The sequence below is a fragment of the Streptomyces sp. MJM8645 genome (genome assembly GCF_001625365.1).
Taxonomy (GTDB): domain Bacteria; phylum Actinomycetota; class Actinomycetes; order Streptomycetales; family Streptomycetaceae; genus Kitasatospora.
Genome location: NZ_LJJF01000002.1, coordinates 401681 through 459351, shown reverse-complemented (window position 1 = coordinate 459351; position 57671 = coordinate 401681). Strand labels below are relative to the sequence as shown.

46 protein-coding genes and 1 pseudogene (2 of these 47 running past the window's edge) are annotated in these 57671 nt (G+C 71.7%); 32 read left to right on the top strand and 15 right to left on the bottom strand.

Annotated elements, in window-relative coordinates:
- A protein-coding gene (locus tag A6F73_RS32765; RefSeq protein WP_063351998.1) for a hypothetical protein crosses the window boundary here: on the bottom strand, positions 1-451 show its start. 845 nt of this gene lie to the left of the window's left edge; 451 of the gene's 1296 nt are visible here — the first part of the coding sequence; it begins with the start codon at positions 449-451; the stop codon falls past the left edge of the window.
- 155 nt (positions 452-606) lie between these two features.
- Here A6F73_RS32765 and A6F73_RS32760 point away from each other — a divergent pair, with 155 nt between their 5' ends.
- Entirely contained in the window at positions 607-1821 is a 1215-nt protein-coding gene (locus tag A6F73_RS32760) for an RNA-guided endonuclease TnpB family protein (protein ID WP_063351997.1), read from the top strand.
- A 39-nt stretch (positions 1822-1860) separates the two neighbouring features.
- Here A6F73_RS32760 and A6F73_RS32755 read toward each other — a convergent pair whose 3' ends face one another.
- From A6F73_RS32755 to A6F73_RS32745, 3 genes are read right to left on the bottom strand one after another with little or no spacing between them, the layout of a single operon-like run.
- Positions 1861-2643: a creatininase family protein gene (locus A6F73_RS32755; RefSeq protein ID WP_063351996.1), complete on the bottom strand. Its 783-nt coding sequence runs from the start codon at positions 2641-2643 to the stop codon at positions 1861-1863.
- On the bottom strand, positions 2640-3584 hold the full coding sequence (locus tag A6F73_RS32750; protein WP_079136470.1) for a dihydroorotate dehydrogenase: 945 nt from the start codon (positions 3582-3584) through the stop codon (positions 2640-2642). Before A6F73_RS32750 ends, A6F73_RS32755 begins: the two co-directional genes overlap by 4 nt.
- A 1-nt stretch (position 3585) precedes the next feature.
- Complete coding sequence (locus A6F73_RS32745; RefSeq protein WP_063351995.1) at positions 3586-4101, bottom strand: nucleoside 2-deoxyribosyltransferase; 516 nt, start codon at positions 4099-4101, stop codon at positions 3586-3588.
- Between the two features lie 666 nt (positions 4102-4767).
- Between A6F73_RS32745 and A6F73_RS32740 the strand changes: the two genes are divergently transcribed.
- The 8 genes from A6F73_RS32740 to A6F73_RS43625 are packed head-to-tail and all read left to right on the top strand — an operon-like array spanning position 4768 to position 11137.
- A complete protein-coding gene (locus tag A6F73_RS32740; RefSeq protein WP_244293790.1) occupies positions 4768-5037 on the top strand; it encodes an acyl carrier protein in 270 nt (89 codons plus the stop codon).
- Positions 5034-6419, top strand: a complete 1386-nt coding sequence (locus A6F73_RS32735) for an aminotransferase class III-fold pyridoxal phosphate-dependent enzyme (RefSeq protein WP_063351993.1) — start codon at positions 5034-5036, stop codon at positions 6417-6419. Before A6F73_RS32740 ends, A6F73_RS32735 begins: the two co-directional genes overlap by 4 nt.
- The gene (locus tag A6F73_RS39860; RefSeq protein ID WP_079136610.1) at positions 6416-6964 is read left to right on the top strand and encodes a thioesterase family protein; all 549 of its coding nucleotides are present in this window, start codon (positions 6416-6418) and stop codon (positions 6962-6964) included. The genes A6F73_RS32735 and A6F73_RS39860 overlap by 4 nt, the downstream gene beginning before the upstream one ends.
- Before the next feature lie 7 nt (positions 6965-6971).
- A complete protein-coding gene (locus tag A6F73_RS32730; protein ID WP_244293789.1) occupies positions 6972-7355 on the top strand; it encodes a polyketide dehydratase in 384 nt (127 codons plus the stop codon).
- Between the two features lie 5 nt (positions 7356-7360).
- On the top strand, positions 7361-8458 hold the full coding sequence (locus A6F73_RS32725) for a beta-ketoacyl synthase N-terminal-like domain-containing protein (protein WP_244293788.1): 1098 nt from the start codon (positions 7361-7363) through the stop codon (positions 8456-8458).
- Positions 8455-8973: a hypothetical protein gene (locus A6F73_RS32720; RefSeq protein ID WP_063351990.1), complete on the top strand. Its 519-nt coding sequence runs from the start codon at positions 8455-8457 to the stop codon at positions 8971-8973. The genes A6F73_RS32725 and A6F73_RS32720 overlap by 4 nt, the downstream gene beginning before the upstream one ends.
- Complete coding sequence (locus A6F73_RS32715) at positions 8970-10328, top strand: class I adenylate-forming enzyme family protein (protein WP_063351989.1); 1359 nt, start codon at positions 8970-8972, stop codon at positions 10326-10328. The genes A6F73_RS32720 and A6F73_RS32715 overlap by 4 nt, the downstream gene beginning before the upstream one ends.
- Positions 10325-11137: a TIGR03619 family F420-dependent LLM class oxidoreductase gene (locus tag A6F73_RS43625; RefSeq protein WP_063351988.1), complete on the top strand. Its 813-nt coding sequence runs from the start codon at positions 10325-10327 to the stop codon at positions 11135-11137. The genes A6F73_RS32715 and A6F73_RS43625 overlap by 4 nt, the downstream gene beginning before the upstream one ends.
- A 66-nt stretch (positions 11138-11203) precedes the next feature.
- Here the strand turns inward: A6F73_RS43625 and A6F73_RS43620 are convergent.
- Positions 11204-12052, bottom strand: a pseudogene (locus tag A6F73_RS43620) (helix-turn-helix transcriptional regulator); the annotation flags it as partial.
- A 138-nt stretch (positions 12053-12190) separates the two neighbouring features.
- Between A6F73_RS43620 and stsA the strand changes: the two are divergent.
- From stsA to A6F73_RS32685, 6 genes are all read left to right on the top strand, one after another.
- A complete protein-coding gene (stsA, locus tag A6F73_RS44220) occupies positions 12191-12325 on the top strand; it encodes a StsA family sactipeptide RiPP (protein ID WP_279634967.1) in 135 nt (44 codons plus the stop codon).
- 91 nt (positions 12326-12416) lie between these two features.
- A complete protein-coding gene (gene stsB, locus A6F73_RS32705; protein WP_063351987.1) occupies positions 12417-13862 on the top strand; it encodes a StsB family radical SAM/SPASM domain sactipeptide maturase in 1446 nt (481 codons plus the stop codon).
- Positions 13850-14143 (top strand): PqqD family protein, encoded by a 294-nt coding sequence (locus tag A6F73_RS32700; protein ID WP_063351986.1) that lies wholly within the window; start codon positions 13850-13852, stop codon positions 14141-14143. Before stsB ends, A6F73_RS32700 begins: the two co-directional genes overlap by 13 nt.
- Positions 14136-14981 carry a S24/S26 family peptidase gene (locus A6F73_RS32695; RefSeq protein WP_063351985.1) on the top strand — a complete coding sequence of 282 codons (846 nt, stop codon included), beginning with the start codon at positions 14136-14138 and terminating at the stop codon, positions 14979-14981. Before A6F73_RS32700 ends, A6F73_RS32695 begins: the two co-directional genes overlap by 8 nt.
- Positions 14978-15928 (top strand): ABC transporter ATP-binding protein, encoded by a 951-nt coding sequence (locus A6F73_RS32690; protein WP_063352714.1) that lies wholly within the window; start codon positions 14978-14980, stop codon positions 15926-15928. The genes A6F73_RS32695 and A6F73_RS32690 overlap by 4 nt, the downstream gene beginning before the upstream one ends.
- Positions 15909-16784 (top strand): ABC transporter permease, encoded by an 876-nt coding sequence (locus A6F73_RS32685; protein WP_079136467.1) that lies wholly within the window; start codon positions 15909-15911, stop codon positions 16782-16784. The genes A6F73_RS32690 and A6F73_RS32685 overlap by 20 nt, the downstream gene beginning before the upstream one ends.
- A 38-nt stretch (positions 16785-16822) precedes the next feature.
- On the opposite strand, the gene A6F73_RS32680 is transcribed toward A6F73_RS32685, so the two are convergent.
- Entirely contained in the window at positions 16823-17350 is a 528-nt protein-coding gene (locus tag A6F73_RS32680; protein WP_063351984.1) for a GNAT family protein, read from the bottom strand.
- 357 nt (positions 17351-17707) lie between these two features.
- On the opposite strand from A6F73_RS32680, the gene A6F73_RS32675 reads away from it, so the two are divergent.
- The 9 genes from A6F73_RS32675 to A6F73_RS32635 all read left to right on the top strand — a co-directional run bounded on the left by A6F73_RS32675 (position 17708) and on the right by A6F73_RS32635 (position 28910).
- Positions 17708-18967 (top strand): phosphatidylserine decarboxylase family protein, encoded by a 1260-nt coding sequence (locus tag A6F73_RS32675; RefSeq protein WP_159398654.1) that lies wholly within the window; start codon positions 17708-17710, stop codon positions 18965-18967.
- 89 nt (positions 18968-19056) lie between these two features.
- Entirely contained in the window at positions 19057-20670 is a 1614-nt protein-coding gene (locus tag A6F73_RS32670; RefSeq protein ID WP_244293787.1) for a M4 family metallopeptidase, read from the top strand.
- 320 nt (positions 20671-20990) lie between these two features.
- Positions 20991-21563, top strand: a complete 573-nt coding sequence (locus A6F73_RS41875; RefSeq protein ID WP_159398653.1) for a hypothetical protein — start codon at positions 20991-20993, stop codon at positions 21561-21563.
- A 271-nt stretch (positions 21564-21834) separates the two neighbouring features.
- Complete coding sequence (locus tag A6F73_RS32660) at positions 21835-23040, top strand: serine hydrolase domain-containing protein (protein ID WP_079136465.1); 1206 nt, start codon at positions 21835-21837, stop codon at positions 23038-23040.
- Positions 23041-23367: 327 nt separating this feature from the next.
- Complete coding sequence (locus tag A6F73_RS32655; protein ID WP_063351981.1) at positions 23368-23733, top strand: hypothetical protein; 366 nt, start codon at positions 23368-23370, stop codon at positions 23731-23733.
- 306 nt (positions 23734-24039) lie between these two features.
- On the top strand, positions 24040-24642 hold the full coding sequence (locus tag A6F73_RS32650; protein WP_063351980.1) for a PadR family transcriptional regulator: 603 nt from the start codon (positions 24040-24042) through the stop codon (positions 24640-24642).
- A complete protein-coding gene (locus A6F73_RS32645) occupies positions 24639-26402 on the top strand; it encodes a sulfatase (protein ID WP_063351979.1) in 1764 nt (587 codons plus the stop codon). The genes A6F73_RS32650 and A6F73_RS32645 overlap by 4 nt, the downstream gene beginning before the upstream one ends.
- Before the next feature lie 143 nt (positions 26403-26545).
- Positions 26546-27889 (top strand): MFS transporter, encoded by a 1344-nt coding sequence (locus A6F73_RS39850; RefSeq protein ID WP_159398652.1) that lies wholly within the window; start codon positions 26546-26548, stop codon positions 27887-27889.
- 166 nt (positions 27890-28055) lie between these two features.
- Entirely contained in the window at positions 28056-28910 is an 855-nt protein-coding gene (locus tag A6F73_RS32635) for a formylglycine-generating enzyme family protein (RefSeq protein ID WP_107453175.1), read from the top strand.
- Between the two features lie 105 nt (positions 28911-29015).
- On the opposite strand, the gene A6F73_RS32630 is transcribed toward A6F73_RS32635, so the two are convergent.
- The 3 genes from A6F73_RS32630 to A6F73_RS32620 all read right to left on the bottom strand — a co-directional run bounded on the left by A6F73_RS32630 (position 29016) and on the right by A6F73_RS32620 (position 32738).
- Positions 29016-30332 carry a HAMP domain-containing sensor histidine kinase gene (locus A6F73_RS32630; protein ID WP_063351978.1) on the bottom strand — a complete coding sequence of 439 codons (1317 nt, stop codon included), beginning with the start codon at positions 30330-30332 and terminating at the stop codon, positions 29016-29018.
- Positions 30332-31033, bottom strand: a complete 702-nt coding sequence (locus A6F73_RS32625) for a response regulator transcription factor (RefSeq protein ID WP_063352709.1) — start codon at positions 31031-31033, stop codon at positions 30332-30334. Before A6F73_RS32625 ends, A6F73_RS32630 begins: the two co-directional genes overlap by 1 nt.
- Before the next feature lie 88 nt (positions 31034-31121).
- Positions 31122-32738 carry an alpha/beta hydrolase gene (locus tag A6F73_RS32620; RefSeq protein WP_159398651.1) on the bottom strand — a complete coding sequence of 539 codons (1617 nt, stop codon included), beginning with the start codon at positions 32736-32738 and terminating at the stop codon, positions 31122-31124.
- Between the two features lie 416 nt (positions 32739-33154).
- On the opposite strand from A6F73_RS32620, the gene A6F73_RS32615 reads away from it, so the two are divergent.
- The 4 genes from A6F73_RS32615 to A6F73_RS32600 are packed head-to-tail and all read left to right on the top strand — an operon-like array spanning position 33155 to position 39047.
- On the top strand, positions 33155-35059 hold the full coding sequence (locus A6F73_RS32615) for an ABC transporter substrate-binding protein (RefSeq protein ID WP_079136462.1): 1905 nt from the start codon (positions 33155-33157) through the stop codon (positions 35057-35059).
- Between the two features lie 46 nt (positions 35060-35105).
- Positions 35106-36050: an ABC transporter permease gene (locus tag A6F73_RS32610; RefSeq protein WP_063351976.1), complete on the top strand. Its 945-nt coding sequence runs from the start codon at positions 35106-35108 to the stop codon at positions 36048-36050.
- The gene (locus A6F73_RS32605) at positions 36050-36967 is read left to right on the top strand and encodes an ABC transporter permease (protein ID WP_079136461.1); all 918 of its coding nucleotides are present in this window, start codon (positions 36050-36052) and stop codon (positions 36965-36967) included. Before A6F73_RS32610 ends, A6F73_RS32605 begins: the two co-directional genes overlap by 1 nt.
- A gap of 19 nt (positions 36968-36986) precedes the next feature.
- Positions 36987-39047, top strand: a complete 2061-nt coding sequence (locus tag A6F73_RS32600; RefSeq protein ID WP_063351974.1) for an ABC transporter ATP-binding protein — start codon at positions 36987-36989, stop codon at positions 39045-39047.
- Between the two features lie 221 nt (positions 39048-39268).
- Here the strand turns inward: A6F73_RS32600 and A6F73_RS42355 are convergent, their stop codons facing one another.
- The 6 genes from A6F73_RS42355 to A6F73_RS32570 form a co-directional block, all read right to left on the bottom strand.
- A complete protein-coding gene (locus A6F73_RS42355; RefSeq protein ID WP_167745909.1) occupies positions 39269-44491 on the bottom strand; it encodes an RICIN domain-containing protein in 5223 nt (1740 codons plus the stop codon).
- Between the two features lie 1389 nt (positions 44492-45880).
- Positions 45881-46162 carry a hypothetical protein gene (locus A6F73_RS32590; protein ID WP_063351972.1) on the bottom strand — a complete coding sequence of 94 codons (282 nt, stop codon included), beginning with the start codon at positions 46160-46162 and terminating at the stop codon, positions 45881-45883.
- Positions 46163-46382: 220 nt separating this feature from the next.
- The gene (locus A6F73_RS32585; protein ID WP_063351971.1) at positions 46383-47204 is read right to left on the bottom strand and encodes a lipase family protein; all 822 of its coding nucleotides are present in this window, start codon (positions 47202-47204) and stop codon (positions 46383-46385) included.
- Between the two features lie 155 nt (positions 47205-47359).
- Complete coding sequence (locus A6F73_RS32580; RefSeq protein WP_063351970.1) at positions 47360-47884, bottom strand: MepB family protein; 525 nt, start codon at positions 47882-47884, stop codon at positions 47360-47362.
- 349 nt (positions 47885-48233) lie between these two features.
- Positions 48234-50561 (bottom strand): M9 family metallopeptidase, encoded by a 2328-nt coding sequence (locus tag A6F73_RS32575; protein WP_063351969.1) that lies wholly within the window; start codon positions 50559-50561, stop codon positions 48234-48236.
- A gap of 798 nt (positions 50562-51359) precedes the next feature.
- Positions 51360-52232, bottom strand: coding sequence for an aldo/keto reductase family oxidoreductase (locus A6F73_RS32570; RefSeq protein WP_063351968.1), 873 nt, complete (start codon positions 52230-52232; stop codon positions 51360-51362).
- 130 nt (positions 52233-52362) lie between these two features.
- On the opposite strand from A6F73_RS32570, the gene A6F73_RS32565 reads away from it, so the two are divergent.
- The 4 genes from A6F73_RS32565 to A6F73_RS32550 form a co-directional block, all read left to right on the top strand.
- Complete coding sequence (locus tag A6F73_RS32565) at positions 52363-52806, top strand: helix-turn-helix domain-containing protein (protein WP_063351967.1); 444 nt, start codon at positions 52363-52365, stop codon at positions 52804-52806.
- 323 nt (positions 52807-53129) lie between these two features.
- Complete coding sequence (locus tag A6F73_RS32560) at positions 53130-55586, top strand: FtsX-like permease family protein (protein WP_063351966.1); 2457 nt, start codon at positions 53130-53132, stop codon at positions 55584-55586.
- A gap of 162 nt (positions 55587-55748) precedes the next feature.
- Positions 55749-56867, top strand: coding sequence for a basic secretory protein-like protein (locus A6F73_RS32555; RefSeq protein WP_063351965.1), 1119 nt, complete (start codon positions 55749-55751; stop codon positions 56865-56867).
- A gap of 337 nt (positions 56868-57204) precedes the next feature.
- Positions 57205-57671 carry the 5' end (the start) of a hypothetical protein gene (locus A6F73_RS32550; protein WP_079136459.1) on the top strand. Its footprint extends 658 nt past the window's final position, so only the first 467 of its 1125 coding nucleotides appear in the window; it begins with the start codon at positions 57205-57207; its stop codon lies beyond the right edge, outside the window.

The following is a 57671-nucleotide window of genomic DNA, read 5'->3' as shown; positions in this document are numbered from 1 at the left end:
TCTTGGTGTCCAGCAGGTCGCGCAGGGGCTGCTGCGGCGGGCTCTCCGGCAGCTCGGTCACCACGTCGTACCGGGTGCGCAGGGCCTCGGTGAACCGCCACAGGTCGGCGGTGGTGGTGTGCGGGATCAGCCGGAGTCTGCGGCCCGGACCGGCGTGGGCGGCCACGGCGGCCATCAGCTCGGGATCGGCGAGCATGTCGGCGAACAGCGAACCGGTGCGGCCCGCCGGGCTGAGGTTCACCACACCGTCGATCTCCAGGAACTTCCGCTGCCAGTCCAGGTCTCCGATCGGCTCGTAGGTGATGAGCATCTTGTCCAGCGGCCCCCAGAACAGCGCCTGGTCCTGCTGGGCGTAGCACTCCGACAGCAGTTCGTCGACGTCGTCGGCGCGGACGGCGAAGTCGCGCAGGGTGTCGACGGCGTTGCTCACGCAGAGGGTGGGCACGGTCATCATGGACCTCCGTGGATACCCCCGGCTTCAGCCGGGGGAGGAATTGGACTGCCCGCGTAGCGGGTCAGGTGGCTGCGTTTCGCCCCCGGGGCGGACCGCAGTGCTGTGACGTGCGGGATTCGAGCTGCACGGATTGCCCCGCCAGGTTGTGGGTCATGACCACGACTCACGTGAAGCGGGCGTTCAAGTACCGCTTCTATCCGACGGATGCGCAGGCGGCTGAGCTGTCGCGCACCTTCGGGTGTGTGCGGAAGGTCTACAACATGGCGTTGCAGGCCCGTTCGGAGGCGTGGACGCTGCGTCAGGAGCGGGTCGACTACAACGCCACGTCGGCGATGCTGACGGGGTGGAAGAAGACCGGGGAACTGTCCTACCTGTCCGAGGTGTCGTCGGTTCCGCTGCAGCAGGCGCTGCGGCACTTGCAGGGGGCGTTCACCAACTTCTGGCAGAAGCGGGCGAAGTACCCGACGTTCAAGTCCCGGAAGAAGTCCCGCAGGTCCGCCGAGTACACGTCCTCCGCGTTCCGGTTCCGGGACGGCCGGCTGACGCTGGCGAAGATGGACCAGCCGCTGGGCATCGTGTGGTCCAGGCCGCTGCCGCAGGGCGCTGCGCCGTCCACGGTGACCGTGTCGCAGGACAGTGCGGGGCGCTGGTTCGTCTCCCTGCTGTGCGAGGACCGCCCGTCGGTGCCCGCACCCGTGAACCCGGCCGTGGGCGTCGACGTTGGTGTCACCAGTCTGGTGACGCTGTCCACCGGGGAGAAGATCACCAACCCCCGGTACGGGCGCAAGGACCGGGAACGCCTGGCCAGGGCTCAGCGGGAGCTGTCCCGCAAGGTCAAGGGCAGCGCCAACCGGGAGAAGGCCCGGCTCAGGGTCGCCCGTGTGCACGCGCGCATCGCCGACCGCCGCAGGGACTTCCTGCACAAGCTCACCACTCGGCTCGTCCGCGAGAACCAAACGGTCGTGATCGAGGATCTGACGGTCCGGAACATGCTCAGGAGCCGGACGCTCGCCCGTGCCATCAGTGACGCGGGTTGGACCGAGATGCGGTCCATGCTGGAGTACAAGGCCCGGTGGTATGGCCGGGACCTGGTGACCGTCGACCGGTGGTTCCCCAGCTCGAAACTGTGCTCGGCCTGCGGCGCGACCGCCGCGAAGATGCCGCTGAACGTCCGCGAGTGGGCATGCGCCTGCGGCGCACAGCACGACCGGGACGTGAACGCGGCACGCAACATCCTGGCCGCCGGACTGGCGGTTACAGCCTGTGGAGACGGTGTAAGACCTCAACGGAGCACTCCGGGCGGGCAGTCGTCGGTGAAGCAGGAAACATCCCGACCGCAGCGCTCGCGCGCAGCGGCTCAGCCGTGAGGCTGAGGGGAATCCCCCGGCTTCAGCCGGGGGAGGAAGTCAAGTCTTCTCCTCGTGCAGCAGTCCGTTGTTCTTCGACACCAGGTCGACCGCGGCCGAGACCACGTGCCAGAAGAGCTCCTTGCCCAGGGCGGCGGTGGAGCCCGAAGTACTCGACAGGACACCCTGGTTGGTCGTGCGGCTCACGTCGGCGGGGTGCAGGTAGATCCCCGGGCGGGGTGGGTCGGCGTGGTCGGGCCGTGCGGCCGAGACCAGCTCCGGGCGGAGGTAGAGCATCAGGCTGGTCTCGGTGATCCCCGCGTGCTCGGCGTGCCACCCCGGGAAGAGCGGCACCCGCCCGGCGAGCCAGTCGGTGTCGACCAGGCTCCACCAGCTCAGCGCGATGAACTCCTTGCCCGCGGCCGCCGGCCGTCGGCCCACCTCGTCGAGGGCCTCGAAGAGGAACGGCTCGTTCTCGAAGTGGCCGTTGACGACCAGCAGTCGGCTCCACGGCAGGGCGCACAGCGACTCCAGCGCGTCCTCCAGGAAGGCCAGCAGGGACCGACCGCGCACGTAGACGGTGCCGGGGAAGGCCAGGCCGCCGCCGCTCTGCGGCAGCGACCGCGCCGCGATGGACTGCGCCGGCAGGGTCAGGGCGTTCAGCTCGTAGGCGATCTGCCGGGCGAACGCTTCGGCCAGCACGGTGTCCACGGACAGCGGCAGGTGCGGACCGTGCTGTTCGGTGGCTCCCACCGGCCACACCACGGTCCGCCCGGTGGTGGCCGCCAGGACGTCGGCGCTGCTCAGGTCGCAGAGCTGCGGCCCGGCGCTGCGGGGGGTCATGGCCGCACCCGGCCGGGTCGGTCCGCGCCGGTGACGGGTTCGAGGCCCCGGCCGGTGTTCCCGGCGTTGGTAATCCCGGCGTTGGCGTTCCCCGTCCCGGTGTTGTCCGTTCCGGTGGTCTCGGCCACGATCCGGGTGAGCGTGGGGTACATGTCGGTGTGCAGCGCGGTGTACACCTGGGCCGCCACCGCGCCGACCGCCAGGTAGTCGTGCACGTCCCGGCCCGACTGCACGCCGCCGGAGGCCAGCACGGGAAGGGTGAACCCGGCCCGGCGCAGCTTCCACAGGGAGGCCAGCACGAGCGGCTTGATGCCCGGTCCGGAGTAGCCGAACACGCCGCCGAGTTGGAGGTCACCGGTCTCCGGGTGCACGGCGGCGGCGGGCAGGGTGTCGCTGATGGTCACCGCGTCGGCGCCGGCCCGGGCGGCGGCGAACGCCCGGGCGTGCAGGCCCTCCCCGCTGGCCAGCTTGACCGAGAACGGCACCCGCGTCGCAGCGCGGGTGGCCGCGGTGTAGGCGTGCACTCGCTCGGGGGTGTCGTCGAGGCCGTCCTCCTCGTTGAGGCAGGAGATGCCCAGTTCCAGTGCCCGGCAGCCCGTCGCCTCCACGCGGGCTGCCAACTCGGCGAGTTCCGCCGGGCTGTCGGCGTGCAGCGACGCGATGACCGGCAGCCCGTCCCTGGTCAGGTCGCGCAGGATGCGCACCCAGTGCTCGACGGACCGTTTGGAGTAGGTGGTGCTGTTGATCATTCCGGTGGGCAGCCTGACGAGGCGCTCGTCCAGGCCGATCGGCGGGTTGGGGTGGATGGTCTTGGTGACCACCGCGCCCGCGCCGGCTTCCAGCAGCCTGCGGATGTTGCGCTCCTGGTCGGTGAGCAGGCCGGAGCCGACCACGACCGGATTGGCCAGGTGCATCCCCAGCAGGTGGGTCGGGGCCGCCATGTCAGGCCGCCGCCCTGGTCCGGCCCAGCGCCGCGAGCACGCCGTCGACCAGCAGCGCCGGGTCCTTGGCGATCTCCTTGGCGGACAGGAACGTTGCGGCGGCGACCTGGGCGAGTCCCTTGAGCAGGTGGCTGGCCGACTCGGAGAAGGGCTGGTCGGTGATGCCCACGATGGGGCGGCCCAGCGCGCTGGCCCAGCCAAGTTCGATGTGCGTGCCGTCCGTGCGCAGCAGGGTGCCGTCGAGCACCGGCAGGACCGGCACGAACACATCGCATTCGCGCATCCATGCGTAGTCGCGCACGGACACCTCTTCGGGGGTGAACGAAGCGGTGTCGGCACCGAATCGTTCGGCCACGTGTGCGGACAGCACGGTGGCGCCGGCCTGCCGCGACTGGTCGATGGTCAGTCTCAGGAAATCGTGGATCGGCGCCGCCATCCCGCCGGGCACCAAGGCGTGCTGGATCGGGCCGCCGACGAACACGGTGACGCCGCGCAGGGCGTCGGGGGTGACTTTCATGGCGTTTCGAAGCTCCTTCGAAGGAGTCTGCCGACAGCCGCGCAAGGAGGCGGACTTCGGTCGGCAGGAAGCAGAAATGGTCAGCGCTATCGACAGAAGTGGTCAGCGCCATCGGATGGTGCGCTCGCAGTGAACGGGGAGGAAGCCGGGGGTGAGGCCTGACGCTGCCACCGGGGAGCCCGATGGCGTTCCCGTTCCCGCGCTCTGTGTCCATCCGGACAAAGGGACGACCTCAGGCTAGTTCGGGATGATTCACCAGGACAAGAAGCATATGCGCCAGACGGAGATGCGTCTCAAATTGCACAAAAGGTGCATAGCTGCCGCTCGACTGTCGATCGCGGCCCGCTCGGGAGGCGCGTTGCGGGCCGGTTTTCGCGGGTGTACGGACCGTGTGCTCGGAAATGGCCGAATCGCCGTCGAACTAACGTGCAAAAGAATTGTCGAATCCGGTGTTCGAAGGTGCGTGGCGGATAAATCGTCGACCATTGACAGGTGATAAGGCCTCGGCTAGCTTCGATAAAGCGTGAATGGCCGGCGCCGCCTTGTATTTCGATCGGCGTCGGCCCGCTTTCGGCCCGACCGTTTCCGCGATCTCACTCGCCTTTCCGCACGCCGGACGCCCGGTCGCCGCCTGTTCGAATGAACCCACCCAGAGGGGAAGTTCTGGTGAATCCTTTGCAGACCATCAAGCGAATTCTGCACTCCGAGGTGCTGGTGGAGGTGCCGATCGACCGGATGCGACTCGACGACAGGCTGCGCGAGAATTACGGCATGGACTCGCTCGGTTTCGTGGAACTGCGCGTGCAGTGTGAAGAGGCGTTCGACATCAGCATCCCCGACGAGGCCATCGCGGCGGGGGAGTTGTCCACCCTCGGCGATGTGCTGGCACTGGTCGAGCGGCTGTCGGGGGCCGACCGCCCCCCGGCCACCGCGTGAGCACGGCCCCGGTCACCGCTGACGACCACGCCGGGGACCGGACCGGTGTGCTGTTGCGCGGCACGGACCTGCACCTCAACCACTACGGGGCCACCCGGCTCCCGTTCGCCTGCGTGGGCGGCAGCGGCCTGCACCTCGACGTGGTCGACCTGAGCCCGGAACGCCGGGGCAGGCGGCTGCGGTTGCTGGACGCCAGCGGCGGCTACGCCAGCGCCACCCTGGGCGGCGACCACCCCGTCGTACGAGCGGCGCTCGCGCGCAGCACCGGAGTCGGCAACGTCACCGACGAACTGGGCTCGCTGGAACGGGCGGAGCTCCTCGACCGGCTCTTCGGCCCCGGCGGGCTGTGGACCGACCACTTCCCCGCGGGGCGGTACCACGTCAGCGGACGCAACTCCGGCTCGGAGGGCAACGAGTTGGCGCTGCGGCTGGTGCTGGAGTCCCGCTTCGACGGCCGGCGGCTGTGCCACCGCCCGGGCAAGGAGCAGCGCGACACCGTCCTGGCCTTCCACGGCGCCTGGCACGGCTGGACCAGCGGGCTGGTGCAGCTGCTCAACCGCAGGTACTACCGGGCCGGGCTGCCCGGCGCGGACACCGCCGGCCCGTACGGAGTCCGGGTCCACCACATTCCGTTCGGCGACCTCGACGCCCTGACGGAGTACCTCGCCGAGTCCGCCGACCGGCTGCTGGCCGTCGTGGTCGAACCGATCCAGGGCGACGCGGGCATCCTCGCGCCTCCGCCCGGATACCTGCGCGAACTCGCGCGGCGGTGCGCGGCCGACGGCGTGCTGCTGGTGGCCGACGAGGTGCTGACGTTCGCCAAGACCGGCAGCTGGTTCGCCATGCGCGACGCGGACGGGCCGGTGCCCACCGACATCACCGTCATCGGCAAGTTCCTGGGCATGGGCACGGTGTCCACCTCGATGGTGATCGCCCGCAAGGAGCTGGCCGTCCGCTCCTCCGGCGCCGTGACCACCTCCGACCTGCGGCCGCCGAACTGCGCGGTGATCCGCGACGGCATCGAGCACATCGAGACCGAAGGGCTGCTGCGACGCTCGGCCGACGTCGGAGTGGACCTGGCCAAGCATCTCGACGACGCCCTGGTGGGCCGCCACCCGGACGTGTTCACCGAGGTCCGCGGGAGCGGGGTCATGCTCGGCGTGGAACTGACCGCCGCGGCGGCGGACCGGATCGGCGCGCTGCGCCGGGAGTTGATCGAAGCGGGCGTGTACGCGGAGTTCATGGCGGGCGCGGGCAGACGCTCCGGCGGCCGGCGCTACATCCACCCCACCCTGCGGATCGTGCTGCCGCTGATCACCACCGGGACGCAGGCCGACGAGATCGTGGACCGGGTGGCGGCCGGCGCCCGGGCCCTGTGGTGAGCGCGGGATTCCGCACCCGGGTCGAGCACGTCGACACCGACGCGACCGGGATCGTGCACTTCTCCCGCTACACCTCGCTGATGGAGACCGTGGGCACCGAACACCTCGAAGCGCACGACGCGGGTCTGACCGCCTTCGGCGCGGCCAACGTCGACCTGGTGGTCGCCGACCTGCGGGTGACCTACCTCAACAGCGCCGTGTACCGCGACGTGATCATCGGGGACACCCGGGTCGACCACGTCGGCGCGGCCTGGTTCGCCCTCGCGGTACACCTGCTGCGGGAGGAGCAGGACGGCACCCGCACCCCGCTGGTGGCCGGCGACCTCGTCTTCGCCGCCGTCGCCCCCGACACCCGGCGCGCGGTGCCCCTACCGGCACCGCTGCGACAGGCCCTGAGAGGAATCGTCCCGGATGCGACACCCGAACGAGTCGGCACCCCCTCCCACCCCGGTCCGCGAGGCACGTCCGCTGGGCACCTCGGCCATCGCCGCCCTGGTGCGCGGACGCCACCCCCGCCTGTTCATCGACCGGGTTCTGGACCATGAGCCCGGCGTGTTCCTGCGCAGCATGTTCGCCGTCTCGGCGGAGATGGGCGCGCTGTCCGGGCACCTGCCCGAGCGCGGCCTGACCCCGGGGCTGATCCTGCCCGGCAGCCACACCATGCAGGCCTTCGCCCAGTCCGGCGTCCTGCTCTACCAGTTGAGCAGCGATCCGCTCGCCGACGACGAGGTCACCCTGGTCGGCACGGTCAAGTCCCGATTCCTCGCCCCGGTCGTGCCCGGCGACCAGGTCGTGCTCGACGTCCGCGCGGACCGGCTGTCCGGCCCCACCTTCGCCTTCTCCGCCGTGGTGACCGTGGAGGGCCGATCGGTCGCCGGGTTCCGCGGCGCGATGAGCCGGGCGAAGGTCGATCCCGCGGCGGCCCGGCCGTGGTGACCCCGGTGATCACCGGACTGGCCTGGGACACTCCGCTGGGCCGGGACCAGGACGCGGTGTGGGAACGGCTGTGCGCGGGCGATTCGGCGCTGGCGCCCGTCCACTCGCCGCACCCCTTGCGCAACACCGCCGCCGCCGTCATCGCGTCGGTGCCGTACGGGACCGGGGCGGGCGAGCGCCAGCGCGCGCTCGCCGGGCGGACGCTGTCCGCCGCGTTCGCGGACGCCGGCCTGTCCACCACCGACCCCGAGGTCGGCCTGGTCCTGGGCACCAGCTTCGGCGCCTGCCTGGACGAGGCGGAGCCGACGCTGCACGCGTGGGCCGACGACGCGGCGGCGGGCGTCGGGCACCCGGGCACCCCGGTCTGCGTCATGACCGCCTGTTCCGCCGGATCGGACGCGATCGCCGTCGCGCACGCCCTGGTGCGCTCGGGCGAGCGGCGGGTCTGCGTGGCGGGCGGGGTCGACGTGGTCACCGAGGCCAAGCGGCTCGGGCACTCCGCGCTGGGCACGATGAGCCCCACCGGACTGCGGGCCTTCGACCGGGCGCGCGACGGGATGCTGCTCGGCGAGGGCGCGGCCTTCGTGGTGGTCGAACACCCCGACTCCGCCCGGGAACGCGGCGCCCGGGTGTACGCCCGGCTGCGCGGGGCCGGCGCGGCCAACGACGCCGCCGGGCTCACCGCACCGGACCCGTCCGGGCGCGCCGTGCTGCGCGCCGTCGAACGCTGCCTGGCCTCCGCGGGCCTGGCACCCGCGGACATCGCGGTGGTCAACGCCCACGGGACCGGCACCCCGCTCAACGACGAGGTCGAGGCGCGCAGCCTGCTGGAACTGTTCGGAGCCGACGGCCCGTTGGTGTTCGCCACCAAGGGGGCGTTCGGGCACAGCCTGGGCGCGACCGGGGCCATCGAGGCCGTGGCGACGGTCCTGGCACTGCGCCACCGACGAGTCCCCCCGGTCCTCGGGCTGCGCGATCCGGCGGCCCCGCTGCGGCTGGCCGCGGGATCGGCGCAACCCGTCGGCCCCGGCGCCGGACTGAGCCTGACACTGGGGTTCGGCGGGTTCAACACGTGCCTGCTGTTCGAAGGGATGAGGGCGTGACACACGTGCCGACGGGCATACGGGTGCTGGGTTCGGCGACGGTGGTCGCCGGCGACCCGGACGAGTACGCGGTGAACAAACCGTCTTTCTACGCCGACCCGGCGGCCTGGCTGGTCGCCGAGACCGTGGACCGGGCACTGGCGGACTGCGCCGAACCCGTGCTCGACGACGCCGCCGACACCGGGATCCTGGTCATGAGCGCGACCGGGAGCGAACGGACGATGCGCCGCATCGCCGCCTCGGTGCCGAAGTCCCGGGTGTCGCCGCTGCGCTTCGCCGGAGCGAACCCGGGCGTGCTGGCCGGGCTGCCCGCCCTGCGCCACGAGTTGCGCGGTCCGTCCCTGCTGCTGGCGGCGCACCCCGACCGGGCCACCCCCGTCGCGTTCACGGTGATCGGCGGCTGGCTCGCGGACGGCCACGCCCGGCACGTGCTCCTGGTCGGCCTGCAACCCGCTGCGGGAGAGGGACAGTTGTGTCGCTGCCTGGTCCTGACCGGCGCCCGGGAAGACCGGTGAACAGCCTCACCCGGTCCGAGGTGGCCGACTTCCTGACCCGGGTCGAGGCAACCCCGGCCAGTACGGGCGGCGGCGCCCCGGCCGGGGTGGACGACGTGCTGGCGGACCTGGCCGGGCTGGGCCTGGCACCGGGCGACGCGGTCGTGCTCTGCCTCACCAACGGAGTCGAACTGCTGCGCGTGCTGCTCTCGTCGCTGCTGCTGGGCCTGGTGCCGCTGGCCGTGCCGCCGAGCACGCCGTGGCAGCGGGTGCGCGCGCTGGCCGGGCACGTCGGGGCCGGCGTCGTGGTGACCACCCGGCTGGCCGGCGCGGGGCCGCAACCGCCGGTGGGCGGCGCGTTCGCCGTACCGACCGGGCACCCCACCACCCCGTACCGGCCGGGCGAGATCCTGCTGTCCACCTCCGGCACCTCCGGGATGTTCAGCGCGTGCGTGCACCGGGTGGCCTCGCTCCTGCACAACGCCCGCCTGCACGCCGGGGCCACGGGCATCACCCCGGCCGACACCCTGCTGGTGAACCTGCCGCTGTACTACTCCTACGCCCTCGTGGCACAGGCGTTCGCCGCGTACGTGACCAAGGCGCGACTGGTGCTCGACGGGCCGCCGTTCTCGCCGGCCGCCTACCGCGACGCGGTCACCGCGCGCGGGGTCACCCACTCGGCGGTGACCCCGACGATCGCCCGCCAACTGCTGGCCGACCCCCGGCTCGTGCCACGCGGCCTGCGGGCACTGGCGGTCGGCGGGGACCGGCTCGCACCCGCGGAGGTGGCCCGCCTGCTGGCCGCGCGGCCCTCCGCGGAGCTGTACCTGACCTACGGGCTCACCGAGGCCGGACCGCGCGTGTCGACCCTGGCCGCGCACGCCGAGCCCGCGCACCGGTACGGCTCCGTCGGCCGCCCGCTGCCGGGAGTGCGCGCGTCACTGCGCGGGGTGCAGGACGACGTGGGTGAACTGCTGGTCGAATCCGGCACCGTACTGCTGCGACGGGTCGGGCAGCACAGCGGCAGAGTCCTGCTGGGGCCGCGGACCATCGCCACCGGGGACGCCTTCTCGATCGACGACGGCTATCTGACCTTCCACGGGCGCCTGTCGGACTTCGTGGTCCTGCGCGGCGAGAAGGTCTCACTGAACACCGTCCGACAGGCCGCGCACGCCATCCCGGGGGTCGTGCACTGCGTGCCCGAGGTGGTGAACGAGGACGGCACGCAGGTCCTCCACGTCCACCTGTCCGTCACCGGCGCCCTCCCCGGCGGGGAGAAAGCACTGCGCCACCTCCTCAACTCCCAGTTGCTGCCCGCCGAACGCCCGCGCGCGGTGTTCGTCTCCACTGCCGACCCGGAGGCCTTCCGCAAATGACCCTCCGCCTCGGCTGGACCGTCCCGACGGCCCTCTCACCCGCCGGACTCCGCGCGTTCGCGGTGACCGCGGAGAGCCTCGGGTACGACCACCTGTCCGTCCCCGAACACCTGGTGTCCGGCGTTCCCGCCTACGAGAGCCTGACGCTGGTGGCGTTCCTGGCAGCCGTCACCACCCGGATCGAGCTGGCAACCGCGATGACGATCCTGCCGCACCGCCCGGTGGTGCTCGCCGCCAAGCAGACCGCGCAACTGGCCCACCTCAGCGGCGACCGACTGCGGCTGGGCGTCGCCATCGGATCCGACCCCGCCGAGTCCGCCGCCCTCGGCGTCGCCCCGGGCACCCGTGCGGCACTGTTCGAGGAACAGGTCCATGCGCTGCGCCTGCTGTGGACGCGGCCGGCCGCGGACTTCGCCGGCGAGCACGTCGCGTTCTCCGGCGTCACCCTCACCCCCCGGCCGCGTCCCGTACCCCTCTGGATGGGCGGCGGCACCCTGCGCACCGGAGGAAGACCGGGCTCACTGCGCCGGATCGCCACCCTCGCCGACGGCTTCACCATGTCCGGCCTGCTCGCCAACCGGGTCGACCGCGGTGCCGCACTCATCGCCGAACTGCGGACGGCGGTGACCGAAGCCGGCCGCGACTGGAGCACCTTCGGCATCGAGGCCCGCCTGCGCCCCGCCCCCGGCCGGCCGGACACCTGGCGCTCCCTCGCCGACGCCTGGCGGTCCGCCGGCGCCACCCACCTCACCGTCACCACCGACGACCTCTCCCTGCTGGCCCCACTGCACGCGGCGCTGACCGGGTAGCACGCCGGCTCGCGGACCTGCCGAGTCGTCGCGGCCGTCGACCGGCTCGCCCTCCAGGCGGGCGAGGACGGCTGCCGCGGCGGGGGTGGTCGGGGTGTAGACGACGATGAACTCGTGGGCGTCGTCGGCCATCTGGAAGGCGTCCCAGGACAGCTCGACCGTTCCGGCGCGGGTGCGCAGGCGCGTGATGTCGTGGGTGAGTTCCATGATCGAGTGCCGGTCCCACAGGTCCGCGAACTCCGGGCTCTCCTGGCGGAGTCGGGCGATCTGCCGGGCGAACTCCGGGTCGTGCGGGCGCGCGGCGGCCTCGGTGCGCAGATAGGCGACCGTCTCGCGGGCCTTGGTCGGCCAGTCCACGTAGATGTCGCGCGCCCTGGGGTCGGTGAAGACGAGCCGGCCGAGCGTGCGCCGGGCTTCGGGGACGTCGGCGAAGTCGAGGAAGGCGTGGGCGGCGAGGTGGTTCCAGGCGAGGATGGCGCCGCAGTGGCCGACCAGGTAGGCGGGGGTGCGGCGCATCGAGTCGAGGAAGAGCTGGACGCTGGGGCGCACCGGGCCCCGGCGACCGGCCGCCTGCCGGGGCGGCGTGGCCGGGCGGGCGAGCGTGCGCAGGTAGCGGTGCTCGTTGGCGGTCAGGCGCAGCGCGACGGCGACCGCGTCGATGACGGCGTCCGAGACCCGGGAGGCCTGGCCGCGCTCCAGGCGGACGTACTGGTCGACGCTGACGTTCGCCAGCGCGGCGACCTCCTCCCGGCGCAGGCCCTCGACCCGGCGGACGCCTTGCCAGGGGGGTACGCCGACGTCCTGGGGGCGCAGTCGCGTGCGACGGGAGACGAGGAACTCGCGTATCGCGGCCTTGGTGTCCACGCATGCATCGTGCGCGATCCCCGTGCCGTCGCACAGACACCAACCGGCCATGTTCCTTCACGCCTCCTGCACACGGCAACGGCCGGACCCAGGGCAAGTCTTGCCCTCCCCAGGCGCGCTGACTGAGCGTCATGCTCATTCCACCCGCACCGCCAGGGCGGGTCCCGTCAACGGAAGGGATCACGAACCATGACTGAGAGCGCCTGGGTCAAGCCGGAGATGAGGTCCGACGAGTTCGAGGCCGGCATGAGCTGTTCCTGCAGCTGCGGCGCCTTCTCCGGCGCCGGCAGCGGCCACGGGATCGAGGACCCCGCGGCCGAGTGACGGCCCTGCCGAGATCGGCACCGCTCATCACGTAGCCGGTCGGTGCCCGGCCTCCGGGCCGGGCACCCACCCCTGACGGCCGAGGTGGAGAATGAAACTGCTCGAACTCTGGGACGACCTGGTGGTTCCCGACGACCTGGTCTACTTCACGAACGGCGGGGACCGTCTGGTCACCAATCCGGAGCTGGCGGCCTGGTGCCTGATGACCGCCCCGGAAACCGACGTGCTCCGCGCCCTCGCCGCCCCGGGCCGCCCGAGGGGCACGCTGCCCACGGACGCGGGCACCGTCGAACGCGCGCTGGCGAAGGCGGTCCTGAACTGGCTGGTCTACCTGCCCGGCCGGCGCCCCGTGGTCCGGGCCCCGGAACCGCAGTTGTCGATGGTCTACTACGCGATCACGGACGGCTGCAACCTGCGCTGCCCCTACTGCTACGCCTCGTCGGAGAAGGCCCTGCCCGGCGAGCTCAACACCGCCGAGTCGCTCGACCTCGTCGACCAGGCCGCCGACCTGGGGGCCCGGGTCATCGTCTTCACCGGCGGTGAACCCATGCTCCGCAAGGACCTGTTCACCGTCGCCGGGCACGCCCGGGAACGCGGGCTCGCCGCCAACATCATCACCAACGGCACCACCATCAGGCGGCTCGAAACCGCGCAGCGGATGGCCGAGATCTTCAACCAGGTCACGGTCAGCCTGGACGGCGGCACCGTCGAGACGCACGAACGGACCCGCGGCAAGGGCACCTTCGCCCGGACGGCCCAGGGCCTGCGCCTGCTGAACCAGGCGGGCGTCACCCCGGTCATCAACCACGTGGTGACCCCCGAGAACGTCGACGTCCTCGACCGGCTGGCCGAGTTCGTCGCCGACCTCGACATCTCCCGGGTCCGGATGATGAACCACACCGACCTGGGCCGCGGTGCGACCGACGGCTTCGACTACGGCTGGGCGGACTACCAGAAGGTACTGGACTTCTGCTGGACCCACCCGCTGGCCGGCAAACTCCTGCCGGAGGGCCCGAAAGCGAGCAAACCCTGCTCGGTGAAGGGCAATTGCGGCATGGGCGGCAACGAGGTCTACGTCAACTCGCTCGGCACGGTCTACCCCTGCAAGCTCGTCACCGAGCAGGTCCACATCGCGGGCAACGTCCGCCGGCAGCCGCTGGCGGAGATCTTCGCCGCCCCGGTCCTCGCCGACCTGCGGACCAACAACGTCTTCACCGGGGAGAACCTCCAGGACTGCCGCCGCTGCTACATCCGCGGTGCCTGCGGCGGCGGCTGCCGGGCCTACCACCTGGCCGAGACCGGCGACGTGCACCGCAACGGCCGCCACCTCTGCCGCATCCTGCGCCAGTCGATGATCGCCAGCCTGTGGAGCGCGAACGGCGTCCCGGGGGCCCGGCTCAAGGCCGGACGGGACGAGCTGTTCCGCCCGTTGCTCGTCCGGGACGACTCCCTCCACCCGGCGTACGAGGACTGGAAGGCCCCGGAACGCCGCCTGCTGCCGCTCGCCGACCGAGAGGACCGCCGATGCACTACCTGATCGACTCCGAGGTGGTCTGGACCCCCTCCCTGAACGAGGTGCGGATCTACTCCGCCCGCAGCGGGGAGTTCCGCACCCTCAACCACACCGCCGCCGAGATCTGGCTGGAACTGGCCGAGAACCGCTCCGTCCCGGACGTGGTCGCCGAACTCGCCCGGCGCCACGGCGCCGAGAGCCCCGCGCAGCGGGCACTGATCGCCAAGGACGTCCAGGAGTTCGTGGCACGGCTGCTGGCACAGGACCTGCTGGTGATGGTGGACCAGGGTGACGCCCGTGTCTGAGGAACCGTCGCAGATCCGACTGCTGCGCAGCGCCCTCGCCGCCGTGGGGAGGGCGCGGCTGAGGACCGCCGGGCGGAGCATGCTGCCCACGATCGAGCCCGGGACCGTGATCACGGTCCTGGCCCGGCCCTTCGACGAGGTGGAACCGGGGGACGTGGCGGTCGTCCTGCTCGACCGGAAGGTGATCGTGCACCGCGTGGTCGACCGGGCGGGCAGCCGGCTGCTCACCCGGGGGGACAACCTCCCGCTGGTCGACCCGGTGGTCGGGCCCGGGGAGTACCTCGGGGTCGTGCCCGCGTACCGCCGAGCGGTCACGCTCGCGGCCCTGGACCTGGCCAGGCTCGCCGCCTACCCCGACCGGGGGGCGGGCCGGACCCGGATCTGGCTCCCCGGCCCGGCCCCGGCCTACGCGTGGTGGCACCCGGCGATGCGCCGCGGCGACATGCCCGGCCTGTCGAGGGGCGAGGCCCGACCTGTGGTCAGCGTCTCCCCGTACGGCGCGCTCCCGGGGACCGCCCTCGACGAACTGCTCGCCGCCGCCGGCCGGCGCGACGTCGACATCCTGATCGGCCGGGCCGCCGGCTGCCCCTCGGACGACCGGACGACCGGGTCCTCGGGCGATCGGGCGACCGGGCCTTCGGAGGGCTGGGGCGGACGGCCGCCGCTGCGGCCCGGGACGGCGGACTTCCACGTCGGCCACGGCACCCTGTTGGAACCGCCGCGACTGGCCGACACCGCCGAGTTCGTCCGCGCACGCGTCGAAGCCGTCCGGGGCGTTCTTCCCGTCCGGCCGGACCAGGCCCCGGGCCGGTCGGACCTCGCGGGGTGGCGCGGATGACAACCCCGCTGCACGTCGAGAACCTGGTCAAGCGCTACACCGGCATGACCCGCAACGCCGTCGACGGCATCTCCTTCGACCTCGGCGACGGCGCCGTCGTCGGACTGCTCGGGCCGAACGGTGCGGGGAAGACCACGCTCACCAAGCTGATCTGCGGCGTCACCGCGCCCACCACGGGCCGGGTCACCGTGTTCGACGAGGAGCCGACGGCCGGCAGCGAGGTGAAGCACCAGCTCGGCGTCGTCCACCAGTCGGCGCCCTTCGACATGATGCTGTCCCTCCTGGACAACCTGCGCATCGCCGCCGCCTTCAAGGGCCTGCGCTGGCCCGAAGTCCGCCCGACGGTCGACGAGTTGTTGGACACGCTCGGCCTCGGCTCGGCCACCGGCCAGCTGGTGTTCACCCTCTCCGGCGGCGAGCGGCGCCGCCTCCAGATCGTCCGGGCGCTGCTCGGCCGCCCCCGGCTGCTGCTGCTCGACGAGCCCTCCGCCGGCATGGACGTCAGCGGCCGCCGGAGGATGTGGGAGCTGCTGCGGGACCTGCGCCACCGGTACGGCACCACCATGCTGTGGACCAGCCACTACGTCGAGGAACTGGAACGCAACTGCGGCCGGGTGCTGATCGTCAACCGGGGCCGGCTGCTCCAGGACGGCACCCCGCGCGAGCTCGCCGAGCGCTTCGGCCCGCAGGTCGTACGCGTCCGGACGGCCGACCCTGCGCAGCCCGAGCCGTTCGCCGACCTGGCCCGCTCGGCCGGGTTGCAGGCCGTCGTCACGGACGGACTGGTGCAGCTGTCCGGGCGCGACGTGCGCACCCGGCTGCCCGCCCTTCTCACCCGCCTGCGCTCCGACGGCCCGGACACGGCGTCCGTGGAGTACCTCCCGCCGTCGCTGGAGGACGCGTTCATCGACCTCGTGGAGAACCACCGTGACCACTGCGACCGCTGACTCCTCCGGCACCGCTGACTCCGCCGGTACCGCTGCCTCCGCTGACACCGCCGGTACCGCGCCCGCCCCGCCCACCGCCCCGCGCGGGCGGTGGCGGCAGGACGCCGTCGCCACCCTGTACCGCGAGTACTGCCTGCTCACCCGCAACCGGACCAACCTCCTGCTGGCGATCACCCCGAGCGCGGTCTACCTGCTGCTGTTCGCGACCTCGCTCTCCCACCTGGTGGGCGACGTCCGGTACCACGGACGCGCCGTCGGCTACGCCGAGTTCACCGTGCCCGCGCTGATGCTCTCCTCCATGCTGGCGGCGGCCACCGCGGCGGGCACGTCGCTGTTCCAGGAACGGCTCGGTCAGATGGAACTCGAACTCTGGTCGTACCCGCTACGGCGCAGCAGCTACGTCCTGGGCAAGCTGGCGGCGGGCGCGGGGCTCGTCCTGGCGCAGACCCTGGTGGCACTCGCCATCGCGCTCGCCGTGTTCGACTTCCGCTGGCCGGTCGGGCACTGGGCCGCCCTGATCGCCTCGACGGTGCTGGCGTCCTTCGCCTGCAACGGCCTCTACCTGCTGCTGGCCACGCTGTTCACCGATTTCCAGCGCTTCACGGTGACGGTCAACGTCCTGGCCCCGGTCCTGCTGTTCGCCGCCCCGTCCTTCTACCCGGTGGAGCAGATGGCCCCGGTGCTGCGCCTGCTGTCCTGGGCGGATCCGGTCACCTACGTGGTCCGCTGCCTACGGGACTCCGCCCTGCTGGGCTTCGACGCGGCCTGGCCGCAGATGCTGCTCCTGGCCGGCATCGCCGCCGTCACCAGCGCGCTGACCGCCCGCTCGCTGCTGACGCGCGCCGCGAAGCTGTGACGGACCGTCCGGCGTCCGTTGCCGGAGGGGACGTACGCTCAGTCGCCGAGGATCCGCTCCCACAGCAGCCCGTCCCGCCAGCTGCCGTCGAGGAAGATCGAGGAGTGCGCGACGCCGTACGGACTGAACCCGTGGCGGCGCAGCACCCGGTGCGACGCCACATTCTCCAGGCTGGTGGACGCCTCGGCGCGGTGCAGCCCGAGTTCGTCCGTCATCACCCGGAGCGCGAGTTCGACGGCACGCCCGGCGTGCCCCTGATTCTGGGCGACACTGGCGATCCAGTATCCGACGGAGCCGCGGCGCAGGTGCGGCTGCGGTAGGATGCCCGCGACGGTGATCTGCCCGATCACCTGGTCGTCGGCGAGCACGACGCCCGGCCAGACCGTGCCGGCCCGGTAACCGGCCAACAGCCCGTCGATCCGCTCCGCCTGGCCCTCCGGGGTGAAGAACTCGGCCGGCTGGGCCGGTTCCCACGGCCGGAAGGCCTCGACGTCCCGCACCCGATGCGCGGCTATCGGGGCGGCGTCGGCGGTCTCGATCAGACGGATACCGGTACGGCTGCGCATGGGCTGGTCCTTGTCACGGTGGGCCGGATGAGACGGCAGCCTATGCGAACCCTTCCGCCTGGCCGCACTCCGCGACCACAAACGCATCTACGAAGCACGCTAGGAGTTTCGCTCCGTACGTCGGGTCCGTCCCTCGAAACCGTCTCAGGGAGGCAGAGCCAGCCAGGTCGCATAAATCGGCTGAGCTGATGAGTTATCGCCATCAGCCTTTCGGGCCTTATGGCCGCGGGTGGTGTTTCCTTGCCTGTCGGTCGGGCGAGAGTGGCCGAGACTGGCGGGGAACTGCGTCGGATGTCATCGATGACTGGCGGGGAACTGCGCCGGATGCCACCGATCGAATGCCATGACGGAGGAAGCATGCTCGGAGATCTCACGGGTGCGTTGACCGATGCCCGCTACCGCGCCTCGTTCGGGCGGGTCGCCGGCTACCTGCCGAAGGACCGCCGGGCCGTCGACGCCTGGCTGGCGGACCTCGCGGACCGGGCCCAGGGTCGAACAGAGCCGCACAGCACCGCCGTTGCGGCCATGAAGAAGCTGATCGAGACGGACAAGAGCCTCCAGTTGCTGGTGACCGGAATGCTGGAGCAGCTCCCGCGCCAGCTCCAGCCGATCCACGGCGTCGGCCACCTGCTCCAGTGCGTGGACCAGATCATCTCGACCGCACCCGAGTACCGCGCCAAGTCCGAGGAGCGGATCCTCTTCCCGCTGTCCGCGCTGTTCGCGAACATGTCGCTGACGAAGGCGGGCGAGAGCCTGCTGCGCACCCCGGCGTTCAACTCCGCGCTCCAGCAGGTCCTGCGTGAGTGGTGCGCGTTCCTGGACAGCCCCGCGAGCCGCTACGTGCTGACCGAGGCGGACGACGGCTGGCTGTCCCCGTACGCCGTCGAACGCCACCGGCTCGACGACTACGCGATCCCGGACCGCGGCGCCGAGTACTGGGGCTTCGCGTCGTTCAACGACTTCTTCCACCGCAAGCTCAAGCCCGGTGCCCGGCCGGTCTCCACCGACCCCACGGCGGTCCTCGCGCCGAGCGACGGCACCCTGGTGCGCCATGAGCGGAAGGTGGGCAAGGACACCGGGTTCACCCTCAAGGGCCAGACCTTCTCCCTGGCGGACACGCTCAACAACGGCGCCTACACCGACCGGTTCGTCGGCGGCGACGTCCTGCAGATGGTGCTCCCCGCCACCGGCTACCACCGCTGGCACGCACCGGTCGACGGTGTGGTGCGGCACGTGGAGATCGTTCCCGGCCTGGTGTTCGGCACGGCCGGGCCGGACGGGTCGGGCCCCGCCCCTCGGGGGTTGTCGTTCGGCGGGGCGGCGGCATCCAGCACACGTGCTCTGATGTTCATCGAGAGCACCGCCCCCCGCGTCGGCATGCTTTGCCTCGCCGCCGTCGGCATCAGCGAGATCTCCTCGGTCACGCCCACCGTCCGCAAGGACCAGGAGGTGAGGAAGGGCGACGAACTCGGCTACTTCAGCTACGGCGGATCCACGCACTTCATGGCGTTCGAGCCGGGCAGCGACGTGGAACCCTCGGTCGAGCCGAGCGACGACGTCGACCCCGAGGACGACCCCCAGGTCGTCACCAACGCCCCCATCGCCAACGCCGGGTAGCGCGTCGCGGCGCCGGCCGGGCGGTCACGCCCGGCCGGCATACGAGCACGTGGACGCGAACCATGACTGCGAACACCGAGGAGCCCCTGTTGCGGTCTGCCATCCCCCGCCGCGCACGCCACCGGTCCACCCGGCCGGCCGCCGCCCTCGCGGTCCTGGCCGCCGTGGCGTTGACGGGCGTGCAGCCGACAGGCGCGGCCGCCCGCACACCTCCCGGCGCCGTACGGGCCGGGGGTGTCGCGACGGCGCTCTCCCCCCGGGAGCACGCCGAGTTGCTGAAGGAAGCCGCCAGGATCGCCGCCTCGACGGCGACGGCGCTGAACCTGGACCCGCGCGAGATCCTGCTGCCCGACGACGCGGCCCGGGACGAGGACGGCACCGTCCACTTCCGGTACCACCGCACCTTCGCCGCGCTGCCGGTCCTCGGCGGCGACCTGGTCGTCCACCGCAGCGCGCAGGGCGTCCTGTCGGACACCCGCGCGCACCGGGCGCCGATCAGCGTGCCGACCACCACGCCCGCGATCTCGGCGGCCCAGGTGATGCAGGCGCTCCACACCGCCGTCCCCCCGCGCCTGGTCGTCTGGTCCGCCGCCCGGACCCCGTCGCTGGCCTGGGAGTCGGTGCTGGAGGGAACGCAGGACGACGGCACCCCGAGCGAGCGGCACGTCGTGACCGACGCGGTCTCGGGCGGGCAGCTGTACGCCTACGAGGCCGTGCACACCGGCATCGGCCAGGGCCAGTACAACGGCACGGTGCCCCTGGGCACCACGCAGACCCTGCTCGGGTACGAGATGAACGACACCGCGCGCGGCGGCCACCGGACCTACGACATGCACCACGCGGCGAAGGGCCGAGGAGACCTGTTCACCGACCAGGACGACCGGTGGGGCAACGGCGACCAGAGCAACGACGAGACCGCCGGCGTCGACGCCCACTACGGTGCCGCCCAGACCTGGGACTACCTCCGGGACGTCCACGGACGCACCGGCATCCGCGGTGACGGCGTCGGCACCTACAGCCGGGTCCACGCCGGCTCCAACTACACGAACGCCTTCTGGAGCGACAAGTGCTCCTGCATGACCTACGGTGACGGGCCCGGCAACGCCAGGCCCCTGACCGAACTGGACGTGGCCGCCCACGAGATGATCCACGGACTCACCTCCGCCACCGCGGGCCTGGAGTACACGGGGGAGTCCGGTGGCCTCAACGAAGCCACCAGCGACATCTTCGGCACCGGGGTCTCCTTCCACGCAGACAACCCGAAGGACGTCCCCGGCTACCTGATGGGAAAGCACCTCGACCTCGACGGCAAGGGAACCCCGCTGCGCTACCTGGACCGGCCCTCCAGGGACGGCCACTCCCCGGACTACTGGTACGACGGCATCGCCGACCTCGACGTCCATTACTCCTCGGGCCCCGCCAACCACTTCTTCTACCTGCTGGCCGAGGGCAGCGGCCCCAAGACGATCAACGGCTACGACTACGACAGCCCCACCGTCGACGGCCGGGCCGTCACCGGGATCGGCCGGGTGGACGCCGAGCGGATCTGGTACCGCGCGCTGACCACCTACATGACCTCCACCACCGACTACTCCGGTGCCCGCGCCGCCACCCTCCAGGCCGCCGCCGACCTCTTCGGCCCCGACAGCACCGCCTCCACCACCGTCGCCTCCACCTGGTCCGCGGTGAACGTCGACAGCTGACCCCACCGGCCGGGCGACCCCTGCCTCCGCCCGTGCGGCGCTTCACCCGGATGCCGGAGGATGTCCCGGCCTTCAGGCCGGGGAGGAATCCGGTTTCCCGCGTGGCGGGTCAGGGACGGTCGTTTTGCTGCCAGGTGGATCGGTGTCCACCAAATCGAGTGCGAACACTTTTTGTCAGACCGTCAGGCTATGGTGCCGGGGATGGAGATCACAGCGCAGAACGTTGGTCCGGCATCCAATCTCTCCGCGACCGACAGCCGCCTGCCGTACTCTGCGCAGTGATCAACAAGTACTCACACGCGAGATTCAGGGGCAAGAACATGTCACGGACCGAACTCCACCGACGACGTGCCGTCATCGGGCTCATCGCCGGCGCGACGCTGATATCCCTCGCCGGATGTGGATCGTCGAGCCCGGCCAAGAGCGCCACCGCGCCTGGGGCCGCGGTCTCGACGTCCGCGGGTGCGGCGCCGGCTGACGCGGCAGCGCCCCCAGCGGCGGGCGCCCCCGCCAGCGCGCCGGGGAAGGCCGGCAAGGGCAGCGCCGACGTGACCTTCAGCGGCGTGGAGTCCGGCTCCATCAAGGCCACCGACAGCACCTGCACCGTCATCAAGGGTGAGCTGACGTCCTTCCAGGCGCCGTCGGACCAGAACGCCGGCGGTCCGAGCGTCGCCGGCGTCGAGTCGGGCACCGGCTGGATGATGCCGGTCAGCACGGCCGCCCACGTCGGCGGCTACGTGAAGAACAACGCAACCGGCGTCAAGGCGACCAAGACCGGCGATGGTTGGACGGTCACGCTCACGGACACGGAGGTGGCCGCCACCTACGACCTCGGTCAGACGGTCACGCTCAACGGAACGATCATCTGCGGCACGGTCGTCAGCGCCGGCTGACCGGCCGCAGAACGGGACCTTGTGCCGAACGCCGGCGGGAGCCACCAGACCGGAGGCTCCCCCCGGCCACAACTCCACCGAGCGTGCGGGCGCATCGCCGGATGCGACCGCCGGACGACCCCTCACGTACCTCTTTGGTGTCCTAAGGTGTCGATCTCGTAAGCCTGTTGAAGGATGGACGGGTCCTCATCCGGAGTGATGATCCCCCGGTGGCGGCGCTGACAGGCTGACTCGTGGCGAACTCCTGTTCGCCCGAGTGAAGGGAAGCTCCATGTCTCGTCGTCTGACCAGTGCCCTGATCGCAGCCTTCTGTCTGGCGGTGTCCGCGTCACCCGCCTCCGCCGCTGCGGCGGGAGCCGAGGACTCCGCAGCTTCGTCGGCCCGCCTGCGTGGCGGTCCGCTGCAACTCGCCCTCAACGGGCTGACCGACGCCAAGGCGGTGTCCGCGATCGCCGAGGTGCGTGACGGCGACCAGCGGTGGCGCGGTGCCACGGGGGTGACCGACCTGGTCGGTCAGGCGCCCGTCCGTGGTGACGGCCGGTTCCGGATCGGCAGCGTCACCAAGACCTTCGTCGCCACCACGGTGCTGCAACTGGTCGGTGAGCACCGGCTCGGCCTGGAGGACTCGGTGTCGAGCCACCTGCCGGGGCTGGTCCCCAACGGGCAGAACATCACCGTCCGCCAGCTGCTCAACCAGCGCACGGGCCTGTTCGACGCCACCAACGCGGGCACCGACGTCTTCCCCAACCTCAACGACCCGGCCGTCTTCCGTTCGTGGCTGGCCCAGGGCGGGTTGAACCGTACGTTCACCGCGCGCCAGTTGGTGACCGCATCCGTCTCCCACGCGCCGAACTTCGAGCCTGGAACCCAATGGGGCTACTCCAACACCAACTTCAACATCCTCGGCCTGATCATCGAGCAGGTCACCGGGCACCCCTACGGACAGGAGGTCGGTCAGCGCATCCTGCGACCGCTCGGGATGACGAAGACCACGGTCCCCGGCCGCTCCACCACGATCCCCGGCCCGCGCGCCCACAGTTACTGGACCACCGTGGACGGCGCCGGCACCGGGAACGTCAAGAAGACCGACTTCGACGTCACCGACCAGAACCCGTCCTGGGCGGGCGCCGCCGGAGAGATCATCTCCACCACCGATGACCTGGTCCGGTTCGAGCAGGCCGTGCTGAAGGGGAAGTTGCTGCGTCCGGCGGAGCAGCGCGAGATGACCACGATGCTCCAGACCGTGCCGGGCTCGCACGACGTCGACTACGGGATGGGGCTGGCGCAGGCGACGCTCTCCTGCACCACCGTACTGGGCCACAACGGCGGCACCTTCGGCTTCTCCACCCAGCTGTGGGGCACCGCCGACCGCCAGGTCGCGCTCTCCTACACCCCGCGGGGCGATGACGCCGAGCAGACGGCGCAGAACGAGGCGAGCATCAAGTTCCTCGACACCGTCTTCTGCGGCACTCACTGAACGTCCGCCGGGGGCGGGTCGGGCGTGTCGACGACCTGTTCCCGGGTCTTCGTCAATTACCAGTGCGGTAAGCACATTTGGATGGCGCGAGCGCAACAGCGAGCCGGGCACCCCCGCGGCGAACCTCTACGCCGTCCTCATCGCCGGACATAACGAAAGCCCCAGGGGGGGGCGCGCGGGCGGCGGGTGCGGACGGTGTTCGTGTGGATAGCGCGGCGACGCGCCGGAGGTTCACTCCCACGAGTGATTGTGACGCTGTGCGCATTAACGGACACTCTAAGTATTCGGGGAGCTCATGGGGGCTCTCCCGGCGCGAGGGGAGCCGTCATGGCCGCAGCCGAATCTTCCTCCATCGAGGTGCCGCGGATCGCGAGCAGTTCGCAGCCTGCCGACCGGGACCAGGGCCTCGCGGCGATCGGCGGCAACGTCGGCGCCGTGTGGCGGGGGTGGTGGACGTGGACCCCGGGGAACGGGACGTTCAACCTCCAGATCGCCTGGAACGTCATCGGGATCGACTCGACGGTCGTCATCACGGCCTCCGAGATCGACGGCAACAGTGGGAACCGGTTCGTCGGTGCGGCGCCCTTCCAGGTGTCGAGCATCGCCCCCAGCAACGGACTGGTGACGTTCAAGATCAACATCGGCTGGGGCAGCCCGCTGCCGATGCGCACCGACGTCCTGGTCTTCAACTGAGCATCGCTCTTCGGTCGGCACGGTCGCGCAGCTTGGCGACCGTGCCGATCCGGTGACGACCGGCATGGCCCGCCCCGTGGCGGTTCCGGGTTCGCCCGAACCGCCGCGGGGCGCCCGTTTTCCCCGGAAGAGCCTGTTTCATCGCGGCCGCACCGGGCATCCCCGCCGGCGGCGCAGGTGCTGCGCACTGTGAATCACCGTGAACTCCTATGAACGGTCGGATAATTCGCCGCCCGTCGCGTTGACGTCCCCCATGTCGCGGATAGAACACTGAGCACATAAGTGATTCCGCACATAGGGGGCTCGATGCAGTTCGAGTACGTCCTGCTCGCCTTGCTGGCCGGCCGGCCGTTCAGCGGGTACGACCTGCGCAAGTGGGTCGAGACGGAGGGCCAGTTCCTCCGCTCGCGCGCTCACCACAGCCAGATCTACCGCCTGTTGGGGCGGATGGTGGCGGACGGCTGGGTGGCCTTCGAGGTCGATCCGCGCGAGGGGCGTCCCGACGCGAAGGTGTACCGGCTCACGCCCGTGGGGCGGGAAGCGCTGATGGAGTGGGTGCGCTCCCCGTACGAGCCGCCCAGCCGGTTCCAGGACGCGGACTTCCTCTCCCGCTTCGCCTTCGCCGCGGTCCTGGACCGCGAGGCGGCGATCCGGCTGATCCGCACCGAACTGGACCACCGGCGCGAGCAGATCGCCCGCAACCGGCCCCGCGACCGCACGGTCCGCTTCGAGGACCCGCTGCCCGAGCTGGACCAGGAACTGGCACGCGAGGTCTACGAGGAACTGCACCAGTACGGCGCCGGCGCCATGGACGCGTGGGTGGCCTGGTTGGAGCGCATGCTCCGGCGTCTCGAACAGTGGCAGCCGGGGCACAAGACGCCACCGGCCGGAGAGGGGAGCGCCGCATGAAGGCGATCATGGTGATGTTCGACAGCCTCAACCGGCACATGCTGCCGCCCTACGGCGGGGACTGGACGCACGCGCCGAACTTCGCGCGGCTGGCCGAGCGGTCCGTCACCTTCGACCACGCCTACGCGGGGTCGATGCCGTGCATGCCGGCCCGCCGCGAGATCCACACCGGCCGGTACAACTTCCTGCACCGCAGCTGGGGCCCGCTGGAGCCGTTCGACGACTCCATGCCCGAACTGCTCAAGCAGAACGGGGTGTACACCCACCTGGTCAGCGACCACCCGCACTACTGGGAGGACGGCGGCGCCACCTACCACGGCCGGTACAACACCTGGGAGTTCTTCCGCGGCCAGGAGGGCGACCCGTGGAAGGGCCAGGTGGCAGACCCGGAGATCCCCGAGGACCTGAAGAAGCTCCGGTTCGAGTCCTACCGGCAGGACTGGGTGAACCGCCCGCACCTGGCGACCGAGGACCGCCACCCGCAGACGCTGACCTTCGACGCGGGCCTGGAGTTCGTCCGCACCAACCGGGACGCGGACCGGTGGTTCGTGCAGATCGAGACCTTCGACCCGCACGAGCCGTTCTTCAGCCACCAGCGGTTCAAGGACCTCTACCCGCACGACTACGAAGGCCCGCACTTCGACTGGCCCGACTACAAGCGCGTGGTGGAGACCCCCGGCCAGGTCGAGCACGCCCGGCTGGAGTACGCGGCGCTGCTGTCGATGTGCGACCACTCCCTCGGGCGGGTGCTGGACCTGATGGACGAGCAGGACCTCTGGGACGACACCCTGCTGATCGTCAACACCGACCACGGCCTGCTGCTGGGGGAGAAGGGCTGGTGGGGCAAGACCGTCCAGCCCTGGTACAACGAACTGGTCCACCTGCCGCTGTTCGTGTGGGACCCGCGGGCCGGCAAGGCCGGGGAACGGCGCCGGGCCCTGGTGCAGACGATCGACCTCGCACCGACGCTGCTGGAGTACTTCGGCATCGAGCGCCCCGCGGACGTGCAGGGCCGCCCGCTGCCGGTGGCCGAGGACACCCCGGTACGGGAGGCGGCCCTGTTCGGAATCCACGGCGGCCACGTCAACGTCACCGACGGCCGCTACGTCTACATGCGCGCCCCCGCCACGGCGTACAACGCGCCACTGCTGGAGCACACGCTGATGCCCACCCACATGCGCGGGCGGTTCTCCCCGGCCGAGCTGGCGGATCTTGAGCTGGCGGAGCCGTTCACCTTCACCAAGGGCGTGCGCACCCTGCGCGTCCCCGGCCGCACCTTCATCAACCCCTATCAGCACGGCACCCTGCTGTTCGACCTGGAGGGCGACCCCGAGCAGCGCACCCCCCTCGTCGACGACACGGCCGAGCTGCGGATGGCGATGTTGCTGGTGGAGCTGATGCGCGCGGGCGACGCACCGCCGAGCCAGTACGAGCGCCTCGGCCTGCCGGCCGAGGGTCCGGTCGGCGCGGAGCACCTGCTGGTCCGCGCCCAGCGCGAGCAGGCCGACCGGACCGCCGAGCCGCTGCCCCGCCCGGAGGACTACCCCTCGGGACGCTTCTCGCTGCGGACCCCGGTGTTCGCCCTGATCTCCGACCCGGTCGCCGTGGAGGTGATGCGCAGGCACCTGCCCGGCATCGTCGACTCCGAGTTCCTGCAGTTCCTCGGCCCGACGCCGCTGATCGACGTCGCCGCCCTGGCCGGCGGCCTCACCGACGTGTCGGCCCTGCGCCGGGTGGCCGAGGAACTCGCTGCTCTCTGACCAGCCGGCGCACGATCCCGCCGGCGCACGACCCAGCCGGCGCACCACGTACCGGTGACGGGGTTGCAGCCCCGTCACCGGCGAGCACGCCCCCTTCCCCCGCACTGCCCCTGTGACGAACGATGCGAAGAGCGGAGTCGCGCATGTCCGACCTTATCGAGGGCACCTCCGGGCCCGCCACGAGGACCGGCCCACCCCCGGTCAGAGGCCGGTGGGCCCAGCTCTCGGTCCTCGGCGGCGCCATGCTGGTCGACGGCACCGAGGCCGGCCTGGTCACCGGCCTGTTCCCGGTCATCAGGAACGCCCTCGGCCTCACCCTCGGCTCGCTCGGCGTCCTGACCGCCGCCGGCAAGCTGATCGGCGTGCTCGCGGCCCCCCTGTGGGTGTGGGCGGCACGCCGCTGGTCGCGCAAGAGCGTCCTGGTCCTGTCCACCGGCCTGTGGGGGGTGTGGGGCGTGGCCGCCGGCTTCTCCCGGAACTTCACCGAGCTGCTGGTCTTCCTCACGGTCCTCGCCGCCGGCTACGCGGCCGCCCAGCCGCTGGTCTCCGAGATCATCGGCGACCTGTTCGACCCGGCGTCGCGCGGCCGTGCCGTCGGTGCCCTCTACGGTGCGCTCGCACTGGCAGGCTCGGTGCTCGGCCCGCTCATCGGGCAACTGGCGGGAGTCCACGACGGCTGGCGCTGGGGGCTGTGGGGCATCGGCGTCCTGAACATCCTCTTCGGCGTGGTGCTGCTGCTGTGCTTCCGCGACCCCGGCCGCGGCGCGGCCGAGCGGCAACTCGCCGACCTCGACCGGGCCGCCCGCGAGTCCCGGACGAAGGTCGACCTGGCCACCGTCGTCTCGCTGGTCAAGATCCCCAGCTTCGCGATCCTCCTGGTGTCGCGGCTGCTCTCGGGACACCTGCTGCTCTCCTCGTTCGCCGTCGTCTACCTGGTGGACGTGTTCGGCTTCACCACCCAGCGAGCCGCCGTCGTCCTGATGCCGCTGGGCATCGGATACCTGCTGGGCACCCTGCTGGGCGGCTTCCTCGCCGACTGGGCCACCCGCCGCAGCCCCCGCCACGGGCTTCCCGGCGCGCTCCAGGGCGCCCAGGTCGCCTTCGCCGTCCTCGCCTTCCTGGGCACCCAGGTCCACTACCGCGGCATCGGCGCGTACGCCCTGCTCTTCTGCCTGATGGGTGTCGCCCAGGGCGTCAATCCCAGCCTCAACCGGCCGATGGTCATGGCGGTCACCCCGCCCGAGCTGCGGGCCACCGCCTTCACGATCTACGTCTCGGTCTTCGAAGCCCTCGCGTGGGCCGCCTTCGGCCTGGGCGCCGGCTTCCTCGGCCAGGCGGTCGGACTCCGCCCGGTGTTCCTGGCGGTCCTGGTGGTCCTCATGCTCGTCAACGGCGCCTTCCTGACGCTCCTCCACCTGCCCTACGCGAAAGACGTGGAGCGGGTGCAGCGGGAGCTCGACCTCAGGCGCCAGGCAGCCCTGGCCTGACCCCGGCCCGCCTTGCACGGCCGGCTGAACCCAGTCCCGGCTGAACCCACTCCCGGAGGAACCCGTGAACCTGCCCTCGGCGCCCTGCTGCACGCCCTCGCGAGGCCCCGGCGCGATCCGCCCGCTCCACCTCGCGGCCCCGCGTCCCGCCGGGCCCGCGGACGGCATGGTCCTCCTGCCCGGCGGCGAGTTCCTGATGGGCACCGACGACTCCGAAGGCTTCCCCGACGACGGCGAAGGCCCCGTGCGGCAGGTCCGGCTGGACCCGTTCCTCATCGACGCCCGCGCCGTCACCAACGAGCAGTTCACCGTGTTCGCCGCCGACACCGGCTACCGCACGGACGCCGAACGCCTGGGCTGGTCCTACGTCTTCGCCGGGTTCCTCCCGGCCGCCGTGCGGCGTACCGCCGCTCGGGTGGAGCGGACTCCCTGGTGGTGCGCGGTCACCGGAGCCGCCTGGGACCGGCCCGAGGGTGCGGGCAGCACGGTCGCCGACCGCGGCGACCACCCCGTCGTCCACGTCTCCTGGAACGACGCGCACGCCTACGCCTCCTGGGCCGGCAAGCGCCTGCCCACCGAGGCGGAGTGGGAGTACGCGGCCCGCGGCGGACTCGAACAGGCCCGGTACCCGTGGGGCGACGAACTCGATCCCGACGGCACCCACCGCTGCAACATCTGGCGCGGCACCTTCCCGGCGAAGAACACGGCCGCGGACGGCTACCGCGCCACCGCCCCCGCCGGCTCCTTCGCGCCGAACGGCTTCGGCCTGTACAACATGTCCGGCAACGTGTGGGAGTGGTGCGCCGACTGGTGGACCACCGACCATCCCGCATCCCCGACCCCGGCCAACCCCACCGGCCCCGCCACCGGAACCGCCAAGGTCATCCGCGGCGGCTCCCACCTGTGCCACAAGTCCTACTGCAACCGCTACCGCGTCGCCGCCCGCAGCTCCAACACCCCCGACAGCTCCAGCGGCCACGCCGGCTTCCGCTGCGCCCGCGACGCCGAACGGCCCGACTGACGCGCCGACCCGCCCGCGTGGGGCCACGCCGTTCCGCCGGGCTCGCAGATCCAAGCCCGGGGCTCGCCGATCACCGACCCGCTGTCCTGGCCTCCGGGCGGGCCGTCAGTCCTGAGGGGCGGGCGGCAGGTGGAAGCCGACCTCGGCGCCGCCGGAGGGGGCGGCGGTGGCGAAGACGGTGCCGTGGTCGGCGGCGATGAGGTCGTGGACGATGGCCAGGCCCAGCCCCGAGCCCGGGGTCGACTGGGTGGCGGCGGCGCGGTGGAAGCGCTCGAAGACGGCCTGCCGGTCGCCGGGGGCGATGCCGGGCCCGTGGTCGCGCACGGCGAGGCGGGTGCCGGTGATGTGGACCTCCACCGGGGTGCCGTCCGGGCTGAACTTGACGGCGTTGCCGACCAGGTTGTCCACGCAGCGCTGCAGCGCGCGCGGGCGGGCCTGCACCGGCACGGGCCGTTCGGCGGTGACGGTGATCTCGCGGCCGGTGCGGCGCAGGAAGCGCCGGGCGCTGTCCTCGGCGGCGGCCGTCAGGTCCACCGGCTCCGGGTCCTCCACGGTCTGCTGGTCGGTGGCCAACTCGACCAGCTCGCGGACGAGTTCGTCGAGTGCGACGGTTTCGGTGACCAGGGTGGCGAGGATCTGCTCCTCGTCCGCGGGGGCGAGCCGGCCGCGGGCGCGCTGGAGGAGTTCGGCGCAGCCGCGTACCGAGGTCAGCGGGGTGCGCAGCTCGTGGCTGGCGTCCTGGACCAGGCGCTGCTGCTGGTCGCGGGAGCGGCGCAGGGCGCCGACCATCGCCTCGAAGGCGCGGGTGAGGCGGCCGACTTCGTCGCGTCCGGCGGCGGGCAGCGGGGTGGCCAGGTCGCGGGTGGTGGTGATGTGTTCGGCGGCGCGGGCCAGGCGCCGCACCGGGCGCAGGATCCGGCCGAGGACGAGCCAGCTGAGCAGCGCGGAGGCGGCCGCGGCCGCGGCGCTGGTCCAGGTGATGCGGCGCAGGAACGCGTCGTCGACGGTCTGCGCCCCGGCGTAGGTCTGGCCGACCATCACCGCGCCCTGCCCGTCGGGGCGGGCCTTGGTGAGGATGCCGTAGGGGGTGCCGTCGACGGTGGCGTCCTCCTGGTGGGCGCCCTGCGCGGTACGGGCCACCTCCCGGGCCCGGGCCGAGACCGGCAGCGCCGGGCCGCCCGGGGCCCCCAGCGGCCGGGTGGTGCCGTCGGGCAGCAGCAGCTGTTCGACGGTGTCGGGCCGTGCGGGCGGGGGGCGATCGAGGTCCAGGGCGGCGAGCACGGTGTGGGCCCGGTCCTCCAGGCTCCGGTCGAGCTGGTCGGCGACCAGGGTGCTGACACCGCGGTAGGCGGCGGTGACGGGCACGGCGATGGCCAGCAGGACGGAGGCGAGGACCACGAGGCCGATCCTGGTGCGCAGCATCAGGCGGTCCTGGCGGTGTAGCCGACGTTGCGCACGGTGTGGATCAGCCGGGGCGCGCCGCCGTCCTCGGTCTTGCGGCGCAGGTAGCCGATGTAGACGTCGAGTGAGCGCGAGTCGGTGTCGAAGTCGTAGCCCCAGATGCGTTCGTAGATCTGGTGGCGGGTCAGGACGGTGCCCTGGTTGCGCAGGAGTAGTTCCAGCAGGTCGAACTCGGTCTTGGTCAGGTCGAGCCGGCGCCCGGCGCGGTGGGCCTGGCGGGTGCCGGGGTCCAGGGCGAGGTCGTCGAGGCCGAGTTCGGCGCTCTCGCCGCCGAGCGGCTCGGTGCGGCGCAGCAGGGCGCGTATGCGGGCCAGGAGTTCCTCGGTGGCGAAGGGCTTGGCCAGGTAGTCGTCGGCGCCGGCGTCGAGCCCGGCGACCCGGTCGCCGAGCTGGTGGCGGGCGGTGAGGACCAGGACGGGCAGGCGGTCGCCGCGCCGGCGCAGCATCCGGCACAGCGCGAGGCCGTCGAGGCGGGGCATGACCACGTCCACCACGGCGAGGTCGGGGTGCCGGTGCTCCAGGAGCTCCAGGGCCTCCTGTCCGTCGGCGGTGGTGAGTACCCGGTAGCCCTCGAAGCGCAGCAGGTGGTCGAGGGTGTTGCGGACGCCGGGGTCGTCCTCGACGACCAGGACGGTGCGCCGGGCGGCGGTGGGATCTGTCATGGTGTCATCTTCGCTGGTGGCGGGCGTGGTCATGCCGGTCGGGGGCGGTCGGTCGGCGGGTCGGGCGGCCGGTCAGGGGGTCGGCAGGTCAGCGGGGGACCGGGACGACGGGGACCGGGGGGATGTGCGCGAGGCAGGAGGTGTCGCCGACCGTGCCGGTGCGGATGAAGTGGGTGGAGATGTCCACCGCGCAGCCGGTGGACTCCATCTCCGGGACGTGCCCGCTGTTGGGCACCGAGACGAAGGCGCTGCGGCGGAACTGGGCGGCGGAAAGACGGGAGTTGGCCTCGGGGGTGTTGGTGTCGAGGTCCCCGGAGAGCACCAGGACGGGCACGTCGGGCACGTTCTTCAGGTCGGTCGGCTGCGGGTCGGCGGTGCCGCGGCGCGGCCAGGACAGGCAGTTGTCGCCGCCGTCGGTCTGTCCCTCGGTCCAGCCCTTGACGCTGAAGGCACCGAAGTCGGCCGGGTCGGTGGCGGCCAGCGCGGCCCGGTACTGGCGGCGGCGCTCGGCGGGCGGGGCGGCCGGGTCCCAGGCGCGGGCGTAGTCGTTGCAGGTGACGGCCAGGAAGGAGGCCTGGTCCTCGGTGCCGGTGTGCTCGACCTCGGCGCGCACCAGGGCGGTCAGCGGTGCGTCGTCGCCCGTGGCGAGGGCGTGCAGGGCGGCCGGCAGCGCGCCGAGCAGACCGGGCTCCTCGGGGTGCAGGCCGATGCCCCGGGTGGCGGGTTCGTACATCAGGTCGGCGAGCTTGTCCTCGCTGAAGACCACGGTGCGCGGCCTGCCGCCGAGGGAGGCGGTCAGCACCAGCGGGCGGGTGCGCAGCCGCTCGGTGGTGGCGGCGAGGTCGCGGACGGCGCCTTCCGGGTCGCAGGCCTCGCTGCGCTCGCAGATCCGGCGCAGCGTCAGGGAGACCTGCTGGGCGCCGGGCCGGGCCAGGGAGTCGAAGGCGAGCGGGTAGGCGCCGGACAGCACCATCGACTCGACCCGCTGGGGGTGGCGGTCGGCGTAGACCGGCATCAGGTAGGTGCCGTACGACAGGCCGTACAGGACCAGCTTCGGGGCTCCCAGCCGCGCGCGGGCGGCATCGAGGTCGTCGGCGGTGGCGGCGCTGGTGTAGCCGCGGGCGCGCGGGCCGAGTTCCCCGGCGCAGTCGGCGACGAGCTCGCGCTGGGCGGGGCGCGGGGCGAAGCGGTAGTCGGCTTCGGTGACGTCGCAGGGCAGTCGGCCGGAGCGGCCGGTGCCGCGCGGGTCCAGCAGGAGCAGGTCGTAGTCGTCCAGCACCCCCTGCAGTGCCCCGGCCACCTGGTCGGCGCGGTCGATGAGGGTCTCGCCGGGGCCGCCGGGGTTGACCGCGATGGTGCCCAGGGCGGGGCCGGGGCGGCTGTGGCGCACCACCGCATAGCTCACGCCGATGCCGCCCAGGCGCGGCTCGTCCGCCACCAGCGGGCGGCGCATGGTCGTGCAGTCGACCTGGTGCCCGGGGATGGTCGGGCACCACGCGGGCCGGCCCGCCGCCCCGGTGGGGGCGGCCTGCGCGGGCGAGGCGGTGGTGACCGGCAGCACCGCGGCCAGCACCGCCAGCGCGGCGGCGGCCAGCCCGCTCCGGCGGGCCGGCTCCTTCGCCCGGCTCGCGGTCGTCTCAGCCTCCGTGCCGGTCGTCTCTGCCGCCATGCTCGCCGCCATGCTCGCTGCCGTGTTCGTCGTCATCGTGGTGCCCTCCGTGCGTCCTGCGCGTCCTGCGGTCGGTGTGGGCACGACCCTGCCGGGTGCCGGTCAGCGGTTCGGCAGAGCGACGACAAAGGCAGGTAAGAACTCTGGCCGGTCCCTCCGCCGGAACCATGCGACGCAGCGTCAAGATCCTTTCCTTGATGGAAACTTGACGAACACGAGTCGTCCCCAAGGCTTCTCTCTGTTCGAAAAATCGGTCTAACTAATAGCACCGGACGGGGCAGGGCCAGCACGCAGCAAGCGGCTGAAGCCCACGGACGCCGGTGCCTTCCCGCCGTCGGGAAAGCCGCTCACCTTGCCCGGCCACGGCATCGCCATGCCCGCGTCGGCGAACCGTCAGGTCGCGCAAGGAAAGAACTCGTGGTGTTCACGTGGGGGAGAGGGGCAAGTCAAGGATGACGAAGTCCGCAGGAGCGCGCAGATTCGCGCAGGTGGTGGCGCTGGTCACGGTGGTGGCAACCGCCGCGGCCTGCAGTGGCGGCGGTGGGGGCGGCGGCAGCGGCAACCCGGGGCCGGCCGGAGCGGCGGTGCAGGGGGGTGTGGTGCGGGTCGCCGAGGCGCCGTCCACCTTCCCGGACGCCATCTGGCCGTTCGACTCCCCGGCTCAGGTCAGCACGGTGAACACCAGTCAGTTCCAGGAGCTGTTCTACCGCCCCCTGTACTACTGGGGCCTGAACGACAAGGTCACCCTCGACCCGGAGGTGTCCCTCGGCGAGGCGCCCACCTGGAGCGCGGACGGCACGACCGTCACCGTCCAGGTCAAGCCGTGGAAGTGGTCCAACGGTGAGGACGTCAACGCCCAGGACGTGCTGTTCTGGATCAACATGGCCAAGGCCGAGTCGTCGAACAGCGGCTACTACACCCCGCCGAACCCGGCGATCGGCGCCAAGTACTTCCCGGACAACGTGGCTTCGGCGACCGCCTCGGGCCAGACCCTGACGCTGACCCTCAACACCCCGGTCAACCAGACCTGGTTCACCGACGACGAGCTCAGCCAGATCACCCCGATGCCGCTCGCCTGGGACCTCACCGGCCAGGGGCAGAAGGGCAGTTGCGCGAGCGACGCGTTCGGCTCGGACGCCGCCGCGAAGGACTGCGCGGCCGACTACGCCTACCTCAGCGCGCAGTCGACCAAGGGCGGCGACTTCGCGGGCAGCCCGCTGTGGTCGGTGGTCGACGGCCCGTGGAAGCTCAAGAACTACAACGGCACCTCCGGCGCGTACGGGATCGTGCCGAACACCGCCTACTCGGGCCCGCAGAAGCCGCACCTCGACGAGGTGGACTTCGTCCCCTACACCTCGGCCACCACCGAGTACGCGGACCTGAAGGCCGGCAGCGGCGGCGCCAACGCCATCGACGTCGGCTACCTGCCGGCCGAGAACTCCCCGACCTTCAACGCCAAGAACCCGGACGCGGGCAACCCGTTGAGCAGCGCGGGCTACTACATCCCGGCCCCGACCTACCTGGACGAGATCTCGTACTACCAGATCAACTTCGCCAACCCGGCCGTGGGCCCGCTGTTCAAGCAGCCCTACTTCACCAAGGCCGTCCAGGACACCGTCGACCAGCAGGGCATCATCAACGGCATCTGGAAGGGCTGGGGCTACCCGAGCACCGGCGCCGTGCCCAGCCTCCCGGCCGGCAACCCGCTCTCCCCCAAGAGCCAGTCCGAGCGGGCCACCTACGACCCGGCGGCCGCCAAACAGCTGCTGAGCAGCCACGGCTGGAACACCGACAGCGTCCCGGCCACCTGCACCGACCCGGGCACTGGCCCGAACCAGTGCGGCGCCGGCATCGCGGCGGGCACCAAGGCCGCGTTCACGCTCGACTACCCCTCCGGCCAGGCCGCGCTGGACACCATGGCGGCGGACATGCGCTCGGACGCGGCCAAGGCGGGCATCGGCATCACCATGGTCAGCCAGACCCAGAACACCATCGGCAACGAGGGCGTGGCCTGCAGCGACGCGCAGCCGGCCGGCTGCCAGTGGCAGGGCCTGCTCTACGGCGGCTGGGTCTACGCCCCCGACTACTACCCGACCGGCGACGCGCTGTTCGCCACCGGAGCCGGGCCGAACGTCTGGAGCTTCTCCGACCCGAAGCTGGACCAGCTGATCGTCAAGACCACGACCGGCAGCGACGTCAACGACCTGTACGCCTACGAGGACTACATCGCGGGCGTCCAGCCGGTCATCTACACCCCCAACACGCTCGCGATCAGCGAGGTCACCAAGAAGCTGCACCTCGACGCCGGTGACCCCTTCCAGGGCTACGAGCCGGAGTACTGGTACTACACGAAATGACGGCCATCCGTAACGGCGTCGCCGCTGCCCCCCTCGGGGGGCGGCGGTGACGGCCTACCTCATCCGACGGCTGTTCCAGGCCCTCCTGACGGTGCTGATGGTCACCGTCATCTCCTTCGGCCTGATGCAGCTCATGCCGGGCGGCCCGGTCCGGGCGATCCTCGGCTCCCACGCCACCCCGGCCAACATCGCCCACCTGACCCAGCAGATGGGTCTGGACCGCCCCGTCTACGTGCAGTACTGGACCTGGCTGGACGGCCTGTTGCACGGCAACCTGGGCTTCGACTACATCCAGCAGCGCCCGATCTCCGACCTGCTGTTCAACGCCCTCGGCGCCTCCGCCTACATCGTCGGCGCCTCGCTGCTGCTCGCACTGCTGATCGCGGTGCCGGCGGGCCTGCTCCAGGCGACCCGCCGCAACAGCGTGCTGGACCACGCCTTCACGGTGTTCTCCTTCGTCGCCTACGGCGTGCCGACGTTCTTCATCGGCTTCCTGATCCAGCAGTGGTTCGAGGACGACCTGCACTGGGTCTCGGTGCAGGACCAGGTGGCCACCTTCGGTGACGCGCTGACCCACCCCGGGGCCGTCTGCCTGCCCGTCCTGACCCTGACCGTCACCACCGTGGCCGGCTACAGCCGGTACATGCGCTCCGGGGTGCTGGACCAGATCACCCAGGACTACGTACGGTCCGCCCAGGCCAAGGGCGCCTCCCGGCGCCGCACCCTGTACGGCCACGTGCTGCGCAACGCCCTGATCCCGATGGTCACCCTGGTCGGCCTCTCGCTGCCCGCGCTGGTCGGCGGCGCGCTGATCGTCGAGTACGTCTTCAACATCCAGGGCATCGGCCTGCTGACCACCCGTGCCGCGCTGCAGAACGACTACGGCATCACCTTGGCGGCCACCCTGCTCACCGCGGTGACCACCGTGGTCGGCTCGCTGCTGGCCGACGTCGGCTACGCCGTGCTGGACCCACGAGTGAGGCTCACCTGATGGCCCTGACACACGATTCGACGGAAGGTCGGCCCGCCTCCGCCCCGGGCGGGGAGCCGGCCGGGCGGCCCCGCTCGATGCTCCGGCGCGGCGCGGAGGTCTTCGCCGAGAACAGGCTGGCCCTGGTCGCCGTCGTCGTCCTGGTCGCGATCATCGCCTTCTGCTTCCTCGGCCCGCTGTTCTACCACGCCGACACCTCGGTGGTGAACCTCTCCGCCGTCACCCTGCCGCCGGGCGCCGGGCACCCGCTCGGCACGGACAACGACGGCATCGACGAGCTCGGCAAGGTGATGGTCGGCGGGCAGACCAGCCTGGAGATCGGCCTCGCCGCCGGTCTGATCGCCGCCGTCCTCGGCGCGCTGTACGGCGCGGTCGCGGGCTACCTGGGCGGCTGGATCGACGCGTTGATGATGCGGGTGATCGACTCCTTCATGTCCTTCCCGCTGATCTTCCTGCTGATCTACCTCAGCAGCGTCTACGGGAAGAGCAAGACCATGCTGATCCTGGAGGTCGGCCTGACCTCCTGGTTCGGCATCACCCGCCTGGTCCGCGGCGAGGCCCTGGCGATCAAGGTCCGCGAGTACGTGGCCGCGTCCCGGATGATGGGCGCGGGCGGCCGACGGATCGTGCTGAAGCACATCCTGCCCAACACCATCGGGACGACGATCGTCAACACCACGTTCTCGATCGCCGACGCGGTCTTCGCCCTGTCCACGCTCAGCTACATCGGCCTGGGCCTCCAGGCCCCCAACAACGACCTGGGGGGCATGCTCGACGTCGGCACCACCTTCGCCGGCCAGGGCTGCTGGTGGATGATCTATCCGCCCGCCGCCGTGATCATCCTGGTCATCCTGTGCTTCAACGTGATCGGCGACGCCCTGCGCGACGCCTTCGAAACCCGGCTGCAGAAGCGGTGAACCCGACGGAGGATCAGCAGTGGCGCTCCTCGAAGTGACCGGCCTGCGCACCGAGATCCGGCTGAAGCGCTCGGTGGTGCACGCCCTGGACGGCGTCGACCTCGCGGTGGACGTGGGCGAGACCCTCGGCATCGTCGGCGAGTCGGGCTGCGGCAAGACCATGACCGCCATGTCGATCATGCAGCTGCTGCCCAACGGCGGCAGCGTCGTCGACGGCCGGGTCCTGCTCGACGGCCGCGACCTGCTCGCGCTCGGCCCCGAGAAGATGGACCGGGTGCGCGGCAACGACATCGGGATGATCTTCCAGGACCCGACCACCTCGCTCAACCCGACGATGACCATCGGCCGGCAGATCTCCGAGTCCGTGCGCATCCACCGCCGGGCCTCCCGGAAGGAGGCGCACGAGCGCGCCGTCGAGGTGCTGTCCCTGGTGGGGATGCCCAGCCCGGCCCGGCGGGCCCTGGTCTACCCGCACGAACTGTCCGGCGGGATGCGCCAACGGGCCATGATCGCCATGGCCCTGGCCAACGAGCCCAAACTGCTCATCGCCGACGAGCCGACCACCGCCCTCGACGTCACCGTCCAGAAGCAGATCCTCGAACTCATCGACCACCTCAAGCAGCAGCTCGGCATGGCCGTCATCCTCGTCACCCACGACCTCGGCGTCATCGCCGGACGGGCCGACCGGATCGCCGTCATGTACGCCGGGAAGGTCGTCGAGACCACCGGCACCGAGGAGCTCTACACCCACCCCCGCCACCCGTACACCGAGGCGCTGTTCGAATCGCTGCCGGAACGTTTCGCCGAGTCCGGCGGCCGGCTCTACTCGATCCCCGGCCTGCCGCCGGACCTGACCACCCCACCGCCCGGCTGCCGGTTCGCCGCGCGCTGCCGCTACGCCACCGAGCAGTGCCACACGCAGGAGCCGCCGCTGTCCGGGGAGGTCCCGGAACACCGCTACGCCTGCTACTTCCCGGTCGGCGAGGCCGAGCCGGGCGGCCGCCCGACGGCCGTGGCGCCGCGCCCGGCGACGGCCGTAGGGGCCCCGGAGGTGCGGGCCGCTGCGGTGCCCGAGGAGGCGCCGGCCGAGCCGCTGCTGCGCATCGACAACCTGGTCAAGGAGTACGCGGTCACCAGCGGCCTGATCCTGCGCCGGGCCGTGGGCGCGGTCAGCGCCGTGGCCGACATCTCCCTGACGGTCCGCCGGGGAGAGACGCTCGGCCTGGTCGGCGAGTCCGGCTGCGGCAAGACCACCGTCGGCAAGCTCATCGTCGGCCTGGAGCGGCCCACCAGCGGCAGCCTGGTGTTCGAGGGCCGGGACCTGGCCCTGGCGCCACGGGCCGAGCGCCGCCGACTGCGCCGGGACGTCCAGCTGATGTTCCAGGACTCCTACGCGGCGATGAACCCGCGGATGCCCGTCCACTCGATCATGCGCGAGCCGCTGGACATCCACCGGGTCGACGGCCAGGCCGAGCGCGACCGGCGGATCAGGCAGATCTTCGACCTGGTCGGCCTGCCGCTCACCGCCCTGGACCGCTACCCGCACGAGTTCTCCGGCGGCCAGCGCCAGCGCATCGGACTGGCCCGCGCGCTGGCCCTGCGCCCCAAGCTCATCGTCGCGGACGAGCCCGTCTCGGCCCTGGACGTGTCGATCCAGTCGCAGGTGCTCAACCTGATGAGCGATCTGCAGGGCGAACTCGGACTGTCGTACCTGTTCATCTCGCACGACCTGTCCGTGGTCCGGTACCTGTCCGACCGGATCGGCGTGATGTACCTGGGCAAGCTGGTGGAGATCGGCCCCGCGCCGTCGGTGTACGCCCGGCCGGTGCACCACTACACCCGCGGCCTGCTGGACACCATCCCCGTGGCCGACCCGGTGGTGGAGAAGGCCAAGAGCAGCCGGGGCGTCGCCGGGGAGCTCCCGTCCGCGATCGACCCGCCGTCCGGCTGCCGCTTCCGCACCCGCTGCGCGGCGGCGCAGCAGATCTGCGCGGAGGTCGAGCCACCGCTCACCGCCTTCGGCCCCGACGACCACCTGGCCGCCTGCCACTTCCCCCTGCGGGCCGCCCCGGTCCGCTGAATCGCGCCCCGGGCCATGCCCCCTCCGGGAGCGGGCCGGCGAGGCCGTCGGCGATGCGCACACGGCGGGCACATGGCGATGGGCACACGGCGGTGGACACACGGCGGTGGCCTCCACCCCGAGAGCGGGGTGGAGGCCACCGGGCCGGCTTCCGAGAGGCCGGCGAGTCCGGACGCACCCGGCGGGTGCCGCGCGCACGCGGGCCACCCGTGGGAGGAAGGTCAGGTGCAGGGGATGACCCGGCCTCCTGTCACGACGCACTTGGGCGGCACCAGGCGTGGGTGTCCGGTGTTCGTCTGCCACTGCACCTTCGGGACGCCCTTGATGATCGCCTGCAGCGCGTAGATGAAGGCCTCCAGGAAGTCGCCCTTCCCTGCGGCGGCCACCGCGCGGGCCCCGTCGATGGCGGCGCCGGTGGCGTCGCCGGCCTGCAGGATCTGGATGTCGCCCAGGGGGCTGACCATCAGCCAGGCGCCGTTGCGGCCATTGGTTCCCGATGCCCAGCAGACCCGCCCGTCGGCGGCGGTGACGACGAGGTTCCCGTCGTCCTGCATGACGGCCTTGGCCCCGCAGCCCACGGTCTTCGACTCCCATACGGCCCAGGTGTGGTCGCCGATGGCGTCGCCCTGCGTGTAGTAGGCGACGAGGTTGCCGTCCTGCTGCATGACGAGCCGGGTGGATTGCTCCGCCGCCCTGGACTCCAGGCTCTGCCCCGGGCACAGGGTGTCCCCGTGCCACATCCACGAACCGGAGGACTGCCGCCCGTTGCAGACCGGGGGGAGCTGCATGCCGTCCGGGAAGCGCGGGTCCCTTCCGCCGCCGCCTCCGGGGTTCCCGCCGCCGCCTCCGCCGGTACCACCGCCGCCGGTACCACTACCACCACCGCCGCCGCCGCCGGGGTTCCCCCCGCCGCCTCCGGTGAACGTCGAGTCGTCGAGCTCCCACCACTGGGCGGTGGAGGAGGTGCAGGCCCAGACGGCGAGGTCCTCGTTGCCGTTGACGGCGGTGAGGCAGCCGTTGTCGGCCGCGGAGATGATCCGGTACCAGCCGGGCAGGTTCTGGCTCTCCTGGAAGCGCCAGAGCTGGTTGGCGTTGCCCTCCTGGGCGCTGGTGAGGTGGGTGCGGTGGGTGCTGGGGTTGTGGTCCATCACCATCGCCCCGGCGAACTTCGTCTCGATCAGCCACTGGTTGTTGGGCTTCTGCCACAGCATCCACTGCTGTGCGGCGTTGCCGTTGCGGCCCTGCGCCTTGATCCGGGTGCCGCCGGCGGTGTTGGCGCCGTCGAGGTCCGCGACCAGGCCGCTGTTGCCGGAGCGCAGGACGGTGGTGACGCCGTGGCGCACCCCGCTGCCCCCGGGCGCCTGCGGGGTTCCCCCGCTGCCGGCGTTCCCGCCGCCGGTCGAACCTCCGCCCGTCGAGCCGCCGTTGTTCCCGCCGGTGGGAACACCGCCGCCGGACGAGCCGCCGGTGTTCCCACCGGCGCCGCCTCCGCTGGAGCCGCCGCCAGGGGTGGGTCCGTTCTGGATGTTGTCGAGCCGCCAGCGCTGGCGGTCCGAGCCGTCGCAGGCCCAGATGCCCAGCTGCTCACCGGCGTTGTTGGCGGTCAGGCAGCCGTTGTCGGCGTCGCTGGTGATCCAGAACCAGCCGCCTCCGGCGTCGTGGAAGGCCCAGTGCTGGTTGGCGTTGCCGTCCATCGTCCGGATCAGGTGGGCGCGGTGGGTGCCCGGGTCGTGGTCCATGACCATGCCCTGGCCGGCGGCGGCCTTGCCGTCGGTCAGCAGCGTCTCGATGATCCAGCGCCCGTTCGCGGTGGGCCAGAACGCCCAGCGCTGCGCGTTGTTGCCGTTCGCGCCGAGCGCCTTGATCGAGGTGCCGGAGGCGGTGTTCGCGCCGTCGAGGTCCGCGACCATGGTGTTGTTCGCCGAGCGCAGGGTGGCGACCTGCGACGAACCGACGCCGGGGCTCACCACCGGGGTGGTGCCGGGCTGCTGCGCGGGCTGCTGCGGGGCGCGCGGCGGGACGGTGCCCAGGCCCCAGCGCTGCGCGTCGCTGGCGTTGCAGTCCCAGATCTGCAGTGCGGTGCCGTTCGCGGAGTTGCCCGCCACGACGTCGAGGCACTTGCCCGAGTTCGGGTTGACCAGGGAGGAGTCCGCGCCCTGGCGCCAGTTCTGCGCCGCGCTGGCGTTGCAGTCGTACAGGCCCACCCGGGTGCCGCCGGCGGTGTTGCCGGCGGCGACGTCCAGGCACTTGCCGAACGCCTTCAGGACGAGCCCGCCGCTGGTCGCGGTCGGGGTCCACCGCTGGGAGGCGGTGTTGTTGCAGTCGTAGAGGTCGATCGGGGTGTTGTTCGCGGTGTTGCCGGCGGTGACGTCCAGGCACTTGGACGGCAGCGCCGAGTAGACCGGCACCGCGGCCGCGTCGCCGGAGTTCCCGCCACCACCATTGCCACCGCTGTTGCCACCGCTGCCACCGGTACCACCGTTGCCGCCGCCGGTCGACGGGTTGTCGACGGCCTCGGTCAGGCGCCACTTCTGGGCGTTGGTGCCGTCACAGCCGAGGATCGCCAGCTCCGCACCGTCGGCCGCCGCCGTGAGGCAGCCGTTGCCGGCGGCGCTGACGACCGTGAACCAGCCGCCCCCGGCGTCGGCGAACCGCCACAGCTGGTTGGCGTTGCCCTCCTGCGCACCGATGAGGTGGGTGCGGTGGGTGCTGGGGTTGTGGTCCATCACCATGCCGCCGCCGAGCTTCGTCTCGATCAGCCACTGGCTGTCCGGCTTCTGCCACAGCGTCCACTTCTGCGCGTCGTTGCCGTTGCGGCCCTGCGCCTTGATGCGCGTCCCGGCGGCGGTGTTGGCGCCGTCGAGGTCCGCGAGCAGGCCGCCGTTGCCCGACTGCAGCACCACCGTCCGGTTGTGCGCGGGCTGCGTACCGCCGGCGCCCAGCGGCGGCTGGCCGCCGGTGCCGCCACCGCCCGTGTTGCCACCGCCCGTGCTGCCGCCGTTGTTGCCGTTGCCGCCCCCGGTCGTCGGCACGGTGCCGGAGAGCTTCCACTTCTGCTGCGCGCTGCCGTCGCAGTCGCGGACGGCCAGTACCTCGTGCGCGCCGCGCTGGGTCAGGCAGCCGCCGGCCGCGCTGACGACGTTCGTCCAGCCGCCCCCGGCGTCCTTGAACTGCCACAGCTGGCCGGGCTGCCCGTCCGCGGCGGCCGGTGCGAGCACGCTCTCGTGCCGGCCGGTGTCGTGGGCCAGCAGCATGCGCTCGGCGGCGGAGGCGCGGTTGTAGGTGAGCCGGGTCTCGATCGACCAGTTCCCGTTGCCGCGGTCCCAGAACACCCACTTCTGCGCATCGGTGCCGTTCGGCTCGTAGGCCTGGACGGCGTTGCCCGCCACGGTGCTGGAGCCGCGGACATCGGGCACGAGGGCGTCCCCGGTGCCCGGCTGGAGGTAGGCGCCGGCCCCGGCATCGTTGCCACTGCCGCCGTTGGGGCCGGTACCGCTGTTGGGCCCAGTGCCGCCGTTGGGGCCGCTGGGAGTCGACGGGCCGCCGAAGATCGGCGGGAACATGGGCAGCGCGGGGAACCAGGGCAGCGAGATCCCCGGAGGCGCGGGCACCGGCGGACGGCCGCCGGTGGAACCGTCGTCACCGCCCGGGGTCTTGCCGTCCGGCGGGTCCTTCCGCTTGCACTTGGGAGGCTCCTCCGGCGACTTGGGCGGGTTCGACCAGGCGGCGGGGTCGTTCGGGAAGCCGGTGGTCGCGGGCCACGGGACGTCCGGCAGCCCCGGCAGCGAGGGCCACGGGACGGTGGGGAACCCGGGGACGGACGGCCAGCGCCAGAGCGGGCTGCCCGGGAGCGTCGGCCAGGTGACGTCCGGAAGCGAGGGTCCGCCCGTTCCCGGCGCGTCCGGTAGGTCGGGGTGGCCCGGCCACGGCACGTTCGGGGAGCCGGGCACCGAGGGCCACTTCACCTGCGGGAAGCCCGGCACGGTGGGCCAGGCCAGGTCCGGGTGCCCCGGGATCGCCGGGTCGGCGGCGCTCGGCAGCCCGGGGATCAGGGCCTTGCCGTCGTCATTGCCGTTGCCGGGCAGCGGCAGCACCGGCCACGGGACGCCGGGGTGGCCCGGCATGGCGGGCCACGGGACGGTCGGGGAGCCGGGGACGGCCGGCCAGGTCGCCTCGGGGTGGCCGGAGATGGCGGGCCACGCCGTGGTGGGCAGAGTGGGGAAGCCGGGCCAGCGCAGCTCGGGCAGGTCGGGGTGGCCGGGCATCGGGACGCCCGGGAAGCCCGGGACGGACGGCCACGGGATCGCCGGGTGCCCTGGCAGCGACGGCCAGGTCACCTCGGGGCGGTCCGCGACGGTCGGCCACGGCAGGTCGGGGAAGCCGGGGACGGTGTGGCCGGCGCCGGAGCACGGCACGGACAGGTGCCAGCCCTGCCGGTCGGAGCCGTCGCACGGCGCCACCGTCAGCGCGTTGCCGTCCAGGGTGAGGCAACGGCCGTCGGTGGCCGTGGTGATGCGGTAGCCGCCCGCGCCGTCGGCGACGAAACGCCAGCGCTGGCCGGGGCTGCCGTCGGGCTTGCCGCTCGTCGCGTCGTTCTCGATCGGCCGCACGGCCAGCCGGTCACCGTACGCGGGGACGCTGAGCACGCTGCCCTGTCCGGCCGGGGTGGTGCCGTTGGTCCGGCCGGTCTCGATCACCCAGGTGTCGTCCGACTTCTGCCAGGTCGCCCAGCTCTGCCCGGCGGAGCAGTCGGGGGCGGCGGCCCGTACCGGGCTGCCCGGAGCGGGCGAGGCGTCCGGCACGTCGGCGACCAGGCCGGCGGCTCCGGAGGTCAGGACGGAGACCTTCCCGTGCTGCGGCTCCCGGGCTGTGGCGGCGGAAGCGGAGGTCGTCGACGGCGCGCTGTCGGCCGGGACGCCAGCAGGGATGCCAGCCGGGATGCCGACCGGGACGTCAGCCGGGACGCCGGCCGCCGCGAGAGAGATCATGGACGCGGCCGCCGCTCGGGGCCGGATCGGGGGGATCGGACGACAGGTCTCGTCCTTGCGACGCAGCGGGTCCTTGCTGAACATCACCGGATAGTGGTCCGATTCCTCCACGTAGCTGAGGCGACGTGCCGTGTACTGGTGGTCGGCCGGCAGCCCCCGGGCGATCATGTAGTCGAATTCGGAGGTCGGGAGCTTCATGGGGTAGGTCATCATGCCGGAGCTGACGAGCCGACGACCATCGCCGTACACCTGCGCCATCGACAGTGACCCGGGCTCACGGTTGAAGTCGCCCATCAGGGCCCAGTTCGCGTCGCCCGTCGCCGTGACCGCCTGGATGGCGGCCGGCACGTTGTTCCGCTCCTGGAAGCCTGTTGCCCTGTTGGTGGCGTGCATGGAGTAGTACCACGTGCCGTCCGCGAGCTTGACGCCCAGGATGGGCTTGGCATCGTCAGCCACCTGGCCGTTGTTCTCCGGCTGAGGCGGGATGACTCTCACCACGGGTGCCGCAGCGTTGTCGACGTTCCGCGACACCACGAGGGCCAGCGAGCGCTCTTTAGGGCCTGACCTGACCCGGTAGATGGTGCGAGTGCCGCCCATCCAGTCGGGAAAGGCGTCCCATCGGTACCTCTGGACCTCGAAACCGTTCGTGTTGATCGATGCTTCGGGCACGATGTCCGGAAAATCCGGATCCACGTCCCGGATTTCCTGCAGCGCGAGAACGTCAACCTGTTGGGCGAGATTGAAGATCTCACTCTGCCATCTGGTGCCGTACTGATTGTTGTAGGTCGCGGCCGAGTGTTCCTGAACGGTCGCCGGTACGGCCTGCGGCGGAGCGACGGGGCCCACCGCGTGCGCGGGTATCGGGAACGCGCCGATGAGCCCCGCCAGGAGGGCGAACAGCGGCACGACCGCCGTGTACGCCCATCGTGGTCGCCACGGTATTCGCCGTTCGGTCGGTGAGGCGGTCGTGCCCGGGTGTGCCATTGGGAAACTCCTTGAAACTTCACAGCTGTACCGGGGCACGTTGACAGCAGGTGGTAGACAAACGATGAACGGGCGGCCTGGCGGCGTTTATCTCGCTGCGGTACCGGTTGTGAACCCGCGACAGGTCCGATGCCCTCACCAGTGGCCAAGGTCGACCAGCAGCCCCAGATGATCCTGATCCTCGTGCGGGACCAGTAGACGGGCCGCGCCGACGGCAAGCCCACCCCCCAGCAGGCCCCCTGCTCGACGCCCTCGCCCAGGTCCGCCCCCCACCGCTTCCTGCTGCCGCGTCAGCGTCCCGCAGCCGGCCCGGGCTGCTCATCCGTTCGGGTGAGGCGAGGTTGGAGGGAGGCCGGGGGTGGCAGAACGGCGGGCATGACGGCTTCCTCCACCAGGCGCCGCCGGGGCCGCCCTGGCAAGCCGGCCTTCGTGCCCGTGCCCGTGCCCGTCCGCCAGGCCGTCGGTTCCGCGATGCCGTCCGGGCCGCGCCGACCTGCCGCCGGGTGCTGCCGGACCTGGAACAGCGAGCACAGGCTGCCCGGAGGCCAGGTGGTCCGGACGACCTGGCACCAGCCCGCCTGCCCGGCCCGGGCCGTCCGGTGACCACGCGCCACGCGCCAGGCGCCGGACGGACACTGCGCGCGCCGGCTGCCGCGCCCTCCTCGGCGCCTGTTCCGCCGGTGACTTCGGCGGCGCCGGTGACGACGGTGATCGTGGTGTCGGCGGTGCCGACCGGCAGGGGGCGGGTGTCCTCCCGTGGGCCGGGTAGGGCGTTTTGTCCTGGCCCCATCCGGTTTCGGACGGACGGCTGCCCCGGGGCGAGGTGCTCCCGGGGCAGCCGTGGTGCGGGTGTGGGTGGGGTCAGCCCTGCCCGCCGATGCCGATGCCGGTCTCGGTGGCGTTGCCCGCGACGCCGCCCGGGCCGACCGCGACGGCGCCGGTGAGGAAGGAGGAGCCGCAGGGGCCGAACTGGGCGTCGGTGACCTGGAGGGCGCTGCCGTTCGGGCCGACGGCGAACGCGCCGCTGTCGAAGTTGAGGGTGGGGATGTTGTCGGGCGCGGCGGCGGAGGCGCTGGACGCCGCGCCGATGACGAGCGGGAGGCTGAGGACGGAGACGGCCAGGATGCGGTGCGCGGTACGCATGGGTGGAACCCTTCGAGGTGCGTGGTGAGGGTGGATCGGACGGCCGTGGTGTGGCGGTCCGTCACCATCCACACACGTTCGTGTGCCCATCGCTACCGGGGGAGGCTGTTCGTACCATCGGTTCACTCGGCTCTCGGCCCGGGCCTGCCGGCCGGGCGCGGACTGCCGGCCGTGGACCCACCGGCGCCCGCCCCGCCCCGCCCCGCAGCGCCTGACTCCGTCAGGCGAGGTTCTGTTCCAGGGCCGCGAGGTAACGCTTCATCGCGTGGTCACGCACACCGGCCGTGGCCGGAGCGAACGCGTCGGCGGTGAGGCCCTTGGCGCGGTCGGCGAGCCCGGCGACCAGGCCCATGGAGTCGTGGAGCCGGCCCGAGGAGTCGATGTACTTCAGCGCCTCGACGTGGGTGTAGGCCGGCTCCGGCGGCAGCTGGGGCACGATGTCGTTGTTGTTGACGAACCGGTACAGGCGCCCCTTGAAGCCCTCGTTGCAGGCGGCGGCGAGCAGCCGGTCACAGGTGCGGGGCTGCCCGAACGTGACGATGCCGTCGGCCTGGAGGCGCGGGTCCTCCAGGTACAACCGGGCGCCGGCCAGCATGGCCAGGGCTCCGCCGAGGCTGTGGCCGGTGAACCACACGGTCTGGCCGTTGGTGCGCAGCTGGGCGTGGGCGTCCCGGACGTCCGGGAAGACCGACTCCAGCGCTTCGGCGAAGCCGTAGTGGACGTAGCCGGTGCGGGCGGGGCCCGGCCAGGGCGGGGTGGAGGAGTCGGAGAGCCAGTCGCGGATCTCGGTCGGTTGGGTGCCGCGGAACGCCGTGACGACCATGTGGTCGCTGGCCATGGTGTAGGCCTGGGTGTCCTCCAGCGGGAAGGGCGGAGTGAACCGGGTCTGATGGTGACGCACCCGGTCGAAGCCCCAGTCGCGGGCCTGCTGTTCGATGGCGGCCTCGTCCTGGTAGGCGAGTTCGGACGCCTTCGCCAGCCAGTAGGCATGCGGGACGCTGTAGTTCTTCGCCTGGTGGTCGAAGGTGGTGGGCACGGGCACGGCGATCTCTCCTCCGGGACGGCCGGCGGGCGGGGGGAACGCACCGCCGGCGCGGACATCAGACCCCGTCGTACCAGAGCGTGCACCGCCGCCCCGGGCGGGCCGCGCCCGGATGTCACCCCGACAGACGAGCCGGTGCACAGGGCGGCGGGCGGCTATGGGTGGTAGAGGGTGCGGGCGTGCGTCAGGTCGGTGGGCCCGGTCTGGCCGATGTGGAAGAAGTGGTTCACCTGCCAGGCCTGGGTGCTGCGCGCTTGCCGGTTGGTCGTGGTCACCCATGGCGGGTAGACGCGGAACCCCCGTTTTCCGCCGGAGCCGTTGCGGGAGACGATGTCGCGCTCGCACAGCACCTCGCGTGGGAGGACGAACTGCCCGAAGCCGTTGTCGTCGTGGCAGCTGATGACGAAGAGGTCCACCCCGTCGTCGGCGTCGAAGGGCCGGATCGGTCCCGCCTCGGACCGCAACCACACGGTGACGAACTGGCCCACCTTCGTCGGGGTGGTCTTGGCCGCGCGGAACCGGACCGAGCGGCCGTCGATGGTGAACCGGCAGGCCGCGTATTCGGCGCTCTCCGGTTCGGCCACCGGGGGCGAACAGACGAAACCGCTCGGGTCGTACACCAATGCCTTCGCCGCCAGCAGGTCACCGTGAAGCCCTGCCCACGGCTGATTCGTCACCATCCCGTCATCCTGCCATCGAGACTGCCACCCCTTGAACCAGAAGTGCCTTCCTCGGGCAGACCCACGATCGGCGGTCCTGTGCGCCCCAACGAAGTTCCTAGCTAGGGTCTGTCGTCAGGCTCTCGCTGCGAAAAGCCGCGAAAGCAGGGCCTCCTGGATCGCTCGTTGGCGTAGACGCCCTCCGAGCTACCACGAGGCCCTGCTGCCATGCCCGCTACCGACCGCGATCACCCGATCGAGACTCCCGTTCGATCGGCAGGCCCCTTGATCGGTACGACAACGGCTACTTGCACAGGAACCCTTACACGTCCGGGCCCTTCACCGCTCGCCCGAGGTCGTGGGTGCGCGGTTACTGGTACTGCGTGGTGACGCTGACGCCGGTGAAGTCCTGCTGGGCGGCGAGGCTGAAGTAGACCCAGCCGGACGGCGGGTTGTTGATGGTCAGGGTCTCGTTGTTGCCAGCGTTGGTGGACTTCGCCTGGTAGCTGCTGGTGGTGGCCCAGCTGCTGCCGCCGTAGTACAGGTCGGCGTTGCCGGTGCCGCCGCTGCTGGTGATGGTCAGTTGCTTGACGCCGGCCGGCAGGTACAGGAAGTGGAAGCTGTAGTTGCCGGTGGTGGCCGCGAGGTTGTCGCGGCGGCAGTTCTTGTCGAACTGGCGCGGGTCGGCGATGGTGCAGAGCGGTGCGGCCGGGGCCGGGGCCTCCGGCAGGGGACCGCAGTCGTTGGTCGCGCAGGTGGTCTTCAGCCAGGTGGCGAAGCCGGCGTCGTAGCTGGTGCCGATGGTCTGCTTCAGGAAGGTGCGGGCACCGCTCCAGTCGCCGGCGCGGTACTTGGTGAGCACGGTCTCGATGTCCGCGCGGTGTTCCTGGAGCATGTAGCGGACCGCCAGCCAGCCCCACCGGTAGACCCGGTTCGAGTTGACGTCGGCGTCCGCCTCCTGGCCGTAGACGGTGTCGAACAGCTCGCTGAGCTTGTAGGTGTTCTTACTGGCCTCGTTGATCGCGGCGGTGTTGCGCTCGTTGCGGTAGCCGTACGAGATGTTCTCGGCGATGCCTTCGACCCACCAGATGGTCGGGGTGGTCTGGCTGGCCTCGAAGTCGCCGTACATGTTGTAGCGGCCGTCGAGGTAGTGGGTGTACTCGTGGTTGAGGTTCCAGATCTGGAAGTCGGGGCGCAGCCAGCTGGCCTCGTGGGCGATGAAGCGGGCCTGGTTGCCGGGCTTGGCCGGGTCGCCCTCCTCGTACATGCCGCCGTTGTCCACGTCGATGTCGTAGAAGGCCCAGGCGTACAGCGAGTACTGGGTGTAGTCGTCGAAGACGACGACCTCCAGGTTGGTGTTCACGTCACCGGGGATCGCGCCCTTGTCGCCGATCACCTTGTGGAAGTAGGCGTCCTGGTTGATCAGGCTGGTGCAGGTGGTGGCCAGCTGCCCGGGGGACATGTCCTGGGCGCGGATCTTCAGCCCCGGGTTGCAGATCCGCTGGATCGGCAGGATCACCGGGAGCAGACGGTCGCTCAGGTCGCAGATGGCGTAGGCCGCGCAGTTGCCCTTGTCGAACTGGCGGGTGGCCCAGCCCAGGTTCATGGTGATCGGGGCGGTGGGGCCGACGTTCGGGTAGCGGTTGATCAAGTCCTTGAGCAGTGGCCGCAGCCGGTCCTTGAGCTCGGGGACGTCGAGGGCGTAACCGAGGTAGCGGCCGATGTTGCTGACGATGTCCAGGCGGTTCAGCTGGGAGTCGTTGCGGGTGATGAATCCGGCCCAGGTGTCGAGGATGCTGGGGTCGGTCTTGAGGGCGGCCTTCCAGCCCTGGCTGTCGGTCTTGGAGTCGAAGCCGTCCTTGATGACCCACTCGAAGTGGTCCAGGGAGAGGGTCATCGACTGGGGCCAGGTGCCGTTGTAGTTGGCGAGCACCCACTTGACGACGCTGGCGTACCGGCCGAGCGTGTGGGTCTGGCCGATCACCGTGACGACCTCGTTGAGGGTGTCGCCGTTGGCGTCGGTGACGTCCTTGCTGTGCGGGGCGGCGAAGAAGGCGTCCAGCGCGCCGCGGGCCGCGGTGTCCAGGGTGGCGCCGTAGCTGCCGACCTCGTTCGGGCGGGTCTCCTGCACGTAGTAGCCGGCGCGCAGGAACATCACCAGCTGCCCGATGGACGTGCTGTTGTCGCCCGAGTAGGTGGCGGAGGTGTCGCGCAGTGCGTTGGCGACGGTCACCATCTGGGACTCGCGGAAGGCCTTCCCGGCGTCGGCGCCGGTGAGGTTGAACAGCGGGTAGGCGCAGGGGACGTTCGGCAGTGCCTTGAGCTGCTGGACCAACGCGCTGCCCGTGGCGTTGATCACTCCGGACAGGTTCGGGCAGGGTTCCCCGGCGGTGGCCGAGAACTGCTTGGCCGCCTTGGCGGGCTCGCTGACCGGGGCGCCCGGCGCGGTGGCCTCCTCTGCGTGGTCCTGGGCGAAGAGCTTGAAGGAGCTGTTGTTCCTGGCGTCGGGTGACTTGGGGACCGGGATGGACCGCGGCGCCTGGGTGGCGGGTCCGGCGGCGTTCGCGCCAGCCGGGGTCGTGGCGCCGACGGGGGCGGCCTGGCTCTGCGGTGTGAACAGGCCGAGCGCGATGAAGAGGGCCGCGCCGAGCGCGGGGAGTCTGCGTGCGTTGACCTTCGATATCCGGGAGAGACGCATCTGTGGGGGCCTCCGGGGCCGTTGTGACCGCGTGTTGGGGCACGCGACCGCTCGATGTGTGACATGTAAAATGTCACGTGTCGCATAGGCTCGGGAAGACTCGGGACCGGATTGCCGTCCACCGCAACCGAAACGTTGTCAGATCGGGCGGCTCCGGACCTGCTCCTGGCGAAAACGCCATCCGCCCTGTTGAGGCCGCGTGTTGGTACTCGTGGAGTGTGCCGCCGAGGACGGCGCGGTCGGTGGCGGTGGGCGTGGGCCTGCCGACCTGTCGCTGAAGTGCGAGTGGTTGGTGGTACAGGGCGAGGATCTCGATGCCCTTCTCTCAGCTGCTCATCGGCAGGAGTGGTTCAGCACGATTCACCCGGTCGTCGGTCAGAGCCGGAGCCATGGATCCGCGATATCGCGAGGCCGATCCTCCGGCCCCCGGGGTTGCCGTAGTCCAGAGGCACCTTGACCTTCGCGCACTCGAACCCCGCCGGCCCGCCCGCGTCACAGCGCTCCCAACGAAGCTCCTGCTGCGCGTACTCCTGGAGCGGATCGCCTCCAGTCTTCGTTCAGGCGCACTCGCCCCCCGTACGGCGCAGGGATGGGTTCATGATCAGACTTGCGGCGTACGGGGGACGGGCTGACGTAAGGCCAGAGTCCCACCTCCCGCCGACCGTCGGTCAGGGCCGACGGCCTATCGGCCGCCTGCCGGCGCTCACGCTGCGCACTCCTCGGCCCGCGGCACGGCGGAGGCACGCCCGGCCGCGGTACGGCCGGCGCGGCCGATCGCCTCGACGTCAAACGAACTGCCTAGCGGCCGATGTCGTCCAGCGCGGCGAGATCGTCGTCGGAGAGCTGGAGTCCCGCGCCTGCGACGTTCTCTCGCAGGTGTGCCACCGACGAGGTGCCGGGGATCAGCAGGATGTTCGGCGACCGCCGCAGCAGCCAGGCCAGGGCGACCGACATCGGCGTCGCGTCCAGCCGGGTGGCCACCGCCGTGAGCGCGGAGGACTGCAGCGGACTGAAGCCGCCGAGGGGGAAGAAGGGCACGTAGGCGACGCCCTGTTCGGCGAGTTCGTCGATCAGCTCGTCGTCGTGGCGGTGGGCGAGATTGTACATGTTCTGGACGCACACGATCGGCGCGATCGAGAGTGCCTCGGCGATCTGTTCCGCCGTCGCGTTGCTCACGCCGAGGTGCCGGATCAAGCCCTGCTGCTGGAGTTCGACGAGTGTTTCGAAGGCCTCGGCGAGCGAGCCCGGCTGGGGACCCTGGGCGTCGCCGAGCCGGAGGTTGACCACGTCCAGCGTGTCGAGGCCGAGGTTCTCCAGGTTCTCCTGGACGGCCCTGCGCAGGTCTTCGGGCTTGCGGGCCGGGGGCCAGCCTCCCTCCTGGTCCCGGGTCGCGCCGACCTTGGTCACGATGTGAAGCGAGTCGCGGTACGGGTGCAGGGCTTCGCGGATCAGCTGGTTGGTGATGTGCGGGCCGTAGGCGTCGGCGGTGTCGATGTGGGTGATCCCGAGGCCGACGGCCTCGCGCAGAACAGCGAGCGCGCCGTCGTGGTCGGCGGGTGGGCCCATGACCCAGGGACCGGTGAGCTGCATGGCGCCATAGCCGAACCGGGTGACGGTCAGGTCGCCCAGGTTCCAGGTGCCGCCGGGAAGCGTCGCGGGGAACGTGCCCATTCTCTTGCCTTTCGTGTCAGCGAGGTGGTGGTGCCTGTCGGCGCCCTGCACCATCATTGGTGAGTAGCTTCCTGACAGGAAGTAGGTACTTCGGAGTGCGTAAGGCACCCGTGGGTGAGAGGAGCAGCCGATGGCGACGGTGACGGCGGCCCAGCAGAGGGCACAGGCCAAGGTGGAGTACGACGCATTCCTGGCGGTCTGCCCCAGCCGCAAACTGCTCGACCGGATCTCCGACAAATGGGTCGCACTGATCCTGGCCGGGCTCGGCAGCGACGCCCCTCACCGGCCGGGCGCCGACTGCGCCGGCGAGCCCCGGGCGTTGCGCTACTCGGAGCTGCTGCGCCTGCTGGCCGGTGTCAGCCAGAAGATGCTCACCCAGACGCTGCGCTCCCTGGAGCGCGACGGCCTGGTGTCCCGCACCGTGGTGCCGACCGTGCCCGTCACCGTCTCCTACGAGCTGACCGATCTCGGCCTGTCGTTGTACGGGATGATGCGCGGCCTCAAGGCCTGGGCCGAGGTGCACATGGACGATGTGCTGGCCAACCGCGAGACCTACGACACCCGCGGCGCCTGACCCGCGGCGCCTGAAAGCCACAAGGGCAGGACGAGGCCGGGTGCCCGTTTCGGGCACTGGCCCGGTTCCTCAGGGGTGATATCAGGGGCGATATCAGGGGCAGTCCGGAGGTGCCGATCCCGCGTGGGGCCGTAGCGTCGGCGCGGCGGGTGGCCGATGCGCCCGACCGACCCCCACGGAGAAGGCGAGCGCGTGTTCCGGAGCAAGGTTCCAGCAGCGGCCCCGTCTCCTGGCGAGGGGCGGGCCCCGGGCCAGCCGTATGTCGTCGAGCAGCACGGGATGCGGATGGCCGCGCTGGAGCTCGGCGGGAGTGGGACGAAGCCGTGCTGAAGATCGCCGCAGCCACCCTGCGCCACCGCCTGACGGGCTTCGCGGGCGCCTTCCTCGCCCTCACGCTCGGCACCACGATGATCGGCATGATGACGCTGACCCTCGCCGCCACCTTCGGCACGCCGCACCCGGGTCCGCAGCGGTTCAAGGAGGCCTCGGCCGTCCTGGCGCCGCAGGGCTTCGACGGGCGCCCGATGAAGGCCCCCGCCGTCCTGCCGCCCGACGTCGTCGCGAAGGCGGCCGCGACCGGGCACGTCACGCCGGACCGCAGCTTTCCCGTGCAACTCGCCTCCGGCTCCGGGGAGATGACGGGCCACCCCTGGCCCTCGGCCGCCTTCGCGGGCTACCGCCTGGCGGCCGGGCGCGCGCCGCAGGCCGCGGACGAGATCGTCGTCGGCGGCGGCTCCCGGGAGCCGATCGGACGCCAGACCGGCGTCACGACGGGCGACGGCGCCGGCCACTACCGGGTGGTGGGCGTCACCGACGCGCTCTGGTTCGAGAACGTGGTCTTCTTCAGCGCCGCCGAGGCGCAGCGCCTGTCACCCGGAGTGAACGCGCTCGTCACCGACCAGGACGCGAAGCAGCTGGCCGCGCTCGCGGGCGACCGGGCCGTGGTCCTCACCGGCGACGGCCTGACCCGGCTGGACCCCGACTCCACCGGCGGCGCCCAGGCACTGGCCAACGCCCAGGCCATGGCGGGCAGTACGACCGGACTCGCCGTGTGCGTCGCGGTGTTCGTCGTCGCCGCGACCTTCGCCTTCGCCGCCGAGCAGCGCCGCCGCGAACTGGCGCTGCTGCGCCTGGTGGGCGCGGCCCCCGGGCAGGTGCGGCGCATGGTGCTCTGGGAGGCCCTGCTGATCGGCCTGGCCGCGGCGGTCGCCGGCTGCCTGCTCGCACCGCTGTGCACCGTGCCGCTGCGTTCCTGGATGCTCGACCACCACGTGGCCCCGTCGTGGTTCACCATCCCCGTCACCGTCCTGCCGCTGCTGGTCGCCGCCGTCATCGGCGTCGCCGCCGCGCTGGCCGGCTCGGCCGCGACCCTGGTGCGCGTCTCGCTGATCCGCCCGATCGAGGTGCTGCGCGAGAGCGTGCTGGAGCGCAGCGCGATGACGCCGGTCCGCTGGCTGCTGGGCGTCGGGATGCTGGCCGGCGCAGTCGTCGCGGGCATCGTCATCTCCCGCACCGAGCCGTACCTCGCGGCCAGCGCCCGCAAGTACGAGGTGGTGCCGGTGCTCTACGTCGGCGCGGTCACCCTGCTGGCCCCGGCCCTGCTGCGCCCGGTGACGAGGCTGCTGCTCCGCCCGCTGCGCAGCTGCGCCACGGCCGGCCCGCTGCTGGTGCGGGAGAACATCCTCACCTCCCGGCGCCGGACGGCCGCCACCGTGGCGCCGATCGTGGTGGCCGTTGGGCTGGTCGCCGCGATGCTGACGATGCAGGAGTCCGGCGACGCGGCGCTGCTGGCCCGGCAGCAGCAGGAGATCCGCGCGGCGGACGTGGTCGTGCCCGGAGGCTCGGGGATCGACGGTTCGACGCTCGCCCGCCTGGCGGCCGTGCCCGGGATCCGGGTCACCCCGGTCGCCTCGATGAACGTCCGGATCGGTACCGCCGCCGGTGAGCAGATCGACTCGCTGAGCGCGAAGGCCGTCCCGGCGGCGGCGCTGGGCGTCACCGTCACGCCGCCGGTGCTCTCCGGCTCCCTCGCCTCGCTGCCCGAGGACTTCCTGGTCATCGACGAGCACGCGGCCGAGTCCGACGCCCTGGCGGTCGGGGACCGCGTGGTCATGCTGCTGCCGACCGGCGCGAGGGCCTCGACCGTCGTCGCGGCGGTGGTCGCGCGCGGCCTGAACGGGGACGACACCTACGTGTCCTCGGCGCTGACCGGCGCGCTGATGCCGAGCCGGGTCTACCTCGACTCCTCGGCGGGCGCCGGCGCGGCGCTCGACCCGCAGCAGACGGCCGCGGTGAACCAGGCGCTGGCAGGTTCCGGCGCGCACGTGGTGACCTACGACGCCTACCTTGAGGCCGAGCGCGCGCATGCCGCGCAGCAGACGGACAACGCGGCGGTGATCATCCTGGGGATCGCGCTGGCCTACGCGCTGATCGCGGTCGCCAACACCCTGATCATGGCGATGGCGGGGAGGCGGCGGGAGTTCGCCCTGCTCGCTCTCACCGGCGCGGTGCGCGGTCAGATCGTGAGGGTGGCCGCGGCGGAGTCGGCCGTGGCGGTGGTCGTCGCCACCCTGCTCGCCGCCGTGGCGACCGCGCTCGCCGCACTGACCCAGCGCGTCTCGTTGGGCAAGCTCGTGGCCGACGCGCCGACGGTGGTCCCGTGGGCGCGGATCGGGGAGGCCGTCGCGCTCTGCGCCCTCGTCGCCCTGGCCACCGCGGCGGGCGCGGCCGTGCGGGCGACCCGTGGGCGGGCGGTCGAGAGCGCGGGCATCCGCGAGTGAGGAGCCGCCCGGCAGAGGCCTGGACCTTCGGGTGAACACCACTGAGCCGACGGCCTGTCAACGCACCCGTTGACGGGAGCGTTGACGCCGCGTCTACCGGGGCCCGGTGGCATGAGCGCAGGCCGGTTCCAGGGGGGAACCGCCCGAGAGGAGAGCCCCGAGATGTTCACCCGTCGTACGGCCGCCGCCGTCGTCCTGTCCGCCGCGACCGTCGTGTCCGGGATGGCCTTCGGCGCCGGGACCGCAAGTGCGGCCGAGTCGCTCCCGTCCAGCGGCGCCGACTACCGTATCTCCAGTTACGCGGGCGGCGCCCTCCAGTGGGACAGCCGCAACAACGCCTCCAACGTGGTGGTCCGCGACTGGAACGAGTCCTCCGCCCAGCAGGTCTGGACGGTCAGGGACGAGGGCAACGGCACCTGGTCGGTCAAGGTGCCCGGCACCAACAACGCCGTCGACCGGGACCGGGTCAAGAACACCGTCGGTGCCTGGAACTACGTCGGCACGGACAACCAGAAGTGGTGGCTGGAGAACATCTCGGCGGGCAACGGCCGGGCCTGGCTGCTGCACAGCGTCTCGGACAGCAATCTCTGCCTGGCCCGTGGCGCGGACCTGAACGCCAAGGTGGCCGCCTGCAACGCTGGGGACCAGGCGCAGTCCTGGAACCTCGACCGCAACGGGGCCACCACCCCGCCGACCGCCGGCCGCCCGACCATCGACCTCGACTACTCGCAGGCCCCGGACCTCGGGCCGTGGCTGGAGCAGCAGAAGAAGACCGTCGCGGACTACTACCCGACGATCTCCAACCTGATCACCAAGGGAGCCTTCGCCGCCCCCAGCTACTTCAAGATCATCTTCGACCCGAAGCTGACCGACAACCCCGCGTTCACCACCGTGAACCCCAGCAACGGCGTCAAGGAGGTCCACGTCAACATCGGCTACACCCGCGGGAACAAGGGTGACACCGGCTTCCTGGTGCACGAGGCCGTGCACGTCGCGGTCTGGGACAGCCCGTTCTCCGGCAAGTGGTGGCTGGGCGAGGGTCTGGCGGACTGGGTGCGCGACTACAACTTCCAGCCGGGCACCGGCGCCCAGCACTTCGGCCCGGACTCCAACTACGACAGCGGCTACCAGGCCACCGCCCGGTTCATCGACTACGTCTCGAAGGCCTACAACAAGCCCGACCTGGCACACCTGCTGAACACCACGAACTACAACGAGCAGATCTGGGTCCAGCTCACCGGCAAGAGCGCCCAGCAGCTCTGGAACGAGATGCCCAAGTAACCCGCGCCCCCACACCCCACCCGACGGCCCGGCACCCACGAGGTGCCGGGCCGTCGGGTCGACGTCAGGAGCGCCGCCAAGGGGCGGGTGTGCGCAGTGCGGGACGGCCCGGCGTACCCGGAGACGCCGGAAGGTCACCTGTTCGAGTGAAGGTCGAGATCGGGGTCCCGAGTTCTGATCGGTCGTCACCGATGATGCGTTCGAGAGCTTGCGGCGAGGGCCGGGCAAGAGCGGCCCGTCGGGAGGCAACGCCGCCGCGTCCTGGTGGCAGCCTCCGCGGCCGCGCGCCCGGCGCGGTCGCATTCCCGCATGACAGCACACCCGATGAGGAGATGAAGTGGCGGAGAAGCGGCTCAAGTCCTGGGGCAACAACCGCGCAGGTCAGCTCGGCGACGGCACCTGGACGGACATTCGTACGACGGCCACCACCGTGCTGGGGCTGACGAGCGCCGAGGTGGTGAAGATCGCCGCCGGGGGAAGCGGCCCCGCCACAGGTTTCGGGCTGGCCCTGCTGACCGACCGCACGGTGCAGACGTGGGGCGCCAACGGGTCCGGGCAGCTCGGTGACGGTTCGGTGTTCAGCCACAACGCGCCCGGCCAGGTCGTCAACCTTTCCGATGTCACCGATGTCGCCGCGGGCGGAGTGCACAGCCTGGCCCTGCTCGCCGACCGGACCGTGGTCGCCTGGGGGCGCAACAACCACGGCCAGCTCGGCAACGGGACCAACGCCGACAGCAGCGTCCCGGTCCGGGTCGAGGGACTCGGCAAGGTGATCGCGATCGCCGCCGGACTCAACCACAGCCT

Coding starts and splice junctions, on each gene's coding strand:
- stsB (WP_063351987.1), top strand. CDS start 12,417: ATGAAACTGCTCGAACTCTGGGACGACCTGGTGGTTCCCGACGACCTG.
- A6F73_RS32625 (WP_063352709.1), bottom strand. CDS start 31,033: ATGACAGATCCCACCGCCGCCCGGCGCACCGTCCTGGTCGTCGAGGAC.
- A6F73_RS32555 (WP_063351965.1), top strand. CDS start 55,749: ATGTTCACCCGTCGTACGGCCGCCGCCGTCGTCCTGTCCGCCGCGACC.
- A6F73_RS32700 (WP_063351986.1), top strand. CDS start 13,850: ATGCACTACCTGATCGACTCCGAGGTGGTCTGGACCCCCTCCCTGAAC.
- A6F73_RS32755 (WP_063351996.1), bottom strand. CDS start 2,643: ATGACCCCCCGCAGCGCCGGGCCGCAGCTCTGCGACCTGAGCAGCGCC.
- A6F73_RS32565 (WP_063351967.1), top strand. CDS start 52,363: ATGGCGACGGTGACGGCGGCCCAGCAGAGGGCACAGGCCAAGGTGGAG.
- A6F73_RS43625 (WP_063351988.1), top strand. CDS start 10,325: ATGACCCTCCGCCTCGGCTGGACCGTCCCGACGGCCCTCTCACCCGCC.
- A6F73_RS32575 (WP_063351969.1), bottom strand. CDS start 50,561: ATGCGTCTCTCCCGGATATCGAAGGTCAACGCACGCAGACTCCCCGCG.
- A6F73_RS32570 (WP_063351968.1), bottom strand. CDS start 52,232: ATGGGCACGTTCCCCGCGACGCTTCCCGGCGGCACCTGGAACCTGGGC.
- A6F73_RS32590 (WP_063351972.1), bottom strand. CDS start 46,162: ATGCGTACCGCGCACCGCATCCTGGCCGTCTCCGTCCTCAGCCTCCCG.
- stsA (WP_279634967.1), top strand. CDS start 12,191: ATGACTGAGAGCGCCTGGGTCAAGCCGGAGATGAGGTCCGACGAGTTC.
- A6F73_RS32645 (WP_063351979.1), top strand. CDS start 24,639: ATGAAGGCGATCATGGTGATGTTCGACAGCCTCAACCGGCACATGCTG.
- A6F73_RS41875 (WP_159398653.1), top strand. CDS start 20,991: ATGTCACGGACCGAACTCCACCGACGACGTGCCGTCATCGGGCTCATC.
- A6F73_RS32635 (WP_107453175.1), top strand. CDS start 28,056: ATGGTCCTCCTGCCCGGCGGCGAGTTCCTGATGGGCACCGACGACTCC.
- A6F73_RS32750 (WP_079136470.1), bottom strand. CDS start 3,584: ATGGCGGCCCCGACCCACCTGCTGGGGATGCACCTGGCCAATCCGGTC.
- A6F73_RS32760 (WP_063351997.1), top strand. CDS start 607: ATGACCACGACTCACGTGAAGCGGGCGTTCAAGTACCGCTTCTATCCG.
- A6F73_RS32615 (WP_079136462.1), top strand. CDS start 33,155: ATGACGAAGTCCGCAGGAGCGCGCAGATTCGCGCAGGTGGTGGCGCTG.
- A6F73_RS32675 (WP_159398654.1), top strand. CDS start 17,708: ATGCTCGGAGATCTCACGGGTGCGTTGACCGATGCCCGCTACCGCGCC.
- A6F73_RS32660 (WP_079136465.1), top strand. CDS start 21,835: ATGTCTCGTCGTCTGACCAGTGCCCTGATCGCAGCCTTCTGTCTGGCG.
- A6F73_RS32650 (WP_063351980.1), top strand. CDS start 24,040: ATGCAGTTCGAGTACGTCCTGCTCGCCTTGCTGGCCGGCCGGCCGTTC.
- A6F73_RS32620 (WP_159398651.1), bottom strand. CDS start 32,738: ATGACGACGAACACGGCAGCGAGCATGGCGGCGAGCATGGCGGCAGAG.
- A6F73_RS32580 (WP_063351970.1), bottom strand. CDS start 47,884: ATGGTGACGAATCAGCCGTGGGCAGGGCTTCACGGTGACCTGCTGGCG.
- A6F73_RS32655 (WP_063351981.1), top strand. CDS start 23,368: ATGGCCGCAGCCGAATCTTCCTCCATCGAGGTGCCGCGGATCGCGAGC.
- A6F73_RS32680 (WP_063351984.1), bottom strand. CDS start 17,350: ATGCGCAGCCGTACCGGTATCCGTCTGATCGAGACCGCCGACGCCGCC.
- A6F73_RS32630 (WP_063351978.1), bottom strand. CDS start 30,332: ATGCTGCGCACCAGGATCGGCCTCGTGGTCCTCGCCTCCGTCCTGCTG.
- A6F73_RS32690 (WP_063352714.1), top strand. CDS start 14,978: ATGACAACCCCGCTGCACGTCGAGAACCTGGTCAAGCGCTACACCGGC.
- A6F73_RS39850 (WP_159398652.1), top strand. CDS start 26,546: ATGTCCGACCTTATCGAGGGCACCTCCGGGCCCGCCACGAGGACCGGC.
- A6F73_RS32605 (WP_079136461.1), top strand. CDS start 36,050: ATGGCCCTGACACACGATTCGACGGAAGGTCGGCCCGCCTCCGCCCCG.
- A6F73_RS32745 (WP_063351995.1), bottom strand. CDS start 4,101: ATGAAAGTCACCCCCGACGCCCTGCGCGGCGTCACCGTGTTCGTCGGC.